Raw genomic sequence first — 57,671 nt, 5'->3', positions numbered from 1 at the left:
GCGGGCGTCCAGCACCACCACGTCGGCCTTGGCCTCAAGCAGCGCGCGCACTTCTTTGGCGGGCAGTGAAGGAGTATGCCGGTGATGTTCCACCAGCTCGCCGAAGGCCTTGCTGGGCACGTTCACGTCGATGAACAGTTCTCCGCCGGCATCGCGCCAGCCTTGCAGGCCATTCTCCAACAGCTTTACATCGGTGTACCCCAGCGCTTCCAGCCGCTCGGCTGCCAGCGCAGCCAGCCCCTCGCCGTTATCGTAGAGCGTGACAGCCGCGGTTTTTCGCGGGATGCGCGACAGCACTTCCAGTTCAAGCTTGGACAGCGGGATGTTGGCGGCGAACAGCGGATGGCCTTCGGCGAAAGGGGCTTCTTCGCGCACATCCACTAGGGCCACTTCCTCGTGGGCGAGGAGGGCGCGGCGGATGTCGGCGTAGGTGCGGGTGGCGGCACTGGTCATTGGGCAAGGTTCTCTTTGGACAGGTCCCAGATGTTGGGGAGGTAGGCGTTGCTGTAGCCGGAGATGAACAACTTCTCGCTGCCGTCGGGCTGGTACACCGCGCGGCGCACCGCGCCAATGTTGGCGCCATACACATGGATGCTCACCGACACCTGATCGCTGAAGGCATTGCTCACCTGGTGGATGTCGTTGCGGCGTGGCGACAGGGCTTCCACGTCACCGGGGTTCAAGCGCACCGGGGCGCCTTCCGGGTGCAGGCGACCATCAGGGCCACGGGCGAAGCTCTGGGAATCTTCAGCCCCGCGAAGCATGCCGATCAGGCCCCACACGCGGTGGTCGTGGATCGGCGTGCGCTGGCCCGGCCCCCACACGAAACTCACCACCGAAAACCGCTGGCGCGCGTCGGCGTGCAACAGAAATTGTTGGTACCGCTCGGGGTTCGGCTGGGCGAACTCATCGGGTAGCCAGTCGTCATGCTGCACCAACTGGCCCAGCAGCTTGCCGCCACGGTGCAACAGGTCGCCTTCGCGCGGGTCACTTTCAAGGGTTTCGGCCAGGGCGCCGATAAACTCGCGCAGGCGTTCAGGGTGAGTGATCTGGCTCATGAGCGGGGGTCCGATAGGGCGCTGACATGGGCCAATCTAAGCATATTGAGAGCGTTTAATATGCTATTTTTTAATGATTAGGTTATAACCGAATGTGCAGGCGGGGCCGTCAGGCAACGGCGAGCAATCAAACCGTCAGCTTACGGCTGAATTTCGTCTCCATCACGATATGGGATGCGGTGTGCGCCACGCCCTTGATCATATTGATGCGGATGAGCTCGGCGTTGAGTTCGCTCAAGGTAGTGGTGGCCAGGTGGATGATGAAATCCGATTCCCCCGACACCGCGTACACGGCCTGCACCGCCTCGATCTTGCGCAGGGTGGTCATCACGTCGGTGTAGCTCTTGTTTGTGCAGGAGGTCATGGTGAAGCAGTTGATGGTGGGCTGTACCCGGTCCTGGTCGATGCGAACGCTGTAGCCGGTGATCACCCCGGCCCTTTCCAGGCGCTGGATGCGTTCCTGAACCGCCGACCTCGACACGCCCAGCTTGCGCGCCAGGGAGGCGGTGGGCTCCCGGGCGTTGGCCTGCAGCAGCGCGAGCAATTGCCGGTCCTTGTCGGTGAGGTTGAACAACGAGCCAGCCGTAGGTGCATCCATGAACGCTTCCTTGAGCGAATTGGATCGAGGTCTAGCGGGTCACGCGCGGCGCGAGCGCGTTTCCTGGAAGCTGTCCATCAGCTTCAGGCCCGTATACACCAGCTGCGCCGCCGCCGGGCCCAGGGGCCCGCCATTCCATTGGAGGCCGTAGGGCTCGAACAGGCGATAGCGGTCTGTCTCGCCACAGATGGCCTCGGCCACTACCCGCCCGCCAATGGGTGCGGTGTTCATACCATGGCCCCCGAAGGAGGTACAAGCCCACACGCCGTTACCCAGCGGGCCGATGTGCGGCATCTTGTGGCGTGCATAGCCCATCAGGCCCGACCAGGCTTTGGCGATTCTCAGGCCCTGCAACTGCGGGTACACGTCGAGAATGTCGGCGGTCAGCAGCGCGCCCAGGCGCTGTTCATCCTGCAGGTTGTGGGTGGTGATGTGCCCGCCCCAGAGCAAGCGGTCGCCCTCGACAATGCGGTAGTAATCCGCCGCGCGGCGATAGTCGCCTACCGCGTCAGTGGTCCTCACGGCTTTATGCAAGCGGTCGCCCAGCGGCTCGGTAAGCACCACATAGGTGGCGATCGGCAGGAAAGCGCGGCGCAGCTTGCCGAACTCGGGGCCGCCATACCCGCCACAGCAATACACCACGTGCTCGCACTCCACCGCGCCCTGGCCAGTGACCACCCGGTGCCCCGCGCCATGGCGGTCTACCCGGGTCATGGGCGAGTGTTCATGAATCCGCCCACCCTGGCGCTCGATCAGCTCGGCAAGGCCCAGGCAGTAATTGAGCGGGTGGAAATGAAAGCCGTGGGTGTCCCGTGCGCCCTGGAAGTACCGCTCGGTGTTCAGCCGTTCACGCACCGCCTGGCGGTCGAGGTACTCCAGGGGGAAGTCGAACTCGGTGGTCATTCGTTCGCACAGGCGCTTGAGGTTATCGCCATCGTCGTAGCGCATCACCCCCAGCTTGCCCGTGGTGGGCGCGCAGCCTGGCAACGCGTGGCTGGCGATCATCTGGCGGACGGTATCAACCCCCTCGAGCGAGAGCCTGAACAACGCTGCTGCCTTCGCCGTGCCACAGCGGCGTTCGATGGCCGGGAGCGCCTCGGAATACCCCTGAAGCACGAAGCCCCCGTTGCGCCCGGAGGCGCCCCAGGCCACCCGCGCCGCTTCCACGAGCACCACGGATTTGCCCCGCGCCAGCAGCTCCCAGGCGGTGCTCAGCCCGGCCAGGCCGCCGCCAACGATGCACACGTCGGCCTGAACCGTGCCTTGCAGCGCAGGCCGCGGGGCCGCGGGGCGCATGGTGCCGGTGTAGTAGTTGTTAATGTACGTGGACATCGAATACCTCGTCACTTCAACAGCGGGCTACTGCACCTTGGTGAGGTCGGCCCCGTACCACTTTTCCGATAGCCGCTTGAGCGTGCCGTCCGTTTTCATCTCGGTGACGATCCCGGCCAGGGCCTTGTCGAAGGCGTCGTCACCCTTGTCCACGGCGATGGCCAACGGCTCATAGTAGGCGGGCTTGCCTTCGACTCTTGCGATCGGGTAGCCATTCTTGATCGCGGCCAGGATGGTCGGCAGCGCCGAGAGCGTTGCATTCAGCCGCACGCCGTTGCCCATGCGCAGGTCATCCAGCGGCCCCATGCTGTCGCCGTAGGTCTTGACCTCGCCGGGTTCAACGTCATAGCTGAACGCCGGCACGTCGGCCGCGTCGATCTTCAGCCGGCGGTTGATGTAATCCTCGGAGGTGGTGCCTGCTTCCACGCCGATGACCTTGCCGTTGAGGTCTGCGGTGGTCGCGCCCGCGGCGTCCTTGTGCACCGCGAACACGTAGGGGGTGTAGTAATAGATGGCGGGGAAATCCAGCACCCGGGCACGCTCCATGGTCGGTGTCATGGAGCCCACCGAGACGTCCCAGCGGCTGGACCAGCGCCCGGCGGTGATGATGCCGTATTCAGGGGTGACGAAAGTCACCTGGGTACCCAGCCGGCGGCCAATCTCGTTTGCCACGTCGATGTCGAACCCCTGCAATTTGTCATCGGGGCCCAGGAACGACTGGGGCGGCCAGTTGGCGGCCGTGGCTACTTTCATCACCTTTTCCTGATGGATGCGGTCCAACGTCGCGCCGGCCCAGGCCGCGCTGGCGGCAAGGGTGAAGGCACTGGCCAGGGCGGCAGCGGTGAACACGCGAGCGAACGAAGTCATGGGTAAGCCTCCAGGGTTCTCGGGTTTGCGAGTGTTGTTTTTGTTGTGCGGTGGCTATTCAAGGGCCGCTGGCCCTCAGTGGTTGAGGATCTGCGACAGGAATTCCCGCGCCCTTGGGTGGCGGGGGTTGTCGAAGAAATCGTCCGGGCTCGCTTGTTCGATGATGCTGCCCTGGTCCATGAAAATGATCCGGTTCGCGACCCGGCGGGCAAACCCCATTTCGTGGGTCACGCAGAGCATGGTGATCCCGTCGTGCGCCAGCTCGCCCATCACATCCAGCACTTCCTTGACCATTTCCGGGTCTAGCGCCGAGGTAGGCTCATCGAACAGCAGGATGCGAGGGCGCATGCACAAGGCCCGGGCGATGGCGACCCGCTGCTGCTGGCCGCCGGATAATTGCGCCGGGAACTTGTCCGCCTGCTCGCGTATGCGCACGCGCTCCAGGTACTCGTAGGCCAAAGCCTGCGCCTGAGCCTTGCTCAGCTTGCTCACCAGCCGTGGCCCGAGCATGAGGTTGTCCAGCACGGTCATGTGCGGGAACAGGTTGAACTGCTGAAACACCATGCCAACCTGTCGCCTTATTTTGGCCACGCAGGCACCGCTGCGGGTGAGCGGCGTGCCGTTGATCACCACGGCCCCTTTCTGAAAATCCTCGAGCAGGTTCAGGCAGCGAATCAGGGTGGACTTGCCGGACCCCGAAGGACCACAGACCACCACAATCTCACCGCTCTGGATCTGCAGCTCGATGCCGTCCAGTACATGAAAATCGCCAAACCACTTGTGCAACCCCTGGATGGAAATCGCGGCTGGGGCCACGGGGGCTTGAGAAGCGAACGCCTGGTTCATGCTGTGCCCTCAGCGGTGTGCGCGGTTGAAGTGCTTTTCCAGGCGGGCCTGGACGGTTTCCAGCACGATCGACAGCAGCCAATAGAGCACGGCCGCGGTGATCAGCATTTCGAGGTGGCGAAACTCGGCGCGGCCTTGGGTACGGGCCAGGAACATCAATTCCCACACGCCGATCACCGACACCAGCGAACTGTCCTTGAGCATGGAAATGAACTGGTTGCCCGTAGGCGGGATGATCAGGCGCATGGACTGCGGCAGGATCACCCGCGTCATGGTCTGGAAAGGCGTAAGGCCAATGGCCCTGGACGCTTCCCACTGGCCCCGGGAGATGCTGCTGATGCCCGCCCGAAAGATCTCGGTCATGTAGGCGCCATAGCACAACGACAGCGCCAGTATCCCCGCCGGCACCGCGCCCACCACATAGCCCAGCTGCGGAATGCCGAGATAGATGAGGTAGATCTGGATCAGCAGGGGCACGCCGCGAAAGAAGGAGGTATAGAAGCTGGCGATGGCTATGGCGAATCCGTTCGCGGACAACCGCGCCGTGGCGCCCAGCAGCGCCAGCACGAAGGCGATGGCAATGGAAATCGCCGACACGTAGACGGTGGTGAACACCCCTTGGGTGATCATGAAGCCCACTTTGGTCGCGATAAAGCTGTAGGACAGGTTGAAGGTATCGAAGAACAGCAGAAACAGCACCAGCAGCTCGCACCACACCGTCACGATCTGCGCCCGGAGGGGGAAGCGACCGAGAATGAACAGGTTGAGCACCAGCGTGACGGTAAAGGTCCCCGCAACGGCGATGTCCCGTGCCAGCGGTGCCTTGAGGTCCAGCAGTATCGGCCCCATCAGCCGGGCCAAGCCACTTTCGCCCAGGCCGGCGAGCAAGGTAACCGCGAATATCACCACCGCGACCGACCCCATGAACGCGACGTTGTCGGTGGCACGTGCTTTAACGATATGGTCCTTGAACATGGCCTTCTCGATTCGGGGGAGCCCCTTATTGTTATAGGCACATTATGGGCGGGCGAATTGCCGGGAGGGAGCTTGCGGATTGACGGGTTTCCGGCAAATTACCCGCAATTGTAGAGACCTGCCGCTTTGTTTTGAGGTATCAGGAGAAGGGAACGTAGGGTCCACGACCTGATGAACCCTACGGCATGGCGGATGAACAACTATCTGTTACCGGTCAAGCCAGCGAAACCTCAAAAGCTTCAATCTTCGACATGGCGGGCTATCGTACGGGCACGTTGCCGTGCGAGATACCACCCACTCCATGCCCACAAGCCTGCGCAAAGTGCGCCGACCACAGCCGCCAACAAGGCCCCGTGGGCCGATAGGTCGAATGCGCTTCTGGCCCAGCCGCTGATCGCGTCGCCGGCGCGGTACACCAAGGTGTCGATAAAGCTTTTCGCCTTGTACTTCGTTTCGGCATCCAACGGGGCGAACAGCATCTCGCGCCCGGGACGGATAAACGCGTACTCACCGATCCGGCGCACAATCATCAAGGCGGCGAGCAGGGCGAAACTGGGTAGCAAGGCAAGGCCAATGAACCCTGCGCATACCAGTGCTGGTACAACTACCAGCAGGCTACTCAAGCCAAACCGCTGAGCGATCCGCCCTGTGATGAATAGCTGCGTTGCCAGTGCGCCTACCTGCACGGTGAAATCGATGAGGCCAAAGACACGCACTTGTTCCTCGCGAGTAGGGAATCGAAGCGAAACCAGGCGTGCCTGCTCGAAATACAAAAAGGTGCTCGTCGTGGCCAGCAGTAGCACAAACAGGCAAACCATCCGCAGATAAGGAGAGCTAACAATGCGGGTCAGACCACTGAACGGGCTACCGGGCACAGGATGCCTTGGGTTTTCGGTGGGCACAGCACCAGGGCGTCCTGCACCGCCTGATGCCCGCCATGTCAGCAGGTAACGCTTGAGCGCCAGGGTGACCAGCAGCAACAGGGCGCTCGTCAGCACCAGCCCGGCCTGGCCAAGAACATTGACCAGCAGCGCACTGGCCATTGGCCCCAGTAGCCCCCCTACACTCGAACCTGCGGCAATAAAGGCAAAAAGGCGCCGCGCCTGGGCATTGTCGAACACGTCGGCCATCAGGCTCCACGCCACTGACACAACGAACAGGTTATACACGGAGATCCAGACATAGAACGTTCGGGCCAGCCAAAGGCTGTCAGGGTGCACGGTGAACATCATGGCAAAGGCGATGAGGTTCAGGGCGAATACTCCATACACACCATCAATAAACCGGGCCCGTGGCATGACAGAACTGAGCCAGCCGAAAAAGGGCACCGCGATAAGCATCAGCAGGAACGTTGCGGTGAACAACCATTGCAGATTATCGACCCCGCCTTGAATGCCCATGGCCTCGCGAATGGGCCGTAGCATGAAATAGCCGCTGAACAGGCACAAAAAAAAGGCGAACCCGGCGAGCGCGGGGCGCAGTTCGCCTGGCAAAGTGTTGATCGCTTGTCCTGCTCGCTTACTGATCGTTGCCATACTTTTTACTCTGGTGATGCGCAACCGATAAACGGCAGTGGCCCCATCAAATGGCCTGTTCCGCCTGCAGGCGGTGGGGGCGTATTGCCTGGGAGCGACAGTAATGTTCACAGGGAAACTTCAGGCGCTCCTTTAAGCGTCTATGGTGGTGTGAGCAACGTAGCGAGGCGTTTTTCCATGATTACGAGGAATTATCCAGGTCCGCCCCCGCTGAATATTACACGCAGGTCGTTCATCCAAGCGGTTGCGGTGGCCGCGAGCTCAGTGCCCTTCGGTCGGGCTTGGGGAGATATACGCGTGCCTACGCAAGGTCAGAAAATGCTCAGTCGCCCTATACCGTCGAGCAACGAACCGTTACCCGTCATTGGGCTCGGTACTTACCGCGGGTTCGATGTGCAACCTTCCTCTGCTACGTACGAAAATCTGCCCGGCGTGCTCGATGCGTTGTTCGACAGAGGGGGATCTGTAATCGATAGTTCACCCATGTATGGGCGCGCCGAGCAAACCACTGGCGACCTGTTATCGGCGAACACCACGCAATCGTCGGCCTTTCTCGCCACGAAGGTTTGGACGCAGGGTCGAGCCGAGGGAATCGCCCAAATGGAGCGGTCTTTCAAGCTGCTGCAAACCGAGCGTATTGATCTGATGCAGGTTCATAACCTGGTGGACTGGAAGACCCATCTGCCGACACTCAGGCGCTGGAAAGAGGAGGGGCGTATCCGGTATATCGGCATCAGCCATTACACATCTTCGGCGTATAGCGACGTTGAAGCAGTGATCAAAGCAGAGGCCCTGGACTTTTTGCAGATCAACTATGCTTTGGATGACCGTGCCGCAGAAAACCGGATCTTGCCACTGTGTTCCGAGCGCGGTGTGGCCGTACTGTGTAATCGTCCCTTTGGGGGAGGTGGTTTGCTTTCGCGCTTGCAAGGAACGCCACTGCCCGCCTGGGCCCCCGAGGTCGGGGCGACCAGTTGGGCTCAATTGGCACTGAAGTTTCTGATATCCCACCCCTCGGTAACCTGCGTGATTCCAGGGACAAGCAATCCACAATATATGGCTGATAATGCGCTCGCAGGGTTCGGTTCACTGTTGAATGAGCGTGAGCGCAATGAGCTGACAGGTTTGATCAGCTAATCATGATTGCATCGAACGCTGCTGGCGCGTTTGCGGCACTTGGGCTTTCACTTGGAAATGAAGTGGATGACGAACTGCCCAGCCAACTTTTCTGCCTACGGTGTATTATTTGAAGCGCTTTCGTCAGCTGCCGACAAATCTGCTGCCTCGGCTACCCATCCCCCGCCGGTTGCCTTATACAAATCGATCATTGAAGTAAAAACCCTGCCTCGCGTGCGGGTGTAACTCAGTTGAGCATCGAACAGGCTCCGTTCGGCATCCAGTACCTCGATATAGCTGGTGTAACCGTTGTCGTAGCGTAAGCGGGCGTATCGGGCGTAAGTGCTTAACGCTTCAACCTGACGCGCTTGGGAGGCCATCTGCTCGCGGGATTTGCTGGAAGAGACAAGCGCGTTTTCCACGTCGCTGAAGGACGATTGAACGGCCTTCTGGTAGCTGAGCAGCGCTTGTTGCTGAACGGCTTCGGCTTGTTGGACCTGCCCGGCGATCCCGCCAGCCGTGAAGATCGGCAGGCTCGCGCCAACGCCGTAGGACCAGGTGGCAGCCGGCCCGGTGAACAGGTTGGAAAGCTGGCTACTTACCGAGCCCAGCACGCCCGTTAGCGAAATCGCTGGAAAGTATTGAGCCTTGGCCGCTCCGATCTGGGCATTCGCCGAGATCAGGTTCAACTCGGCCTGGCGCAGGTCCGGGCGCCGTTGCAGCAGGTCCGACGGTAAACCGGCAGGCACTGCAGGCAGCGTCAGTTGCGCCAGGTCGCGCCCCCGCAGCACAGGGCCAGGATTGCGCCCAAGCAGTAATGCCAGGGCGTTTTCCTGTTGTGCGACCAGAGGCTCGAGTTGGGCCACGGAAGCCTGGGTGCGCTCGTATTCGGACTGATTTTGCGCCAGTTCCATTTCCGAAATGGTCCCGGCGCCAAAGCGCATTTTGAAAATTTCGTAGGAGTCACGCCGCACGTTTGCCGTGGTGCGGGCAATGTCCAGTTCCCTGTCGAGATCACGAAGGGTGACGTAGCTTGAGGCCACAGACGACACCAGGCTGAGTATCACGCTGCGGCGTCCTTCCTCCGATGCCAGCAAGTCAGCACGGGCGGATTCGTTCAAGCGCCTCAGGCGGCCCCAGATGTCGAGCTCCCAGTTCACGCTGAGAACGGCCTGGTAGTTTTTGTAAACCGGGTCTATGGAAGCGTCCAAGGGTACCGGGCCATTGCTTCTGGGGGCTCGGCTGCGCTGAGCCACTCCATCGAACCCGGCTTGGGGAAACATCAGCGATCGAACTTCGCCATAGCGGCCTTGAAACTCTTCTACCCTTGCAGCGGCGATCTTGATGTCTTTGTTTTCCAGCAACGCGCTGCGAATCAGTTCGTTCAGAACAGGGTCCTGGAACTGCTCCCACCATTGTGTGTTGGATAAATCCTTTGCTTCGTATTCGGCATAACGGTAGCTCGCCGGGATTTCAATAGCCGGGTGCTGGTAGTCGGGGCCCACCGTACACCCGGGCAGGATCACACATAGCAGCAGGGCCGAAGGTTGGCGCATGTCACTCCTCCCTGGGCCGGTTCTCTACTGCCCCGTGAGGGAGCGGTGCAAAGCCGGTGCTCCGCTCCGATTGATCCACCGTAGGCGCAACGTCTTTTTTCCCGAACATCCGCTCGGCCAGGTAGTAGAACATGGGGATGAAAAAGATCGCGATAGCCGTGGCCGCCAGCATCCCGCCGATAACCCCCGTGCCGATGGAGTGGCGGCTGTTCTCGGATGCGCCCACGGCGATGGCCAGCGGTACGCAGCCAAGGATGAACGCCAGGGACGTCATCACGATGGGCCGCAAGCGTTCCTTGGCCGCGACCATGGCAGCGTCATAGGCGGACATGCCGTTTTCCCTGTTAAGTACTGCAAACTCGAAGATCAGGATCGCGTTCTTCGCGGCCAGGGCTACTAGCATGGTCAGGCCGATCTGGAAGTAAACATCATTACTCAGCCCGCGGATAAGCACAGCGAGCAGCGCGCCAAACAATGCAAAGGGCACAGCAAGCAGTACGCCGACGGGGAGCGACCACTTCTCGTACTGCGCGGCCAGGATAAGGAACACCATTACCAGGCCAAAGAGAAAGACTTGAGAGGAAGCGCCTCCGCTTTTTTTCTCTTCGAACGCTTCGCCGCTCAACGCCAGTGAATAATCATTGGTCATGATTTCAGCGCTGATTTCCTCCAGTGCCGCGAGCGCCTGGCCAGAACTGTAGCCAGGGGCGGGGTTGGCGGTGAGTTTCACGGCGGGGAAGTTATTGAAGCGCGTAAGAAGGTCGGGGCCGGTAATGTAGCGGGTCGTCAGCAGCGCCTTGAGCGGCACCATCCCAAGATTGGTGCTGCGTACATAGATTTGCTGCAGGTCCTCGGCCTTGAGCCGATAGGCGGGCTCGGCCTGGAGAATAACCTGCCACAGCCGGCTGAACTTGTTGAATTGCGACACATACAGGGAGCCGAACATGGTCTGCATCGTGCTGTAGACCTCTTCCACCGGTACGCCAAGGCTTTCGGCTTTTTCCTTGTCTACATCGACCATCAACTGTCGGGAGAAAACATTGAACGTTGAGGTTATCGCCCCAAGCTCCGGCCTCTCCTTGGCTTTCACAATCAGCGTTTCCACCACTTCGGCCAGCTGATTGATGCCAGCGTCGCCCTTGCCTTGCACCCATACCTCCATGCCGCCCGTGGTACCCAGGCCAGGAATGGACGGGGGATTGACCGGCACGATCACGCCTTCTTGTACGCTCGAGAACGCATGGCGCGCTTTTTCCATGACTGCGGGGGCGCTTTGCTGCGCGATGGTGTCGGCATCCTGGTAGCGCCCTTCAAAATCCTTGAAACCCACAAAAAACGCCGCCGCGTTGTTCTTGTTCTGGCCGTCGAGCAGGCTATAGCCATTGACGATGGCAACGCCTTCGACAGCGGCGTCGTTCATGAAAAAGTCACTGGCAACCTTCCCGACCTGGCCAGTGCGATCCAGGCTTGCGGCATCAGGCATGATCACCGCGCCCAGCAGGTAGCCTTGGTCTTCGGGAGGCAGAAAAGCACTGGGTATGCGCTGGCCTATCAGCAGGATCAGCACAACCATCGCCGCAAACAGCAGAAGGGCCAGCACGAAACGCTTGATCATGAAGGCCACGGCGCGGGAGTAGCCCTCGGTGAGGCGTTCGAAACTGCGTTCGAACCCGCGAAAGAAAGCGTTCTTCTTGCCGTGCTGGGGCTTGAGCAACAGGGCAGCCAACGCCGGCGACAAGGTCAGGGCCACCAGCCCGGAGATGACCACCGAGATCGCGATGGTGATCGCGAACTGCTTGTAGAGCTGGCCCGTGATACCCCCCATGAATGCCACCGGAATGAACACCGCGCACAACACCAGCACAATCGCCACGACTGGGCCAGCCACCTCATCCATGGCGCGTTTGGCGGCGTCCTTTGGCGTCATCTTGTGAACTTGCATGTTGCGCTCGACGTTCTCGACCACCACGATTGCGTCGTCCACTACGATGCCGATCGCCAGCACCATGCCAAACAGTGTCAGCATGTTCACCGAGAACCCTAACGCCGACATGCCTATAAACGTACCAACAATTGATACCGGCACCGCGATAACCGGAATCAGCGTGGCACGCAGGCTCTGCAGGAACAGAAACACCACGATCACCACCAACACCAAAGCCTCGAAGAAGGTATGGATAACCTCGGCAATCGACGCGCGAGTGAACGCGGTCGTGTCCATCACTACCTTGTATTCAATGCCTTGAGGAAAAGTGGCCTTCATGTCCGCCAAGGTTTTCGTCACTGCTGCCGAGACGTCGAGGGCGTTGGCACCCGGTTGCTGATACACCGCGATCAGCGTTGCCGGTTTGCCTTGATAGGTGCTGCGCAGCGAATAGTCTTTCTGCCCGAGCTCGGCACGCCCCACGTCCTTGAGCCGAACGATGGCAACGCCATCGCTGCTGGCACGCAAGATAATGTTCTCGAATTCGGCAGGCTCGGTGAGCCGTCCTTTGGTAGTGACTGCGAATGACTGCTCGACGGCGCCGCCGGTGGGGGACTGCCCGACACGGCCGACCGCAAACTGCTGGTTCTGATTGGCCACTGCCTTTTGCACGTCAGCGGCGGTGATGCCCAACTGCGCCATGCGATCAGGCTTGAGCCAGATTCGCATCGCATAATCGGGCGTGCCGAAAATGCTGGCCTGATTGGCGCCAGGGATGCGCTTGATCGCATCGAGGATGTAGAGGTTGGCGTAGTTGGCCACGTAGGTGCTGTCGTATCGGTCCCCGGCGGAATAGACCGCCAGTACCATCATGAACGCGGAGGATTTTTTCTGCACTTGAATGCCTTGGCTTTGAACAGCCGAGGGCAGTTGCGGCAAGGCCAGGTTCACGCGGTTCTGCACATCCACCTGAGCCAGCGAAGGGTCGGTGCCTATCTCGAAGAACACATTGAGGGTCATGTTCCCTGTCGCCGAGCTCGACGAGTTCATGTAGATCATGTTGTCCGCGCCATTGACCTGCTGCTCGATCGGCGCTGCGACGTTATTGGCCACCACCTGCGCGTCGGCACCTGGGTAGGTGGCGGCCACGGTAATCTGCGGCGGCGTGATGTCCGGGTATTGGGCAACCGGCAACTGGAGCATCGCCACCGCGCCCGCCAGGGTGATCACGATAGAAATGACCGAGGCAAATATCGGCCGCTCGATGCAGTAGTGGGAAATGCTCATTGGCGGCTTCCGCGGGCGGCGCCTGATAAATCGGCCCCTGCTGTCTTCGCAGGGGAGGTGCCAGCGGAGCCTGGTTCAGGCGCCTCGACAATGTTGATCGCCCCTCCTGCAGTAACCCTCAGCGCGCCGTCTACCACAATGCGTTCACCGGTCCGCAGGCCGTTACTGATAAACCAGTTATCACCCTGCCATTCGCCAACCTCCACAATCCGCTGCTCAGCCTTCCCCTGACCGTCAACGATCCACACAAAATGGCTTTTCGCGCCTTCCAGCACCGCCTTCTGCGGGACCAGTATGGCGTTCGGGCGGACGGCGCCCTTGGCCAGGGCACGCACGAACTGGCCGGGGCGAAGCAGGCCCGTGGGGTTGGCGAGCACCGCCCTGACCATGAACGTACCGGTCTCCTGGCTGAAGGAAGGCGCAAGGAAACTCACTTTGCCCTTTTCAGGCGCTACGGTGCCGTCCGCGAGCACGACCTCAACGACAAAATCACTGCGGGCCGGAAATACCAGGCGTCCAGCTGCGATTTCGTCGCGGTACTTGAGCGTTTCGTTTTCCGACAGGCTGAAATTGACATACATGGGGTCCATCTGGGCCACGGAAGTCAGCAAGCCGGACTCGCCCGGCGTGACGTAGCTGCCTTCCTGTTTTTTAGCATCACTTGAAACGCCGCCAAGAGGGGAGGTGATGGTGGTGTAGCTGAGGTTCAGTTGAGCGGTGCGCACGGCACCTTCGGCGGCAAGGACCGCGGCACGGGTCTCGCGCTCCGAGCCAACGGCATTGTCCAGATCCATCTTGCTGACCGCGTTTTGCGCTGCCAGCGGACGTATGCGGGCCAGGGTAGCCTTGGCCACTTCATAGCGGGCCTGCTGCTGTGCCATTTGCCCCTGGGCCGAGGTCAAAGCGGCTTCAAAGGGCTTGCGGTCCATCTGGAACAGCGTCTGCCCGGCTTTCACCAGGTCCCCCTCTGTGTATAGGCGACGGTCCAGAAAGCCGGCAACACGCGCGCGGATCTCCACCTCACGGGAACTCTGGGTCTGGGCTACGAATTCGAAAATTACCGGGGTATCGCGGGCGGTGACCGTCATCACGGTCACGTCGGGGGCAAGGCGAGTTGGGGGAGCGGGCTCCTTGCCACATCCGGCAAGAAGCGTCGATATTCCTATCAACAGGGCTAACGGCATGCCCGGATGAGCTCTGACTGCGTTAGCCATCGAGTGAACCTCTACTGTCCGTAGATGTCATGCAGAACAGCGTAGTTACGATTCAGGCCAAGGGCCTACCGTTAATCCGGTGTTTGCAAACGGCAGTTGTCTTCAGTTCCCATATGGAAGCTTGCAACTGGCCTGGGTGAACTCGCTTATCATCGCCGCGATTGCTTGCACATTAGCCTGCTGCGCCGTGACCAGGTCATCCACCGATTCGCCCGCAGGCGATTGCATAATGCCTTGGCAGTTGAGTTCCGTGGTCGCGCTGTCAGTCAACCGCTTCGTGCGCAGGCGCCATTTGACATCAAGCAAGGCGTAACGGCCCGGCACTAGGTCGAAACGCTGGACATCAACGCGCAGGGAGGTCTTGCTGGCCGGAGCGGGGTGTCGGTTAAGCTGGTCTACCAGCGCGCCCTGGAGTTCGTCGGCGAGGCTTGCACCCCACCAGTCGGTTTCAAGTATGGCCAGCCCATGAACGCCCTGACGGACCACGATTTGAGTGCGATCAACCTGCGCGGGCACCGTCACGCGTTCGATCAGCAGATTGCCAGTAGGCTGCACGGTTCGTGCAGGGCCTGATAGCAAAGGCGTCAGCGTGTGATAGTGCACCGGCGCGCTGCGACAACCCGCAAGCAAGACAAGCGATGTGAACAACGCCACCAGGGAAGTGCGCATGCGGGCTCGCTCCATTGAACGGTCAAGGTGGCTGATTTTCGAAAGGCGCGTTTTTCGCTCGACCACGGATTGGCGACTCGGGGTGCCGATTCAGATATTCGGACAGTTCACGTAGCGACCGGGAAGTGCGCCCCAATTCGTTGATTGCTTCGCTCAGTTGCTCCCGCTGCGGTGAATCTTCGGAAAGCGCGGAGTTAGCGGTTTTCAACGTGTTACTGACGTCGGCCAAAGAGGTCTGGACCGCCGGCAAGGTTTTACCGCTGAACTGGTTGAGAACGCCGCTTAACCCGCTCAGGCTGCTATCGAGGTTGGCGGCGATGCGGTCCAGCGGCAGGCGAGCAATTTTCTCTACCACTGCTTGCAGCTGTGCTTGCAGCTGGTCCAGGCTGCCCGCAATAGTGGGCAGCACCACAGGCCGGGCGTTGATATCGAACGCTACTTTCTGGGCGTTCGGATAGAAATCCAGCGAGATGTACAGTTGGCCGGTCAGCAGGTTGCCGGTTCGTGCCTGGGCACGCAAGCCGTGCTCTACGAAGCTGCGGATAATATCGATGCCCCCGCGCTCATCGGCAGGGTCATGGTCGAGCACCTGCAACATGCGGCTATGGGCCCGGCCCAGGCTTTGCGGGTAGATGGCTATGCCTACGATAATTGGAAACTTGTCGTTGCCGGGCTCGAAGTCGAGGTCTATTGAAACTACTTTGCCAATTTGCAGCCCTTGGAATTCTACCGGCGCGTCGATCTTCAGGCCTCGCAGTGCCTGGGTGAAACGCAAACTCATGTATTGCGCCTTGCCCAGGGGCGGGGCCAGGGCGGTTTGCTCGTCTGCCAGCAGGTCGAAACGGGTCTGCTCGTTGGCCATGGGGCTCTGGCGGCTGTACTCAGGGGCTCGAAAGGCAATGCCGCCCACCAACACGGACGACAACGATTCAGTTTTCAGGGTGAAACCGTTGGCGCCCACTCCGATGTCGATGCCGCTGGCGTTCCAGAAGCGAGTGTTTTCAGTGACGTAGGCGTCGTTGGGCGCGTTGATGAATACGTCGATTTCAACGCCGTCACCGTCCTTGCCCAATGCATACGCCACCACCTGGCCTACAGGGATCTTGCGGTAGTACACCGGCGAGCCGATATCCAGCGAGCCCAGGTCTTTGGTATGCAGCGTGAAGCGCTTGCCGGGTTCGCCGTAGGTGAGCGGCGGCGGAACCTCAAGGCCTGTGAAGTGTTTGATGCGGCGGTCGGCCATGCCGACGTCGGCGCCGATGAAATCACCGGAAAGCAACGTGTCGATGCCCGAAACGCCCCCGGCGCCAATACGTGGCCGGACCACCCAGAATCGTGAGTCTTCCCGGGTGAAGTTCTCCGCGCGCTTGGCCAGTTTCACTGTGGCGATGACACTCTTCTGGTCTTCGCTGAGCTCGACTTCCGACACGTGACCGATCACTACATTGCGATATTTGACCTCGGTTTTTTCCGCCGTAAGGCCTTGGCCTGTCTTGAAGGTGAGGGTGATGACTGGCCCGGCTTGCAGGTGGTTGTGGACCAGCAGTGAAATACCTACCAGCAAGGCAATGATCGGTACGATCCACACGAGTGACACGCTCCAGCCCTTGGAGGTCTTGATCTCTCCGGGCGGGAGTGGGCCGGCGCCCTCACGCTTCATCGCTAGCCCCTCGGGCGTGGTATCCCTGCCAGATCAAGCGAGGGTCGAAGCTCATGGCTGCGAGCATGGTGAGTACCACCACCATCCCAAAGAATAAAATGCCTGCGCGCGGCTCGATAGTTCCCAGGGCCTGAAACTTGACCAGCGCCGCGACCAGAGCCACCACAACAACATCGAGCATGGACCAATAGCCCACCACTTCTACGAACCGGAACAGTTTAGAGCGCTGGCGACACGCCCATTGGCTGCCTCGCTGAGCTGTTAAAAGAAGTAAGGTCAGCGCGCCGAACTTGATCCCTGGCACCCCAATACTTGCGATAAAGATGATCAGGGCAATATCCCAGGCGCCGGCCTCCCAGAACTCCAGTACTCCGCTGATGATGGTGCTGTCCGTGCCCTTGCCAAGCATGCTGGTGTTCATCACCGGCAGAAGGTTCGCAGGAACATAGAGCACCAGTGCGGCAATGAGATACGCCCAGGTGCGGTTCAACGAGCGGGGTTTAAGCCGATGAAGAGGCGCGCTGCAGCGGTTGCAACGCAGTGGCTCGTCTCGCATGTCGCAGGCAAGCCCACAACCATGGCACAGGCATAGCTCAAGCTCATTGGCTGTGGGCAGGCCGCTCATAGAGTTGCCCACAGAGCGCGGACGTCTTTTCCCGCGATCTTGATCATCAGCACGCTCAATGCCGCCAGCGCCAGCAGGCCGATGCCAGGGATGACGTCCAACAGCCCCGCAAGCTTGACCACTGCCACCAGAGCACCAAGCAAGCAGACTTCGAGCATGCTCCAGGGCCTGAGTGATTCCAACGCGCGCATGCAGAGCATGAATGCAGGTGACCGCCTGCCGGCCAGGGCGAAGGTCACCACCCATAGCAACAGCAATACCTGAATCACCGGCGCCACAATGATCGCGATGGCGGCGATCAGCGCTATGAACGTGATCGGCCCGTCGCTAAGTGCGACCACCGAATCCCACAATGTCGCGGCATTGTGTAGACCTTTCAAATTGATGCTGATTATCGGGAAAAAATTGGCAAGCGCGAGCAATATGCCTGCGGTCAGGCATAAGGCCAGGCGTTGTTCCAGTGTGATGCTTGTGGGCCGCTGAATAACGGCGCCACAACACTGGCAAATGGCTTTCTGATGCTTTTTGAGCCGAGCGCTGCCATAGACCGAGTCGCAGTATTCACAAATGATCAGCGGGGGAAAATCCGTCATGGGATTTACCTTGTCAGCAGAGGAAACTCGCCAGAACCGATTGTGAATATAGGAGCGCTTGAGCGTTAGGCAAGGCTGTTCCCGGTTCGGAACGTAAATGCTGGACGAATCTGTTATGGAGGTTACTTTCTTGCCAATTTAACGGCGTCAAGTTGTACAGAGAAAAGACTGGCGCTTTGGTAGAAACCCGACTGCCAATCGTAACTTGCCCCGCTGTTGACACCTATATGAGTAAGTGGGCCTAGGTACCAACGAAACGTCGAAACACGCGCGCAAGCCGCTCGGGTTGTATGCGAGTTCATCCGCGCGGTGTTTATCCCAGCTCGCGACCGGCAGCTGGCCTTGACGCGCCACTGGATATTATGTTTTTTACCTATCTTATCCGCCCTTTACCATGTGTACCAAGAATGAAAACCGATGACATCGATGCATTTGTCGCCGTGGTGCGTTGCCAATCCATCAGCCAGGCCGCCGATTCCCTCGCGCTGACCCAGCCGGCCATTACGCGCCGGGTACAAAACCTGGAGCAGGCGCTGGGCGTGGAGTTGTTCGACCGCAACACCAAGCCACTGAAGCCCACCGCCATTGGCATGCAGGTGTACCAGAAGTGCCTGGCGATCCTGCGTGAAATGGATGGCCTGCGCGACCTGGTGGCGCTGGATACGCCCCCCAGCGGTGTATTGCGCCTGGGCGTGCCGCAAACCATCGGCGACATCGTGCTGCTCAATGCGCTCAAACACCTGCGCGGGCAGTTTCCGGACCTGCGTGCGCAAGTGGTTACCGGCTGGGGCGCGAACCTGGTGAGCAAGATCGAGCGCGGCGAGCTGGACGCGGCCGCGGCGCTGTTCCCGGCGGGTAAGGTGTTTGCGGAAAACATCGTAGGTGAGTCAATCGGCAAGCTTGAGCTGGTGGCTGTGTGCGCCAAGGCCGACCTGCCGAAAAAGCCGATCAAGCTTGCCGATTGCTACGACCGTGGCTGGGTGCTGAACCCCGATGGCTGCGGCTTCCGCGCCGGGTTGCAACGCACCCTCGCAGACCAGGGCCTGAGCCTGAAAGTGAACCTCGAAACTTTTGGCACCGAGCTGCAACTGGGGCTTGTGGCTGACGGCATGGGCCTGGGCCTGGTGCCCCGGCCACTGCTCGAACGTAGCGCCCATTACGAAAACCTGGCGGTGCTGCCACTGAAGGATTTCAAACCGGTGATGGATTTATGGCTGATCTACCCACGCTTCCTTGGCAACCTGCAGGCGGCGGTGAATGCCTTCGGGGAATGGGTGGCCCAGTCGTTGAAGCAGGAGCGGGATGCGGCTTGAGGGTTATGATCTGAGCCCCTGAAGTTGGGCTGGGGCTCACGCCACCTTGACCGCCGCACCCTCCCGCTTGGCAACCAACTCCCGGGTCAGCGGAATCAATCGCTTGCCATACTCGATGGCGTCTTCCAGCGGGTCGAACCCGCGGATCAGGAAGGTATTGATCCCCAAGTCGTAGTAGTCCAGCAGCGCCTCGGCGACTTGCTCGGCGGTCCCTACCAGCGCGGTCGAGTTCCCTTTCGCACCCAGCAGCCCCGCGATGCCGGTCCACAGGCGTTTATCCAGGCGGGCACCTTGCGCGGCGGCGGCCAGCAATCGGCGCGAGCCTTCGTTTGCCGGCTCCTGGCGCACAAAACCCTTTGCTTCGGCCAGGGCCTTGGCTTGCTCCAGAATGCGCTCGGCCCGTGCCCATGCCTTGTCCTCGGTTTCGGCCAGGATCGGCCGCAGTGACAAGCTGAAACGCACAGTGCGGCCATGCTTCGCGGCTTCGGCGCGCACCTGCTGCACCACCTCTCGTACCTGTTCGTAGGTTTCGCCCCAGAGGGCATACACGTCGGCATGCTTGCCGGCCACCTCGATTGCCGCCGCCGAAGAGCCGCCGAAGTACAACGGAATGTGCGGCTGCTGCGGCGACTTCGCTTCGGAGAACGCGCCTTCGTACCGGTAATACTCGCCCTGATGGTCGAAGGGCTTTTCGCTGGACCATTCCTGGCGCAGCACGCTCAGGTACTCATCCGTTCGCGCATAGCGCGCGTCCTTGTCGATGAAGCTGCCGTCCGCGCGTAGCTCCTGATCATCCCCGCCGGTGATGATGTGCACCGCCGTACGCCCGCCATTGAAGGTGTCCAGGGTGATGAACTGCCGGGCCGCGACGGTCGGCTGAATGAAACCCGGGCGATGAGCGACAAGGAACTTCAGCTTTGTTGTCACGCTCGCTGCGTGCGCCGCAACAAAGGCGCTGTCCGGGCTGTTGGAATGGTAGGCGATCAGTGCCCGATCAAAGCCTGCCGCTTCATGGGCCTTGGCAACCTTTTCCACGTATTCGGGCTGGATAACCTGGCCGCTGCGCGGGTGGATTTCCGAGGCCTGCTGGGTGCCGATATAGCCGATGAATTCAACGCTCATGTACCACTCCTTCCTGGGTAAAGGTGCGCCGAGGCGCCCGGGCGAGAACGCACCTTAGGGGAGAGCGATAACGGGTGGGAAATACTGATTAGTGCTTAGGTTATAAAACAAGTGCATGACCATTTAGGTTAAATATGCAATTTAGAGGTGAATGTCAGGCCATGCGGCCGATGAGGCATACTTTGCACACCCCTTCCGTTTTGAATGAACGCACAGCAGATGCCAGACGCAAGCGCGCTCCAGACCCAATCCACCGTTCTGGCCTATCACATGGCCTGGAAACACCGTGACCTGGAGGCGATCCTTGCGCTGTACCATCCGGACATCCGGTACAACGACTTCTTCCAGAACCGCACCTTGGCCCTTCAGGACTTGCGCGCCTACGTCACCCAAACCCTCCCACGCCACCCCGACGAATACCTGGAGCATACCGATCGCATTCGGGTGGATGGCGACACAGCGTTTATCCAGTACCAGACCGCGCTCCAAGGCGGGGGGCAGCGCGTGGTGTTCCGGTCCAGCGAGGCAATTACCGTGCGAGAAGGGCTGATCTGGCGTATCAACGAATACGCCTCCCTGGTGCGTGAGGCGCCGGGCGCCAGCCAAGCTAGCCGCGCCCCGGCGATCAGCAAGCTAGGGCTTTCCCCGCGGCAGCTGAGCTATATGGCGCGAGACCTGGACGACTACTTCCAACGCCAGCAGCCGTTTCTCGATCCTGAGCTGGACCTGCAGGCCGTCGCGGCCGCCACGGGGTACAGCCGTAACCAGATGTCTTACCTGCTCAATCAGGTGCTTGGCCAAAGCTTCTACCGCTACGTGAATCAGGCGCGGCTGGCGTCCCTGCTGCGGCGCCTGGCCGAGGAAGGCGAGGGGGCCGCGGTGGATGAGCTGGCCGCCAGTGCGGGTTTCAACTCCACCTCGGCGTTCTACAAGACCTTCCGCGCCCATACCGGCTGCACCCCCAAGGCCTGGCTCAAGGCGAATTGTACGCGTACCCGCAGATAAGACAGGCAGCGAAGCGGCTGCTTACACTCCTCGCCGAACCAACGAGTGAGGTGCGGGATGAATGGGTGGCGTGGAGTGAGTTTATGGATGGATCAGTTGGAGGAGCCGCTGCAGCCGCGAGCCCCGCTGACTGAGGACATTCAGACGGATGTGGCAATCATCGGCGCCGGTTTTACCGGCCTGTGGACGGCCTATTACCTCAAGCGCCAGGCACCCGCCTTGAACATCGTTATGCTGGAAGCCCAGATCGCCGGTTTCGGCGCATCGGGCCGTAATGGCGGCTGGCTGATGGGCAACCTGCTAGGCGAGGACCGCCTGTTGAGTGGCCTGACGCCCGCTGCCCGTGCCGAAAGCTTCCAGTTACTGCATGGCATCCCGGACGAAGTGGCCAGGGTGTGCACGGATGAAGGCATCGACTGCGACCTGCGCAAGGGCGGCGTGTTGTACGCGGCGGCCCGCTATCCGGAACAGGAGCGCCGCTTGCGGGAGCTGTTGGACGATTACCGCAAGCAGGGCTTGGGCGAGGCGGATTACACCTGGCTCAGCCCCCACGCACTGCGCGAGCAGCTTAACGTCGCCAACGCGTACGGCGGCCTGTATTCGCCCCATTGTGCAACCATTCAGCCCGCCAAACTGGTGCGCGGCCTTGCCCGCGTGGTGGAAAGCCTGGGCGTGCGCATTTTCGAGCAAAGCCCGGTGCTGCGCTGGCAAGCGGGCGAGGCGACTACCGCCAACGCGCGAGTAAAAGCAGATTGGGTGGTGCCCGCCGTGGAGGGCTACTCCAGCGAACTGCCGCCACTGAATAACCATTTGGTAGCGGCGCAAAGCCTGATCGTGGCGACCGAGCCTTTGCCAGCAGACGTGTGGTCGCAGATCGGCCTCAGCCACGGCCAGGCCTTCAGCGAAAACAGCCGGCAGGTGACGTATGGCCAGCGCACCCATGACAACCGCCTGGTGTTCGGCGCCCGTGGCGGTTACCGCTTTGGCGGGCGTTTACGGCAGGATTTCAACCTCACCGCGAGCGAGCGCGCGCTGCGTCAGCAGTTGTTCGGCGACTTGTTCCCGATGCTGCGCGACGTGCGCTTGACCCATGCCTGGGGTGGCAACCTGGGTGTGGCGCGGCGCTTCCAGCCACACATGCTGGCCGACCGTCGCCAGCAGGTCGCGCTTGCCGGTGGGTACGGCGGAGAGGGCGTGGGGGCCAGCAACCTGGGCGGGCGCACGCTGGCCGACCTGATCCTTGGCCGCGACACCTTGCTTACCCGCCAGCCGTGGGCCTTCCCGGACCGCACCATCGCTTCGTTGCCTCGCTGGGAACCCGAGCCTCTGCGCTGGCTGGGCTACAACGCGATCATTCGCAGCTTTGTGCTGGAAGACCGCGTGCTTGCCAACCCGAACACCCCACCCTGGCGTCGCCACCTGGCCGAGCGCCTGGCCGGCGCGATGGAAGGCCTGATGCACACCAAGGAGCCCTTCGCATGACGATCGAACATTTTCGCAACACCGCTACTTTCCCGCTTGGGGAAGCCAGCCCTGTAGGCCTGCCACTGGGTGAGCCCGTGGCCAAGGTGGCGAGCCATGGCGTTGAGCGTAGTGACGGCGTGGAAGCGGGTGTGTGGGAGTGCTCACCTGGCCGCTGGCGCCGGCAGATCACCCAACAGGAGTTTTGCCATTTCATTCAGGGGCGCTGCACCTTCACGCCAGATGAAGGCGCGCCCATCGAGATCCAGGCCGGCGACGCGTTGATGTTCCCTGCGAACACTACGGGCATCTGGGACGTAAAAGAGACCGTTCGCAAGAGTTACGTGCTGATTTTCTGACTGCCCCTTCCATAACGCTTAGAAAAAAGGTTGAGGTATTTGCATGTTGAAGTTGATCGCCCCCTTGTTGCTCGTGAGCGCTGCCGCCCAGGCGGCAGACACGGTGAAGATCTATAACTGGAGCAGTTACATCGCTCCGAACACCCTGCAGGCGTTCACCGCCAGCACTGGCCACCCCACCCAGTATGACCTCTACGACAGCAATGAAATGCTCGACGCCAAGCTGATGGCTGGCCATTCGGGCTATGACGTGGTGTTCCCTTCCAACCACTTCATGGCGCATCAGATCACCGCCAATGCACTCAAGCCCCTGGACCGGAGCAAGTTGCCGAACTGGAAGAACCTCAACCCCACTTTGATGAAGGCACTGGAAGCCAACGACCCCGGCAACCGCTACGGCTTCCCGTACCTGTGGGGCAGCACTGGGATCGGTTACAACATCGACAAGGTGAAAGCGGTGCTGGGCGATGTGCCGGTGGATTCCTGGGACCTGGTGTTCAAGCCCGAAAACATGCAAAAGCTTGCAAAGTGCGGCGTGGCCTTCCTGGACAACGGCCCGGAGATCCTGCCGATCGCGCTCAACTACCTCGGCCTGCCGCACCATAGCGAGAAAAAGGCAGACTACGACAAGGCCCAGGCCCTGCTGATGAACGTGCGGCCCTATATAAGCTACTTCCACAGTTCCAAGTACACCGCCGACCTGGCCAATGGCGACGTGTGCCTGGTGGTCGGTTTCTCCGGTGATGTGATGCAAGCGGCGTCCCGGGCCCAGGAGGCAGGCAATGGCCAGCACATTGCCTATGTGATCCCCAAGGAAGGCTCACCCATGTGGTTCGACATGGTCGCCATGCCCGCCGACGCGCCGGATGAAGCAGCCGGCTATGCTTTCATGAACTACTTGTTGCAACCCGAGGTGATGGCCGAGATCAGCAACCATGTGCAGTACGCCAACGGCAACGCCGCCGCCGAATCACTGGTGAACCCGGATATCCGCAACAACCCCATGGTGTACCCGCCGCAAAGCGTGATGCAGAAGCTGTTCGTGCTGCAGTCCATGCCCATGCAAACCGACCGCCTGCGCACCCGCGTGTGGAGCGCGGTCAAAAACGGGGGTAAGTAGGCGACCTGTGGCCGGGCGAATGGACTCGCCAACCGTGCCTCAGGGCTTCGCCGGTTCTTTGCCCGCCACTGAATACAGCACTTTCTGATTACGGGTGGCCTGGAAGTCTTCCAGGCTCTGCCCGCGCATGTGGGCGTAGATGTGCAGGTTGGTGGTGCCCACCACGGCGCCGAGCTTTTCCAGCAGGAAGAAGATCACGCCGTAGTGGATCATCCCGCGCCAGTCGCGGCGGCGCACGAGTTCGCGTTCTTCGTCGCTCAGTTCATGCTCGGCGAAGAGGGCTTCGGGCTCCTCGCGGAAGCGTTCGCGGAACTCAGGCTTGATCAACTGGTGAAGGAAGCGGTTCAGCCGGTAGCCCTTGGCGCTGCGAGCCAGGTCGAAGGGGTAGGTGCCGTCCAGCGCCTCGATGCCCTTGAGCTGTTCACCGGCCTTGGCACGGTAGCGTTCGGCCAGGTCCACCGGCAGTGGGCGGGCCTGGTTTTCCAGAATCAGGGTGGCAATGCCGGTCATCGACGGCAGGTAGTAGCCGTGGTGCAGCAGGTCCACGTTGGCCGAGAGCGCGCCGCGCATGATCAGCCAGGTCACCACTTCGGCGCCTTCCAGGCCGCCGAGGGTGGCAAATTCGGCGATGCTCATCTGGGTCAGCGGCTCAGGGTCGTGCACCAGTGAGCTGAGGAACTGCGCGTCCCACTCGGTATTGTTGAACCCGCAGCGTTCGCCATGCACCTGGTGCGACACGCCGCCGGTAGCCACGATCGCCACGTCGATGTCTTCGGGGAAACTCTCGATCGCCCGGCGCAGCGCCTTGCCCAGCTTGTAGCAACGGCTGGCGCTGGGGATGGGGAACTGCAACACGCCCATTTGCAGCGGTACCACTTTCACCGGCCAGCCGTCCGTGTGCGGCAGCAGGGCGGACATCGGCGAGAACAGGCCGTGGTCGATAGGCTTGTCACGGAAGAACGACATATCGAATTCTTCGGCCATCAGGCTTTGCCCGATGTGCCGGGACAACGCCGCGTGGCCTTCGATGGCGGGCAGGTCGCGAGGCCCGCCGCCTTCGTCCGCCACTTCGTAGCGCTCGTCCACACCCAGCGCGAACGCTGAGTAGTGGTCGAAGAAGAACGAGGTCACGTGGTCGTTGTAGATGTAGAACAGCACGTCCGGCTTGCGCTCTTCGAGCCATGTGCAGATGGGCCCGAAGTTTTCGAAGATCGGCGCCCACGCGGGATCCTGTTGCTTGTTGTGATCCACGGCAAAGCCGATGGTGGGAGTGTGAGAGACCGCGAGGCCGCCGATGATTCGTGCCATGACTAGTTCCTTTGGATCAATGAGTTACAACAGCTTGTGTAGCCTGGGCCGAGGCGCGCCGAGCGGCCTTGGCATTGGCCAGGATAGCCAGCGCGGCAAACAGCGCCGGCACCCCAAGCAGGATGAAGAGGGTTACCAGGCTCAGCCCCATGGCCAGTACCACGCCGCCAATGATCGAGCCGAAGATGGCGCCGAAGCGGCCGACGCCCAGCATCCAGCTCACGCCGGTGGCGCGTGCTTCAGTAGGGTAGTAGCCCGGCGCGAATGCGTTGAGGCCAGTTTGCGCGCCGCTCATGAAGAAGCCCGCCGCCGCCACGCCGATCATCATCAGGGTAGATTCCAGCCCTGCGAAGCCCAGCGAGGCGATGCACAGGGCGCCCAGGGTGTAGGCCCCGGCGATTACACGGTTCGGCTGGCGACGGTCCATGATGAAGCCCACTACCAGCGCGCCGATGGTGCCGCCGATCTGGAACAGGCCGGTGGTGCGCGCGGCTTGCTCGACCGAAATGCCAGACTCCTTCATGAGGGTCGGCAACCAGCCCATGGTGAGGTAAATCACCATCAAACCCATGAAGTAGGTGAGCCACAGGGCCAGCGTGCCCATGCGGAAGCGCTCGTTGAACAGCGTGCTCAGCGGGGCACGATGCACCACCGAAGGCTCTGGGGAAGAGAACTGCTCGGCGCCGGTGAAGCGGCCGCCCATACGGTTCAGCAGCTTGGCGATCGCTTGTGAAGGCGCGCCCTTGACCACCAGGAAACGGGCCGACTCCGGCAAAAACAACCAGAGGAAAGGCACCAGCAGCAGCGGCAGGATTCCGCCTACCATCAACACCGAGTGCCAGCCTTGGGTGCCCAGCAGCCAGGCCGCGACGAAGCCGCCGGCGCCCGAGCCCAGGTTGAAGCCGGTGAACATCAGGGTGATCAGCAGCGAGCGATAGCGCTCGGGCAGGTATTCGGAGAGCAGGGTGGTGGTGTTGGGCATCGCCGCGCCCAGGCCGATACCAGTGAGGAAGCGCAGGATGGCCAGTTCATAAGGGTTGCGGGCAAAGGCGCAGGCAACGCTCAGTACGGCAAAACAGGTGACCGCCAGCAGCAGCACTTTCTTGCGACCGAAGCGGTCGGCGTAAGGGCCGGCCAGCATGGCGCCAGCGGCCAGGCCGAACATTGCCGCACTCATCACCGGGCCGAAGGCTGCCTTGCTCAGGCCCCAGTCCTGCATCAGGGCAGGCGCGATAAAGCCCATTACGGCGACATCCACGCCATCGAACAGCACGATGAAGAAGCACAGCGCGAGCACCAGCCATTGTTGCGGCGAAACGGGACGATCGTCGATCCACTGTTTCACGTCGACACGTGCGTTGGTTTGCATCAAAGCCACCCTGAATTGTCATTGTTGTGCTACCGGTCGAAGCGCCGGCATCTTCGCCCTGGGAAAAGGCGGTTAGGGCAAGGTAATGGCCAGACGCAGGGCTTGTCGTCTGCGAAGCATTACTGTGGGTATCGGTTTTTTTTATCGCCCGGCTTGGCGGCTTTAGCCCGGGGCTGCATCAGCGGGCCCGCTGGTCGTTAAAGCCGCTTCATCGGCGCCCGATGCCTAGGCTTAATGACAACCGCGCAGCGCTCACCTGCCTGTTCCTCTCGTTGCGAACGCTCCGTGGACAGGAGGCACTATGGCAACGGTTTATGATGTGCGTGATTTCGGCGCCAAGGGCGACGGCGTCACCGACGATACGGCGGCAATCCAGGCGGCCATCGATGCCGCGAGCGCGTCGCAGGGCAGCCGGGTATATCTGCCCACCGGCACGTGGTTGGTGAGCCCTGGCTCGGCGGCTGAGGGCGGTTGCCTGCTACTCGATAGCGGCGTGTTCCTTCAAGGTGACGGGATAGGCAAAACGGTGATCGCCCTGGCGGCCGGCGCCCAGGATGTTGGGGGTATCGTGAGGGTAGGCGGCGAATTCGTGGGGGCGACCGACCTTACCATCGATGGCGCCGCCGGCACTGGCCAGGTCGACGCCTGGTACAGCGGCGGCAACGACTCGGTGTTCCTCACCGGCGTGGAGGCAACCAACGCCAGCGGCAACGGCTTCAACCTGGGCGGGCTGGGCAATACCTTCAACCTGGTCAGCTGTATCGCCCGTGGCAACGGCCTGGACGGGGTGCTTGCCGATGGCCAGGACAACAGCTTCATTGAAGACACCGTCGCGCTGAACAACAACGGCAGCGGTTTCAACATCGGTGGCGAAATCGTTCTCAGGGACTGTGACGCCTACGGCAATGGCCAGGACGGCGTCCTGCTGTACGAGGGCGACAGCTCGCTGGCCAATACCAGCATCGCCACCGTCGACGGCGGGGTGGTGCACGACAACGGCGACAATGGCGTGCACTTGGTAGGTGTCGAAGGCTACTCGGTCAACGGTGTGGAATCCTACGCAAACGGCTGGTATGGGATCTCCAGCGACACCTCGCGGGAAGGGTCGATCACGTACAACCAGGTGCACGGGAACTCCCTTCAAGGGGAGGGGCAGATCGAAATTGCCGTGCAAGGCTGGGAGGGGAACCCGGCGACCATCGCCGAAAACATCACCGTAAGCGGCAACATCGTGACCGGCGGCCGGTACTCGTTCTATGGCATTGTCGAGCCGATCGACTCCGGCGACCACAACACCATCGAAAACAACGTGGTCACCACCACCAGTTGGGCGGTCACGGTTACCGGCGCGCACAGCATTGACCGCAACAACGACTACTTCATCCTTCAATACGGCACCGATGGCGCAGACCGCCTCACCGGGGATATCACCCGGGACCAGCTCTACGGCGGCGACGGCAACGACCGCCTCGCGGGGGGCGCCAATGCCGATGCGTTCGTGGGCGGCGAGGGCAGTGATCGGCTTAGCGGCGGTGCGGGGGCGGATGTATTCCGCATCACCAGCCTGATGGACAGCTACCGCAACGCCACCACCACCCATGCCGACCGCATCACCGATTTCACCGTGGGCCAGGACCGGCTCGACCTCACGGCGCTGGGTTTCACCGGTTTGGGCAATGGCCACGGCAGCACCGTGAAGCTGGTGTACAGCGCGGCCAGCGATGTCACTTCCCTCAAAAACTACGACGCCGATGCCAGCGGCAATCGCTTCGAACTGGGCTTGCAAGGTCACTACACCAGCCTCACCACCGGCAGCTTCCAGTGGCTCACCACCGGCATGGATTACCACACCGGGTTGGCGTTGCCGGAAACCATCATAGGCACCCTCAACCGCGATAACCTCAGCGGCGCCGGCGGCGATGACCGGCTGCAAGGCGGCGTGGGTGGCGATACCCTCAATGGCGGCGATGGCGCGGACACCTTTGTGTACACCGAGCTTGCGGACAGCCTGCGTAGCAACGTGGCCAATGGCACAGTCACCCGGGACACGTTAGTGAGCTTCGACGGCAGCGCAGGCGACCAGATCGACGTAAGCGCGTTGGGCTTCACGGGCTTCGGTAACGGCAGCGGCACTACCTTGAAAGTAGTGCGCAGCGCCGATGGCGAGAAAACGGTGCTCAAGAGCTACCAGGAGGATGCGGACGGCAAACACTTCGAAATCCTGCTACAGGGCGACCATGTGTCGGACCTTACCGACACTAGCGTGATCTTCGCCCACACCGATAACAGCGTAGCCACCAGCAGCGCGCCTACCCAGGACCTCACCTACACCGGCACCAGCGGCCGCGACGTGATCGTGGGCAATTCCGGAGATAACGTACTCAGGGGCGGCGACGGTGCGGATACCCTGCGCGGTGGCGTGGGTGACGATGTGTTTCTCGGCGGCGCGGGCGGGGACACGCTGGCGGGCGATACCGGCGAGGACGTTTACCGCTACACCAGCGTGGGCGACAGCTACCGCAGCGGCAGCCAGCTGTTCACCGACACGCTGTCCAACTTCTCGGTGTACGAAGACAAGATCGACGTTTCTGCCCTGGCCTTCACCGGCCTGGGCAACGGCCACGACGGCACCCTGCAGCTGATCACCGACAGCAACCCGGACCGCATCTACCTGCGCAGCCTGGACGCCGACGCCCAGGGCCGACGGTTCGAAGTGAAGATCTTCGGAAATGCCGATGACTTACCCGGCGCGGACAATTTCATCTTTGCCGATGCCAGCCCGGCGAATGTGGAGTTGCTGGGGGTGAGTCACGATCCGGTGGCGTGAGCGTTTCGCGAGCTACGCCTTCGGCTTCGCCGGATGGCCGGCCCCCCGTCTCCTATAGCCCGCGCAGTCGGCCTGTGGGAAGCGGCGGGGCCGTTCCGATAATCGGTCTGCAGCGCAACGCCCCTCCCGCCGATACCTTGGTTGAGAGCAATCAAGGTTGAACGAAGGGAGGCGGCATGGCGACCGCAGCGAGCAGGAAACACAACACCATCGACGTCGAGCTGAACGAGCGCACCCCCGCGCTGGTGGGGTTCGGCATTCCGTTCAATGAAGTGCTGGGTCACCCGCGGGAATTTCTCGTGGCCGATCTGCCCAGGCAACTGGCCGCCACCATGAAGGGCGGCCGTATTGCGGTCCGGGTGCGTTAAACCCTAACGAGCCACCTGTTCCACATTCAGCTTGCGTGGCAGCAGGTGCGCTGCAAAAAACAGGTCCGCCGTTTGCTGTTGCGTGGCCACTACCGCAGGGGTAACCGGGCCGACCGGGGAGGGCGGGCGGTTGTCGATGTAGTGGGCAACCACGTCTCTGTCCAGCCCCATACTGCGGGTGAGGATATTCAGGCTCTCTTCCCGCTGGGTGCGGGTGAGGGCTTCGGCGTCTGTGAGGCTACCCAGCAAGGCCGTGATAAAAGCCGGACTTGCTTCGGCGTACGCCCGGCGGGCCGTGTACAGCGGGCCGTTGAGCCCAAGCCCTTCACCATTGGCCAGCAAGCGCGCCTTGCCTTCGGCCAACGCCAACGAGGCATACGGGTCCCAGATCGCCCAGGCGTCTACGCTGCCTTGGTCGAATGCCGCGTGGGCGTCGGCCGGGCTGAGGTATACCGGGGTAATGTCGGTATACTTCAGCCCCGCCTTGGCCAATGCGCGCAGCACCAGGTTGTGCGAACTGGAGCCCTTCTGCAGCGCCACCTTGTGACCCTTGAGTTCAGCCACGCTGTGGATTGGGCTGTCGGTGGGCACCAACAGCGTTTCCGCCACAGGCTTGGCAGGCTCGGCACCGATGTACACCAGGTCGGCGCCAGCGGCCTGGGCAAACAGCGGCGGTATATCTCCCGTTGACGCCACGTCCAGGCTGCCGATGTTCAGAGCTTCCAGCATTTGCGGCCCCGCCGGAAACTCCAGCCACTGCACCCGCGTATCAGGATAGCGCTCTTCCAATAGGTGGTGTTCCTTGGCCAGCACTAGCGCGATGGAGCCCTTCTGGTAGCCGATTCGCAAGGCTTGCGGTGCCGCTGTATCAGCGTTGGCAGCCTGGGCCCCCAGGCCCAGGACAACCGTGATTACAGTGATGAGGGTTCGGATGTTCATTCGGCGGTCGATGGCTTTTCCCAAAGGTTGATCTTGCCTTCCACGGCGAAGCGGTCGATTTCGGCCAGCTCCTCCGGCGTGAAGTCCAGCCGATCCAGCGCCGCCACGTTTTCGATGATCTGCTCCGGCCGGCTGGCGCCGATCAGGGCACTGGTCACCCGCGGATCGCGCAGGGTCCATGCCAGGGCCAGTTGCGCCAGGCTCTGGCCGCGAGCCTTGGCGATCTCGTTAAGCGCCCGCACATGGGCCAGGTTGTCCTCGGACAGGTGATCAGCCCGCAATGACTGGCCGCCGGGTTGGTTCACCCGAGCGTCGCCAGGAATGCCATTGAGGTACTTGTCTGTAAGCAGGCCCTGAGCCAGGGGCGTGAACGCGATCACCCCGGCGCCAAGCTCGTCAGTGGCCTCCAGCAGGTCCTTTTCTACCCAGCGGTTAAGCAGGTTGTAGGCAGGCTGATGGATCAGCAGCGGCACCTTCCAGTCCGCAAGCAAGGCGGCCATTTCGCGGGTTTTGCTGCCGGAGTATGAGCTGATGCCCACATACAATGCCTTGCCCTGCTGTACGGCGGTCGCCAGGGCGCTGGCAGTTTCTTCCAGCGGCGTGTCCGGGTCGAAACGGTGGGAATAGAAGATGTCCACGTAATCCAGGCCCATGCGCTTGAGGCTCTGGTCGAGGCTGGCCAGTACGTATTTGCGCGAGCCGCCGCCCTGGCCGTACGGCCCTGGCCACATATCCCAGCCGGCCTTGGTGGAGATGATCAGCTCGTCACGGTAGGCGCTGAAATCTTCGCGCAACAGGCGACCAAAGTTGATCTCGGCGCTGCCGTAGGGTGGGCCGTAGTTATTTGCCAGGTCGAAGTGATTGATGCCAAGGTCGAAGGCCGTGCGGAGCATGGCGCGCTGGCGCTCGATTGGCGTGCTGTCGCCAAAGTTGTGCCACAGGCCCAGCGACAGGGCGGGCAGCACCAGGCCGCTGCGGCCCACGCGGCGGTAGGGGATGCGTTCGTAACGGTCAGCAGAAGCAAGGTAAGTCATGTGCGTCCTTTTTTATGAGGTTTCACAGAAAGTGCCGGTTCACCGGGCGCGCCAGCCCCAGGTGGTCGCGCAAGGTTTTCCCAGTGTAGGCCTGGCGGAACAGCCCGCGCCGCTGGAGTTCGGGCACCAGCAGCCGAGCCACGTCTTCCAGCCCACATGGCAGATAGGGCAACAGCAAATTGAAGCCATCGGCAGCACGGCCTTCGAACCAGGCCTGCATCTGATCCGCGACCTGCGTTGGAGTGCCAATCAGGCTCAAGTGGCCTCGACCGCCGGCGATCCGCTGGCCGAGTTGAGCGAGCGTGAGGCCCTCGCTGTCGGCCAGTTGCATGAGCAGTTGCTGGCGGCTGCGCTGGCCGGATTCGGTCGGCGGCAGCTCGGGCAGCGGGCCATCCGGTGGATAGCCCGAAAGGTCGAAGTTACCCAGCATGCGGCCCAGCAGGGCAATGCCTACATCAGGCTCCACCAAGGCCTGCAATTGCTCGTGGATGTCCTGGGCCCGGCTTTGCGACTCGGCGACGATCACGTAAACGCCCGGCATGATTTTCAGTGAATCTTCAGTGCGCCCGTGGGCGGCCAGCCGGCCCTTCAAGTCGGCGTAAAAGCGCTGTGCCGAAGGCAGGTCTGGCTGCGCGGTGAAGACCACCTCCGCTGTTCGCGCCGCCAGCGCCCGGCCCGCTTCGGACGCACCGGCCTGAAAGACTACCGGCCAACCTTGGGGTGAACGCGCCACATTGAGTGGGCCCTTTACTTGAAAATGCGGGCCCGAATGGTCGAGGGTTCGTACGCGCTCAGGGTGGTAGTACTGGCCGCTGGCCTTGTTGCGCACGAAGGCATCATCGGCCCAGCTGTCCCACAAACCGGTCACTACCTGGTGAAATTCCTCGGCCCGCTGGTAACGCTCGGCATGGCCCCAGTGGGCGTCGCGGCCGAAATTGAACGCCTCGGCCGCCGCATCGGAGGTCACCAGGTTCCAGCCCGCACGCCCGCCTGACAAGTGATCGAGCGAAGCGAACTTGCGCGCCACGTGGTAGGGCTCGTTGTAACTGGTGGTTACGGTGGCCACCAGGCCGATGCGCTCGGTAGCGCCACTGAGCGCCGACAGCAGCGTGAGGGGCTCGAAGTGGTCCGAGCGGGCCATGCGGCTGGCGATGCCCCCGGTGGCGGCGGCCACGCTGTCGGCCACGAACAGCAAATCGAAGCACGCTGCCTCGGCAACCCGGGCCAGGTGGCGATAGTGGGTGATGTCCAGGCCCGCATCCGCGGGCACTGTGGGGTGGCGCCAGGCTGCGAGGTGATGCCCCGTGGCCATGAGAAACGCGCCCAGGCTCAGCTGGCGATCGGAGCGTGACATAGGCTAGAAATCCTTGCGTACTTGAACGCCGAAGTAACGGCGATCGTCCCGCGCCACGGCCCGGTAGATATAACCGGTGCCGCTGGCCAGCAGTGGCGAATAGGACTTGTCCGCAAGGTTTTTGCCCAGCAGCGCCACGCGCCAGCCGTTGTTGTAGTCGGCGAGGGCAGCGCTGGCGTTCCAGATGCCGTAGGCGCCTTGTTTGGTGTCCGGGTTCTGGCTGATGTCGTACTGCACTTCGCTCTGCCAGCTGTAGTCGGTGCCCAGTTCGATGTCCAGGCCGTTGTCCAAGGGGATGGTGTAGTCGGCACGGGCGTAGCTTTTCCAGTCCGGGGCGAAGGGCAGGGGCTTACCGTCTACGTTGCAGGACGCCGCCGCGCCAGCCGGGCAGGCGAACGCGTCGATACGGGCATGGGTGTAGGCCAGCGCTGCAGAAAGTTTCAGCTGACGCGTGGCCTGCACGGCCAGGTCCAGCTCGGCGCCTTGGGTGGTGACGCTGCCGGCGTTGATCAGGCGCGTAACTACCTGGCCCGCCACCGTGTCGTAGAAGTTAGCCTGGTAATTGTCGTAATCGCTGTGGAACAGCGCGGCGTTGGCGGTGAGGCGATCGTTCCAGGCGGTAGCCTTGATGCCCAGCTCCCAGGTGTTAGAGGTTTCGGGCTTGAGCGCGTCGGTGTCGCGCGGCTGCATGTTGAAGAACACGTTGTAGGCAGGGCCCTTGTACCCCCTCGAATAGGTGAGGTAGCTCATCACGTTGTCGGTAAGGTCGTACTGTACTCCCAGCCGGCCCGACCAACCGTCTTCGTCCACCGAACCATCGCTGCGGGTACCCGGCTGGATGCCGCTGACTGTGGTAGCAGATGTGGACACGCGGCGATGGTCGTAGGCGAGGTAATCGTGGGTAAAGCGCAGGCCGACGATGCCGCGCAACCGCGGCGTGAAGTGCAGGGTGGTTTCACCGAAGGCCGCCACACTGTCGCTGGTAGTGCCGTAGTTGGCCACGCCGCGCTGGGTCACGGTGGTGGTGACCAGGTCGCGCCGGTAGGTTTCGTCGTCTTTGGCGTGCATGTAATACAGCCCCGTCACGTACTCGGCGAATTGCCCTTTGGGCGAGGCCAGGCGCAGCTCCTGGCTGTACTGGTCGTAGCTCAACTCGCCCTTGTCCTCGGTGCCGGGGTAGGCGGTGCTGACAGTGGCCAAGCGGTCGCCATCCTGCCACTGGGTGTTGCCCCAGCCGCGCCAGGCGGTGATGGACGTGAGGGTGAAATCGCCCAACGCGTAGTCCACCTGCGCCGAGAGGCCCTTGTTGGTGTCCTCCACGTGGCTGCGGTAATCACTGACGATGTTCTGGTTGTGGCTGCTGGCAGACACCGGCGCCAGTGCGGTACCAAAGGCTGGGGTCAGCACCTGGCTGATCACACCATTGGCCGCGTCGTCATGGGCGGTCATGTAGTCGGCGGCCAGCGTAACCGTGAGGTCGTCATTGGGGGTGAATTCGAGCTTGCCGCGCGCGCCATGGTGGTTGTAACCGTTGACCTCCTGGCCGTTGGCCTTGTTGTCGACGTTGCCGTCATAGCTGCTCACCAGGGTTGTAAGCGAGCCTTTCAACACGCCAGGGATCAGTGCGCCGCCAATGCCGAAGCGGGTACGGCTTTCATTGCCGGTGTACCAGCCTTGGTCGATGTAGCCGTGGAAGGCTTCCTCGGGTGCCTTGGTCACGATGTTCAACACCCCGGCCGACGCGTTCTTGCCAAACAGCGTGCCTTGCGGGCCGCGCAATACTTCCACGCGTTCGAGGTCCAGCAGGTCCAGCGTGGCCTGGCCCGGGCGGCCGTAGACAACACCATCAATCACAGTTGCGACCGTAGGTTCCACACCCGGCGAAGTGGAAATAGTGCCTACACCACGGATGAACAGCGCGGTGTCCTTGTTGGACGCATTGGTGCGGAAGTTGAGGGTAGGCACCTGCTGGGCCAGTGCGGCGACGCCGTTGCGGTTGTCACGCTCCAGTTGTTCGCCATCCACCACCGTGACGGCCACCGGTACCGCCTGCAAGGTCTCTTCCCGGCGGGTGGCGGTCACGGTCACGGCCTGCAGCTTCGGCTCGGCGGTGGGCTGGTCAGTGGCGGTATCGCCCGCCGCGTTGGCCAGTGGCATGGCCCCGAGGGCCAGCACGGCGCAGATCGCCTGGGCAAGCTGTGACGGGTTGAAGGTGTCCCCATGAATGCTTTGCATGTTGTATTCGCTCGAATGAATGCCGTGGCGCCGCGGTTCGTCGACCGCTACTGGTGCCAGCGCTTCGGGGCATTCGCTCGTGCGAGTAGCAAGGGCCGATGGTTAGCGCTAACGGCCGGCATGCTGCCGTTCATCGGTTATGCCGTCCAATAATCAAGAAGCATCTTCTTATAACCTTTTTCACACCGCAGGAGGTGGCGCAGCCAGCGATATGTCTTTTGGCGTCAGTCATTCCCGGGCTCGCGCCCGGTGCTACCCAGATCAATCATGGCCTATGCCTGCTGGGCATTTTTTGAATGCACAGAGGGCATAGGGCGGTAAACCCTCGGCACTCTAGCTCCCGTAATCCGGCGGGTTGAGCATGACTACGCTCTTCGCTTATGCCTGCAGGTTATCAATCCAGGAACTTTGGTTCCTTCGAGAGATAACGCCTACGCTCCATCATCGCTGCGCATAGCCAGCCAAGGAGCCTTTCAATGGCGAACGTTCATTCAGCTGCTCGCGCTGCGCCGCCTGCTCAGCCCGACTTCCCGGTGCCTTCCAAAGGCAGCGGGCGGGCAGCGCCTGCGGCATTGGCACAGTTAAGGCTGCAAGCGGTGCCGAGCTTGCCCACCAGCCGCCGGGAAGCCTGGCTGCTGGCCGGGCTGGCCGCCGCGCTCCATGGAGGGGTGTTGTACTGGGCGTTACAAACGCCCACGCCTGTACTACCCGTGGTGCCGCCTGAAATACCGCCGATGACGATTGAATTCAGCCGGCCCGCGCCACCCGTGGAGCAACCTCCGCCCGTGCCGCCACCGCCTCCGCCGCCGGTTGTGGAGCCGCCACCCCCTGTGGTGGATGAACTGGCCGCCAAGCCCGCGCCCAAGCCGGTGCCCAAGCCGGTGCCCAAGCCAAAGCCTGTAATAAAGCCGCCACCCAAGGCACCGCCGCCGGAGGTCGCGAAACCTGCGCCAGCGCCGCCACCCGTGGCGCCCGCACCCGCTCCGGTGGCCGCCCCCGCCGCACCGCCTGCGCCGGCCCCTGTAACACCGCCGTCGGCCAGTGCCGGCTACCTGAAAAACCCGGCGCCCGAGTACCCGGCGCTGGCCCAGCGCCGCAATTGGGAAGGCACCGTGCTGCTGCGGGTGCATGTATTGCCCAGCGGCAGCCCGGCCGAAATCCAGGTGCAACAAAGCGCAGGGCGCCAGCAGCTCGATGACGCCGCCGTGGCAGCCGTCAAGCGCTGGAGTTTCGTACCCGCCAAGCAGGGCGGCCAGCCTGTGGAAGGCTGGGTGACCGTGCCTATCGACTTCAAGATCCGCTGAACCCGCGTACCCTTTTCGAGGACAGTTTCCATGACACTTGCATCGCCTACCGCTTCTGTCGAAAGCACCGTTATCTGGCTGCTGATCGGTTTTTCGGTGATCACCTGGGGCCTGGCCCTGCTCAAGGCCGCACAGTTCGCCCGCCTCAAGGGGCAAGACCGGCGCTTTCTCAAAGGGTTCTGGGCCGCGCCTGACCTGGAAGCGGGCGCCGAGCTTAGCCAGAACGAGCCCGGCGCCGCTGCTCGCGTAGCCCAGGCCGGCTATGCCGCGCTGCACACCAGCGAGGGTCACGGGCCTAGCGATCTGGCCCATGCCATCAACCATCAGGATCGCCTGGAACGCGCCCTGCGCCAGCAGATCGTACGCGAGCGCCGCTCACTCGAAAGTGGCCTGGCTGTGGTCGCGAGTATCGGCAGTACGTCGCCGTTCATCGGCCTGTTCGGCACCGTCTGGGGAATCATGGAAGCGCTCAAGGGCATCAGCGCGGCCGGTTCGGCCAGCCTGGAAACAGTCGCGGGGCCGATCGGCGCGGCACTGGTCGCCACCGGCGTGGGGATCGCCGTGGCCGTACCCGCGGTGCTGGTTTACAACTATTTTTTGCGCAGCCTCAAGCTCAAGGCCGCGGACCTCGACGATTTCGCCCATGACTTCTACAGCCTGGCGCAAAAGAGTGCTTTCCGCGTGCTGGTGCACCCGGCCGCGCGCAAGGGGCTACAGGGCGCCCATGCTGTAAAGGAGGCGGTGTGACATGGCGTTTTCTACCCAGGACAGCGACGAAGTACTGAGTGAAATCAACGTCACGCCACTGGTGGACGTGATGCTGGTGCTGCTGGTGGTGTTTATCGTCACCGCACCGCTGCTTACCAATTCCATTCCGATCAACCTGCCAAAAACCGAGGCGGTGGCACCGGTGGAGCAGAAGGAACCGCTGGTGGTGAGCATTGACGGCAGGGGCCAATGGTTCATCGACAAGAACGCCATCAGCCCTGATTTGCTGGAGAACAACCTTCAGGCAGCGAGGCAGAAGAACCCGGACGTTCGTGTGCAACTGCAGGCCGACGACAGTGCCAACTATGGCGCCGTCGCCAAGGCCATGGCCTCCATCGAGCGGGCAGGGATCACCAAGCTGTCGGTGATCACCGCACGCTAGTGGATCATGCCAACCATTGAGAGGAGAGCGGGGCCAACCCAGGCCCCGCAGCATGAGCCTTAGCCGTTCAGCTCATCGCTCAGGCGCTTGAGCAGTGCCTTGGCAGTGGCTTCGGAGGAGGCCGGGTTCTGTCCGGTGATCAAGTGGCCGTCTTCGACCACATAGCTGCCCCAGTCGGCGCCTTTGGAATACTCGCCACCTTTTTCCTTGAGCATGTCTTCCACCAGGAAGGGCACCACGTCGGTCAGGCCCACGGCGGCTTCCTCGCTGTTGGTGAAGCCGGTCACGCGCTTGCCTTTCACCAACGGGTGACCATCTGCAGCCTTCACGTTCTTGAACACGCCAGGCGCGTGGCACACGGCGGCCACAGGTTTGTTGGCCGCGTAGAACGCTTCAAGTACTGTGATCGAATCCTTGTCTTCGGCCAGGTCCCAGAGCGGCCCATGGCCACCGGGGTAGAACACTGCATCGAAGTTGTAGGGGTCGATTTCCCCCAGAGGAAGGGTGTTTGCCAGGGCGGCCTTGGCCTGCTCATCCCCCTGGAAGCGCCGGGTGGCGTCGGTCTGGGCGTCCTCGGCATCGCTTTTAGGGTCCAGGGGCGGCTGGCCACCCTTGGGCGATGCCAGTGTGACTTCGGCGCCTGCTTCCTTGAACACGTACCAGGGCGCGGCGAACTCTTCAAGCCACAGGCCGGTTTTCTTTCCGGTGTTGCCCAGTTGATCGTGCGATGTGAGGACCATCAGGATCTTCATGCCAACCTCGCTTGTTGATAAGTGAACGGGCGCTCCCGCCGGGGAGCCATGACTCTCTGAGGGCGGGAGGCCGCAGACGTTCAAAGGCGTAGCGGTCAGGCCTTGAGGGTGGCCATGTCGATCACGAAGCGGTATTTCACGTCACCGGCGATCATCCGGCTGAACGCCTCGTTGATATTGCGGATGTCCAGCATCTCGATATCGCAGGTGATGTTGTGCTCGGCGCAGAAGTCCAGCACTTCCTGGGTTTCAGCGATGCCGCCGATCAGCGAGCCGGCGAGCACCCGGCGCTTGAGCACCAGATTGGCCGCATGCAGGGAGGGGGCCACGGGCTCGATCAGGCCTACCAGAATGTGCACGCCATCGAAGCGCAGGGTTTCGAGGTACGGGTTGAGGTCGTGCTGGACCGGGATGGTGTCGAGCAGAAAATCGAAGCGCCCGGCCGCAGCGGCCATTTGCGCGGCGTCGGTAGACACGATCACATGGTCGGCGCCTTGGCGGCGGGCTTCCTCCGCTTTGCTGGCCGAACGGGTGAACAGGGTAACTTCGGCGCCCATGGCCTTGGCGAACTTGATGCCCATGTGGCCCAGGCCGCCCATGCCCAGGATGCCTACTTTGCTACCTGGCTTTACACCGTAATGCTTGAGTGGCGAATAGGTGGTGATGCCTGCACAGAGGATCGGGGCAGCAGCGGCGAGGTTCAGCTTCTCCGGGATGCGCACTACAAAGTGCTCGCTCACCACGATGCTGCTGGAGTAGCCACCCATGGTGTTGCTGCCGTCTACCCGGTCTGGCGTGGCGTAGGTCATGGTCGGGCCTTCGAGGCAGTACTGCTCCAGGTTCGCCGAGCAGGCTTCGCAATGGCGGCACGAATCCACCATGCAGCCCACGCCTACCAGGTCGCCAGCTTTGTATTTGCTCACATTGCTACCCACTTCCAGCACCTTGCCGACGATCTCGTGGCCGGGCATGAGTGGGTACACGGCGATGCCCCATTCATTGCGCGCCTGGTGGATATCGGAATGGCAGACGCCGCAGTACAAGATCTCGATCGCCACGTCGTCGGGCCGGGGGCTGCGACGGTTAAAGGTCATGGGGGCGAGGGGAGTGGTAGCGGTTTGCGCGGCATAACCGATGGCGGTATACATAAAGTGCCCTCTTGAGGTTGCTGTAAAAGGCGGCCATTTTCCCGGGTCGGCCGTTTGCGGGCCATGGACATTCCTCCGGGTGTAGTGCCTATTCCTCCGAACCTGCCGCCAGGGCTGCGCTGAGGCAGGCAAACCTGCGATGATGCACGTGTCCAATCCTCTGCCGAGCCACTATGTCGCCCACGCTGCACGACGACGCCAACCTCGCGTTGGTTTCACTGATCAAACCGCTGGCCACCGAGCCCGGCTTCAACGATACCCAGTTGCCAGGCGTGCAGGCGATGAGCTGGGACCACTACGTGGCCAGCAGCCCGCAGATCTACGAACCCAGCCTGATCATCCTCGCCCAGGGCAGCAAATTGGCGCGGCTGGGGCCGCGCACGTTGGAATATGGCGCGGGCCACTACCTGGTGCAGGCGCTGTCGGTGCCGTTCATGTGTGAAACCTTCGCCACGGTGCGCGAGCCTTTGTATGGCGTGGCGGTGGCGATCGACCGCGCGGTAATCAGCGAACTGGTGCAGGCCATGGCGCTGCCGCCAGATGCCTCGGTGAAAGCGCAGACGCCCGAGTCCATGACGTCCGCTGCGTTGGACGCACCAATGCGCGATGCCGTGGAGCGGCTGTTGCGCTGCCTGCATGATCCGCAGGATTGCAAGGTGATGGGCGCGGCGCGGGTGCGGGAGGTGTTGTATGCGGCACTGCGCGGGCCCCAGGCCGGTGTGCTGCGCGCCCTGGTGGAGCAGCAGGGGCATTTCGCCCGCATCGGCGCGGCTTTGCAGTACTTGCGGGACCACTACGACCAGGCACTCACGGTGGAGAGGCTCGCCGAGTGCGCGAACATGAGCCCGTCCACCTTTCATGAGCACTTCAAGCGCAGCACCTTGCTGTCGCCTGTGCAGTACCTCAAGCGCCTGCGCCTGCTCAAGGCGCAGCAGGTATTGGCAGGCGAGGGCATGAGCGTGGCTCAGGCCGCGCACCGGGTGGGCTACCAAAGCACCTCGCAGTTCAGCCGCGAGTACAAACGCTACTTCGACCGCAGCCCCGGAGAAGAGCGGGCGCCAGCGCGGCCACTGGTGAACGGCGAGCCGGCCCTGTAGCAGCGCGCCTTGCCCGCGACCGGCCCGACGGGGCCGCAGGTTCATCGATGTCCAGATTCCAGTTAGCACATCCACGCCCACGGAATCTTGCTTCTCTACCTACCTCTAACCTTTGGCGCGCCCGCTTGGCGCCATGCCAGGGCACCACCCGCCACGGAGCCGATATGCCTGGACGCAAAGCCCTGTCGCTGTCACCCCGGCCTGCCGTGCGGGCGTTGATCGCGCGCCTGGACCAGCCCGGCGCAACCTTCGGCCTGACGCTCACGTTCATGCTGTTGGTCATCCTCACCTTCTCCGCAGTAGAAGGCTGGCGTGCGTGGCGCGACTATCGCCAGGCCTACGCCATCGCGGAGAATTCCGTCACTAACCTGGCCCGCGCCACTGCCCAGCATGCCGAGGATGCAATTCGCCAGGTCGACATTCTTACCGGCGAGCTTCGCGAGCGGGTGGAAGGCGATGGCTTGAGCCGCATGGATGTCCCCCGCATCCACGCCTTGATGCAAGAGCAGGCCAAGGTGATGCCCCAGTTGCACGGGCTATTCATCTACGGGCCGGAAGGCCAATGGATGGTCACCGACAAGGACCAGCCGCCAGACACCGCCAACAACGCCGACCGCGATTATTTCATTTACCACCGCACCCATGCCGACCGCAATGTACGGATCGGCGAAGTAGTACGTAGCCGTTCCACAGGAGAGTTGATCATTCCGGTGTCCCGGCGGCTGAATACAGCCACGGGTGAGTTTGCCGGGGTGCTGCTCGGCACGATCAAGGTCAGCTATTTCGTGGATTACTACGGCGCCTTCAAGATCGACGACCGCGGCGCGCTGGTTCTGGCGCTGCGCGACGGCACCATCCTGGTCCGCCGACCTTTCGATCCGGCAGTGGTAGGGCAAAGCCTCAAGGAAAGCGAAATCTTCAAGCGCTACCTGCCGTTGGCCAACGTGGGCGTGGCAGAAGTGAAAGCCGTAGTAGATGGCACTCGGCGGCTATATGGCTACCGTGCCCTGGAGCGCTACCCGCTGGTGGTGGAAGCGGGGTTGTCGCGGCAGTCCTTCGTGGGGCCCTGGCGCGCGGATCTGTTCAAGACGGGCCTGGTGCTGCTGTTGCTCATCGGCGTACTGACCAGTTTTGGTGCCCTGGTGCTTCGCCAATTGCGCCAACGCATCAGAGCCGAGAAAGCCATCAGGCTCGCGCACCAAACCGTCAGCGACATGGCAATGACCGACAGCCTCACAGGGATCGGTAACCGCCGCCGTCTTGATCAGGCGCTGGCGCAGGAAATCGCCCGTGCCAGGCGGCAGGGTACTTCGCTGGCGCTGATCATGCTGGATGTCGACCACTTCAAGCGTTACAACGACCGTTATGGCCACGCCGCCGGTGACGATTGCCTTCGCCAGGTGGCCGCCGCGATCCGGCAGGCACTCAAACGCCCTGCAGACCTGGCGGTGCGCTATGGCGGCGAAGAATTCACGGCCTTGCTGCCAGACACCGACGCAGCGGGTGCCGCGAGCGTGGCTGAGCAGATCCTGCAGGACATTCGTGCGCTTGACCTGACGCACAGTGACCACCCACTGGGCATCGTGACCGTGAGCGCAGGCATTGCCCTCACCACGCCGGCCAAGGAAGAAACCACCCCGGAAGGGTTGATCAAGGCCGCCGACGCACTGCTGTACCTGGCCAAACACAGCGGCCGCAACCGCGCGGCCTGCCGGCTACCCCGCGAAACCCCTTCCGCGCTCGCCGATCTGGACAGCGGCACCCGATGATCTCAGCACACCCGTGCTATCGCTTCGATAGCCAAAGCCTATGCTATGAGCCGATCCGTCAGGCCGATTGGCTGTGATCAGCGCGCCAGAGCGGTTGCGCCTAAGGCCGGCACTGCAGTGCCTGACGGTTCGTTGCAACCGGCGCGTTTGTGGACCCTCGCGTCGGGTGCTAACGTTTTTCCGAAGCGCCCACGATGGCGCTACGTCGATTAGCCGACCTGAACAGCTGCCACAGAGGAGCAAAGCATGAGCGCCGACACACAAGAAAAAGCAGGGGGGGGCGGATGCCCATTTGGCCACGGTGCCCCGCGAAAGAAACCTGGCAATCGTGATTGGTGGCCCGAAGCACTCAGCCTCACCTCGCTGAACCAGCACTCGCCGCGTTCCAACCCGTATGGTGGCGACTTCAACTACGCCGAGGAATTCCTGTCGCTTGACCTCGATGCAGTGATCGCTGACCTGCATGCCCTGATGACCGATTCCCAGGATTGGTGGCCGGCCGACTTCGGCCATTACGGTGGGCTGTTCATTCGCATGGCCTGGCACAGCGCCGGTACCTACCGCATCACCGACGGCCGCGGCGGTGCGGCAGGCGGGCAACAACGCTTCGCTCCGCTCAACAGCTGGCCCGACAACGCCTCGCTGGACAAGGCCCGGCGCCTGCTGTGGCCGATCAAGCAAAAGTACGGGCGCAAGCTCTCCTGGGCCGACCTGTTCGTGCTCACCGGCAACGTGGCGCTCGAATCCATGGGCTTCAAGACCTTCGGGTTCGCTGGCGGCCGCTCCGACACCTGGGAACCCGAGGAGCTGTATTGGGGGCCTGAAGGTACCTGGTTGGGTGACGAACGCTACAGCGGTGAGCGTCAACTGCACCCCGGCCTGGGTGCCGTGCAGATGGGCCTGATCTATGTAAACCCGGAAGGCCCGAACGGTAATCCAGATCCGAAACAGTCGGCCATCGACATTCGCGAAACCTTCGCTCGCATGGCCATGAACGACGAAGAAACCGTTGCGCTGATCGCCGGCGGCCATACCTTCGGCAAAACCCACGGTGCGGGCGACCCGTCGCTGATGGGACCGGAACCTGAAGGCGCGGTGATCGAGGACCAGGGCCTTGGCTGGCGCAGCAAGTTCCAGACCGGCGTAGGCGCACACGCCATCACCTCGGGCCTGGAAGTGATCTGGAGCCAGACCCCCACCCAGTGGTCCAACTACTTCTTCGAAAACCTCTTCGGCTTCGAGTGGGAACTGACCACCAGCCCTGCGGGCGCCAAGCAATGGGTTGCCAAGGACGGGCCGGAAATCGTGCCCGACCCGTTCGACCCGAACAAAAAGCGCAAGCCAACGATGCTCACCTCCGACCTGGCGCTGCGCTTCGATCCGATCTACGAGAAAATCTCCCGGGACTTCCTCGCCAACCCCGATAAGTTCGCCGATGCCTTCGCCCGCGCCTGGTACAAACTGACCCACCGTGACATGGGCCCGACCGGCCGCTACCTCGGCCCGCTGGTGCCGAAGGAAACCCTGATCTGGCAAGACCCGATCCCCGAACTCGATCATCCCGTGATCGACGAGGCGGATATCGCGTCGCTCAAGCACCAGATCCTCGGCACCGGCATTGCGCCTTCCCAACTGGTGTACGTCGCCTGGTCGTCCGCCTCCACGTATCGTGGCTCGGACAAACGAGGCGGTGCCAACGGTGCGCGCATCCGCTTTGCGCCGCAGAAAGACTGGCCAGTGAACAACCCGCCGGTGCTGGCTCACGTGTTGCAAAAGCTCACCGACATCCAGGCCGCGTTCAATGGCGCAGCGGCCGGTGGCAAGAAAGTGTCCATGGCAGACTTGATCGTACTGGCCGGTTGCGCCGCCATCGAGGAGGCCGCTCAGGCCGGCGGTGTGAACATCAAGGTGCCGTTCACGCCTGGCCGCATGGACGCACTGGAAGAGTGGACCGATACCCATTCGTTCGAGGCGCTGCGCCCGCTGGCCGATGGCTTCCGCAACTATTATCACGAGGCCCATTTCATGGCGCCGGAGGAAGCCCTGGTCGACAAGGCACACCTGCTGCGCATCAGTGCACCGGAGATGACGGTTCTGGTGGGCGGCATGCGCGTGCTGGGCACCAATGCCGACGGCAGCCAGGACGGCGTATTCACGAACCGTGTGGGCACCTTGTCCAACGACTTCTTCGTGAACCTGCTGGACATGAACACCGAGTGGAACCCCACCGAGCACAAGAACCGCTTCCAGGGCCTGGACCGCAAGACCCGCCAGCCCAAGTGGTTTGCCTCCCGGGCGGACCTGATTTTCGGTTCGCAATCGGAACTGCGGGCCCAGGCAGAGGTGTACGGTGCTGCTGACGGCAACGAGAAGTTCGTGAACGATTTCGTGGCTGCCTGGAACAAGGTCATGAACGCCGACCGGCTGGACATGGGCACCGCGGAGGACGCCTTCAGCCAGAAACTGTCCGCTTAACCCTTAGAGTTCCCGGGTTTCACCCGGTCCTGCAGGCTGAAACATGTGGGACCAGGCGAAGCCTGGGAACTTTCACCTCCGAACCTCCAATGCCGCAAACGCAAAGCGCTTGAAGCGCTCGAACGCTTCGGGATTTCCGTCCACCTTGATTCGAATCAATACCCCTTCATAGGCCTCGATCAAGAACGCTGCCGCTTCCCGCGGATTCAGCGTGGGGTCGACCTCACCCGCAGCCTGCGCCTCTTCGAGCAACCCCTCGATCTGCGCTTCCCAGCGGCGGAACACTGCGGCCAGCCGCTCCCGGAATGCGGGAGTGCGGGCGGTGGCGGTTTGCCCGAACACCCCGTACAGGCAGCCACCCATGGGGGCTTGCGCCAGGTGCAACCGCTCGGCTTCGTTGAAGTATTCCTTCAAGCGCTGCAACGGGCTGGTAGAGAAATCACTGAACAGGGCGCTGCGCGTCTCGAAGTAATGGCTTTCGTAGGCGTCCAGTACCGCCGTGGCGAAATCCTCCTTGCTTTTGAAGAAGTAATAGAACGAGCCCTTGGGCACACCGGCCGCGTCCAGGATGCTGTTGAGCCCGATCCCGTCATAGCCGTTGATCAACATCGATTTCAAGCCCTCGGCAACAAGCCGCGACCGCGTGGCGTGATTTTGCTTGCTCATGATAGTAGACCAGTTAACTAGCTGCTAATCCTGTACCTGTCCCGCGGCAAGGGGCAACTCTCACCGCGATTAACCCGACAGGAGGCACTGGATGACGTTTGCCATCGACCGCAAATACCTGGGCGTGGCGTTCGCCTGCGCCAGCTACGGCATCTACTCCCTGACCTACGCGACAGTGAAATGGCTGGAGGCGGACTATTCCCTCTGGCAGTTGGTGTTCATGCGCAGCGTGGTGATGCTGCTGATCACCCTGGGGGTAAGCCATCGGGGCACCGCATCGGCGGCCATCTATAGCCCTCAGCGCCGATCGATGGGCTTCAGGGGGGTGTTGCAGTTTCTTTCCATGGCGTGCTTTTTCCTCGCGGCGCGGGAGTTGCCGCTGTCGGTGGTCACTACGCTGTATTGCACGGCCCCTTTGATCATCGTGGTGCTGTCGGTGTTCGTGCTGGGCGAACGGGTGCACGGCTATCGCTGGTTGGCGCTGCTGGTGGGTATCGTTGGCAGCGTGCTTGCCGCCAACCCTGGCGGCGCGCTCAGCCCCGTGCCCTCGCTGATAGCTTTGGGCTCGGGTGTGTTCTGGGCGCTGACCGTCGTGTATACCCGCAAGAGCGGCGCGCAGGACAGCTCCGCCGCGCAGCTGTTGGTCACCGGGGCGGTATTCACCCTGGGCAGCGGCGCATTGATGACCTGGCAAACGCCCACCACGCTGTGGCAATGGGGGCTGATGATCGCGCTGGGGGCGCAGATTTACCTCGCGCAGTACTGTTTTCTCGAAGCCTGCCGCTGGGCGCCCGCGTCTATCGTGGGCCCGCTGGAATACACCAGCGTGGTGTGGTCTTGCCTGCTTGGCTATCTGATCTTCGCGGATGTGCCCACGGTGCAGTTGCTGATAGGGGCGGGGCTTGTATGTGCCAGCGGCGTGGCCTTGGCGCTGAGCGCGCGTGGGGGCTCCCGGGCGTGCGCCGCCTAGGCCGAAGGGGTGGCCCGCAATGGGTCGGCGGGGCCATGGGCCCGGTCGGCTTCGCCCAGCCAGGCGAGAGTATCGTCGAACTGCATCGGTCGGCTGAACAGGAACCCCTGCACCAGGGTGCAGCCCAGCCGCGTGAGCGCGGCCATCTCGGCTTCCGTTTCCACCCCTTCGATCACACACTCCAGGCCCATGTCCTGAGTGAGCGCGACCAACGACTTGACGATTTTGTAGCTGGCAGGGTGGGCCTGAATGTCCTTGACGAAGCTGCGGTCGATCTTGACTTTGGTCAGCGCCAGGGCATGCAACTGACCCAGGTTGGTATAGCCGGTACCAAAGTCGTCCAGGGCGATGCCACAGCCCAGTTGGCGGAAGTGGCCAATGGCCCGATGCATCTGCTCAAGGTCATGCACGATGGCCGTTTCGGTAATTTCCAGGTCCAGCCGCGAAGGTGGGAACCCGCTGTCGCGAATCACTCCAACGATCAGCCCCACGTTCTCGCAGGAAGCGCAATCATGGGCAGAAAGGTTGAACGACAGCCGTACCGGCGCCGGCCAGGCCCGCGCCTGCTCCAAGGCTGTGCGCAGCAAGGGCAGGGTAAGGCGATTGATCAGCCCGCTGCGCTCGGCCACCGGAATGAACCGGGCCGGGGACACCACGCCCAGCTCCGGGCTGTTCCACCGCGCGAGCGCCTCGAAGGCCACTGTAGCCTGGGTGTGCGCATCGAGGATGGGCTGGAACTGCACGTAGAATTCCTGCTCCAGGTTGGCCCGGCGCAAGGCTTGCTCGGTCACCGCGTCCTGATGCAACTGGGTGTAGTGGGCCGCCGAGAACAGGCATACCGTGCCCGCATTTTGCCGCTTGCCTTGATAAAGGGCGTAGTCGGCGTACTCGAACAGCTGGCTGGCCGTTCCAGCCGTTTGTGGGTAAGTGGCGATACCCAGGGTGGCGCCGATCTGGATCGACAGGCCGTTGAGCGAGAATTCCGATTGCAACGCCTCGCACGCCTGGGCGCCGTAGGCGGCGAGGGCGTCGTTGTCCAGGCCTTGGCTCAGGATCAGCGCGAACTCATCGCCGCCCAGGCGGGCGACATGCACCGAGGGGCTGGCCAGGCGCTGCAAGCGCTCAGCCACCTGAGCCAGCAACTTGTCACCAACACCATGCCCATAGAGGTCATTGACCGACTTGAACCCGTCCAGGTCCATGATCCCTACCGCCAGGCGGCTGCCCTCGGCATGGGCCACCTCCAATGCCTGATCGAGGGCGCTGAAGAATTGCCGGCGGTTCGGCAGGCCGGTAAGGCTGTCCTGATTGGCCAGCCGCAGGTTCTCGTCGCTCAACTGCTCGGTGCGGGCCTGCACATTGATCAGGCTGGTGAAGTTGCGGTAGTTGCTTTGCAGCACGATCAGCAGCGCTACCGACACGAGGGATATATTCACTGCAGTGGCAATGAAGGTGGGGTTTTTGGTCGACGCGAAAAACACGATGAACGCCAGATCCACGACGGCGGTAGTGATCAGCGCGGCCGGGAGCAGGTGCATCAGGCAAAAGATACACACCACCACCGTGATGGCCATAAAGAAGGCGACATGGGCCTGGGCATACGGCCCACCATAGGGGTAAAGGGCGAGCGACCAGGCGGTGAAGCCAATAGCGATGAAAACGGCAAGGCGGTTGGTGCGCGCCAGCATCGCAGCGATCGTGGCTGCGTCTGGGGGCGTATCGGTAAGGCGCCACCACATCACGGCTCGGCTGCAGCACACCAGGGTCATGGCCACAGGCACACCCAGGGTCAGCCACGCCGGGGCCGACGCCAGGTGCGTAAACGCCAGGGCCCAGGTGTTGATCAGCAACACGAAGTACATCATCGGCAGTTGACGGGACAACGCCACGAACTGCGCTTTGAGCAGGCGCGGGTTATCGCTCGGCACCTTCATCAGGGTGACAAGTCGCTCAACCAGGCGTTTACCCATTGCATTCATCCCTGCCAGCGCGCGGCAGGCGCGCTGACGTTTTCGGCAGTGACAGGCCGAACCCTCCGGCCTAATGCGCACGTATCGGCTCGGCCACCGGATTTCTTGAGGCAGCCGGTCGCTTGCCGTCACGTGGTTGTCATAAGCGGCTGCTAGCGTGCCGGGCCGTGCCTTTTCTGAGCTGACATCACCACATGACCGCAGCCCCCATGCGCAAGCAGATCGTCATCCGCTCCGATGACATGGCCTCCGATGACTTCGGCCGCCTGTTCACCCAGGTGTTTGGCAGCCTGTACTCCGGCATGCCACCCCCTGAAAAGCCGCTTCGGATTGCCGGGGTGTACGGCCGTTACGAGGGGGTAAGCTTCCGCCGTATGGTGTATGGCGGTGACTTTGCGTTCGAGCTGCCCGGCATGGCGGACGAAATCACCTTCGTGCTGCCGACTGCGGGGCATATCGTGTTCAACCTGGCCACCCAGGCCGTTGGCAGCGTCCAGGCGGGGTTGGCCGTGGAAAAAGCCCAAGTGCGCTCGGTGCGCATGGTGGACGGTCACAGCCAATATGGGCTGTCGGTACGGCGTAGCCTGTTCACTGAGCGGCTGGCTATGCTGTTGGGCGCCCCCGTGGTGAAGCCTGTGCACTTTCAGCCCCTGGTAGACCTGGCTCAACCTGGTTTCGACGGGATCAAGGCGTTGGTGCGCTTTGCCACCAGTGCCGAGGCGGATTCGCTGGTGAACGCCAGTGTGCTGATGCCTGAACGGTTACGTGAAATGCTCGTAGACGCTGTGCTGGAGGCATGGCCGCACACCTATAGCCAGGCGCTTCGACGACCTGGCCCCGGCGTTGCCCCGCGCCACGTGAAGCTGGCGATGGACTACCTGCGAGCGCACCCGAGCGCAATGGTCAGCGGCACTGAGCTGGCAGGGCTGGCCAGCGTGAGCCTGCGCGCATTGCAGGACGGCTTCCGCCGCTTCGCCGGCATGAGCATCGTGGCCTACCAGCGGCAAGTGCGCCTGGAGCACGCACGCCACGTGTTGGAGCAGCAACCGGCAGTTGCCGTTGGCGAGGTGGCCCTGAAGCTGGGCTTCACCAATGTCGGCCGGTTCAGCCAGTATTTCCAGCAAGCCTATGGTGTGCGGCCTCAGGACGTACGCAAGGGGTTGGCACGTGGGTAGCCTGAGCTGGCACGCTCAGGCTACCTGCAGGGTCAGAACTGGTAACCGGCTTTCAGGCTACCGCTGAACCCGTGGCTATCGCCGCCACCGGTGGCACCGGCTTGCGCGCCCAGGCTGAAGTTACCCAGGCTGGCTGTCATATTGACCGCGCCGTTGAACTGATCGCGGTTGGCATAGGCAGCCCGTTGCTCCACGCTCAGCCCTGGCAGCCCTGCTTCGCTCTCCACCCGGTGATCGCCCAGCACGTGTTCGTACCCCACGGATACGCCGGGCACCAGTTGCCAGCCACCGCTCAGCCCCACCGGTGCGAACGCCGCCTTCACGTTGGCGAAGGCACTTCGGCGGGTTTGCCGTGTACCGTCCACGTCCAGCGCCAGCTCGCTGCCTTTTTCCTGGAAGCCGGAGAGGCTCAGGTGGCTCGCACGCAGGCCCATGCTGGGCTCCAGGCTGATGGCACCGAGCGGCGCTCGATAGCCCAGGGCCAGGGCGGCGCTCGCCAGGTTGCCATGGGTATCGCCCTTGGCCGCGCCCAACCCACCGCCCAGCTCGCGCTTGCTGTTGTAGTCCACCCACCCGGCGCTGGCATCGGCGGCTACATACAGGCCGCGCTCCAACCCGTTGGGCGCGAAACGTACCCCAGCGGTGCCGAAGGTAAGGTCGGTGTCGGCTTCGCCGCCGGCGCCGCCCACGGTGCCTCGGCTATAGCCGAACGCTGCATAGCCACTCAGCTGTTCGGAAAACCGCTGGCTCAGCCCTACCAGTGTGCCTTGGGTATGTTCATTGCTGCTGGCGGCGTGCGCCGAACCGTCTGTGCCCAGGTAGTCCGCCAGCCCGGCGGTCCACAGCTGACGCTGGCCGCTTTTCAGGTTGATGCCGCTGGTGTATGCCCCCGCCGCCTGCTCGATCAGGCCCGGTTGGCGCAACAGGTAACTGGCCGCATCGGCGTGCACCTGGCCGCCCACCGTCGCCTCCACACCCCCCAGGCTGCCGGCGTCCAGCGCTGATTGCAGGTAGTAGTTGTAAGCGGTGTAGTTGCCGGAAAGGCTGCTGTTCTGCAGTTGTTGCAACAGCCCGGCACCTGCGGCCGAGTTGCCCAGCAGTTCGGCCTGGCCCGGAAGGCTGTTGTAATAGACCATCTTGGCGCGTAGCACGTAGATGGTTTCCTGGGACAGCCCCAAGCCCTGCTTGAGGTAGGCGTCCATGCTGCCGTACTCGGCGGTCACTTCGTCCAGCCCCGCCTGCAGGAAGCTGGCATCCACGGTGAGCAGGGGTTCGTAGATGGCGGCCATGCTCGCCGGCATCGCCGCCAACGTGGCCGCTACCCGGGCGGCGGTGTAATCGTTGGTGGCCAGGTAGTCGGTCATGATGGTACTGCTGTCCACCCCGGCGATGCTCAGCAATACAGCGGTGGTCCAGCCGGTGCGGTCCTTGCCGGCGGTGCAGTGGAACAACGCGGCGCCGTCCACGCCAGCCAGGTCGTTGAACAGCACCGCGAACTGGCTGCGCATGCCGACATCGCTCACGAAGCTACGGTTGGCATCCTGCATCATCGCAATGGCGTCGGCGGCGCTGCTCACCGAGATCGTGGTGATGTTCGAACCCGAGGCGGCGCTGCCGATGATGTCGATGTTGGTATAGCTGGCACCGGCGAGCAGGGTGTCGGGCGTAGCGGCGATTTCGCTCGCAGTGCGCAGGTCATACACCGCCGTGATCCCAAGGCCGTTCAGGGTCGCCAGGTCTGCGGCGGTAGGGGTGATGGCGTTGGAACGGTAGAACACGCCGGCGCGCATCGTGCCGTCCATGGCCGTGGTGTAGGCGGTGGTAGTACCGGCGATGTCGCGGAAGTTATCGATACCGGCCAGCCTGGGTGTGTCCAGGTTGGCAGTATCGGCAGCGTGAGCGGCGCCCACGGAAAGGCTGAGGATGGACAACGACCGCAGGATTTGGGGAAACACTGTGTAGCCTCCTTGGATACAGGTTGGGCTGGCTACTATCAGTGTTTGTCTGGTACGAAATATTACAGATTGGTACGTTCCCGAAATGCCTGCGTGTTTGGTCCATTTGCAGCGCGTTGTGTCTGCACCGCGCTCTACAGCTGAGGCTGCAGCCGCCAGGCTTCAGGCGGCGCCCATGCCCGCATCCATCCCACGATTTCCTGCGCGGGCATAGGCTCTGCGATACAGAAGCCCTGCGCATGGTCGCAGCCCAGTTCCAGCAACCGCACACCCTGGTACAAGCTGTCTACGCCTTCGGCGATCACCTCGCGATCAAACGCGTGGGCCAGGCCGGTAATGGCCTGGAGGATCGACAGGTTGTCGTTCGCCTCTGGAATGTCCTGAACGAAGCTTTTGTCGATTTTCAATTGGCTGACCGGCAGGCGGTTGAGGTAGCTCAACGAAGAGTAGCCCGTGCCGAAGTCATCCAGGGCGAAACGCACGCCGATCTTGCGGCAGGCCACGATGGTTTCCGAAACCCGGTCCATATCCCTGAGCGCGCTGGTTTCCAGGATTTCAATGGTAAGCATGCCAACGGGCGCATTGCCCCACACCAACAGCTGGTGCCTGAGGAACTCGACGAAGTCAGGCTGTTGCAACTGCCAACTCCCAATGTTTACGCTCACCGGTAGCGCACAGCCATGGTCGGCCCAGCGCCGGGTTTGCTCCAGCGCCTGGCGGATTACCCATTCGCCTACCAGTTGGGACACCTTGTCGTTCTCGATGCACGGCAAAAACGTTTCGGGCAAGAGCAGGCCTTCTTCGGGGTGTTGCCAGCGAATAAGCGCTTCTACCCCGACTACCTTGCCACTGCGCATGTTCACCTTGGGCTGGTAGTACAGCACCAGTTCGTGCTGGTGCATGGCCTGGACGATACGGTCCACCCGTGCATTTCGCGCCAGCAGGTCCTGCTCCAGTTGCTGATCGAAGAAGTAGTAGCAACCCCGGCCAGCCAGCTTGGCCTGGTACATGGCCTGGTCTGCCTGGCGCAGCAGCTGGTCCGGGCCTACTTCCTGCGGCTGGGGGTAGAAGGTCACACCCATGCTGGCGCTGAGCTGCAAGTTGACGCCATCGACTTCGATGGGTTCGGCGATGGTCTTGAGAATACGCTCCAGTATCGGCGTGCTGTGTTGATGATCCTCAAGCCCCGGGATCAATAGCACGAACTCGTCACCGCCCAGGCGCGACGCCAGCCAGCCTTCGCGCAGGGTATTTTTCATCCGCTGCGCGACCACAATGAGCACTCGATCGCCGGTGGCGTGGCCATGCTGGTCATTCGCTGCCTTGAAGCCGTCCAGGTCCAGATAAACGACCGCAAGGCTGCCACCGCTGGCATGGGCCTGGCCCAGCAACTGCTGCATTCGCTGGGCCAGCAGAACGCGGTTGGGCAACTGCGTCAGCGCGTCGTAATGAGCGATCTTCTCGAGCCGGGCCTGATGTTCACGCAACTGTGTGACGTCGGTGAACAACGAGACAAAGTTGCGCACTTCGCCACTGTCATCATGGATAGCGGTGATGGTCTGCCCGGCAATGAACAATTGGCCATCGCTGCGGCGGTTGGACACTTCGCCCTTCCAGAAGCCTTTTTCATGCAGCGCCTGCCATAGCGCCGTGTACGTGCTGCGAGGGGTTTGCCCCGAGGCGAGGATGCGGGGGTTGCGGCCCAGCACATCATGGCGGCAGTACCCGGTAATGGTTTGGAACGCTTCGTTCACCTCCAGGATGGTGCCTACGGCGTCGGTGATCATGATCGCTTCGTGGGCGTGGGTGAACACGTTTGCCGCCAGGGCCAGCTTCGCTTCGGCGCGGCGCAGCTCGCTGATGTCGGTAAGGGTCAGGCGTACGTGGCGGGCGCCGCCGTGCTGCCTTACGCAGTCCAGGTGCGCGGCCAGGGGCTGGCCGTCGTTACGCAACAGGGTGAGGTCGGCGGTGTGGGCGCGCATGTCCCGGCAGGCGCGGACGAACAGCGCCGTCCATTGCGCACGGTCTCCGGGGTGTACCCAGCGATCGAAGCGCCGGCCGAGCAATTGCTTGCGGGATACCCCCAGCAGTTGCTCGGCGCGGGCATTGGCGCCTTCGACCATGCCACTGGCCGAAAGGCCCAGGTAACCCACCGGCGCCTGCTCATACAGGTCCAGGTAGCGGTCTCTGGAGGACTCCAGGTCCCCCTGCAGCCGGCGCAACTCCTCGTTCTGCATTTCAAGCTCAACCTGATGCAGCTGAAGGTCACGCCAGACGCGGCTTTCTTCGGTAATGGGAAATTCGTCCAGCGCGCGTTCGGCGCGCTGTCGGATACTGCTCTCAACTATCTCCGGCAGCTTCTTCATGGTGGCCTCGTAGTGAGGGCCGGCTGATCTGCATCGTTACCAAAATCAAGTTGGGCCGGGTATTGTCACCCGGCACTCTCCTGGCATCGAGCCTGACTTCCAGTCGCCCGGTAGCGGGTAAACATACGTTTATACAAAAATCAGTCAGGACACTGTCGTTGCCGGAAATCGCCTTCAGCGCGTCGACCAGGTTGTCCACCTGCCATACCCCATCGCTCAGCTCGCCGAACGGCCGATTGACGGTTTGATCACCGCGCACGCCGAATACTTCCAGATAGGACTGGCTGACCGAGACTACCGTCAAGTCATCGTTCAACACCAACAGGGGCGCTTTCACCGTATCGATTATGGCTTCAGCCATGGCCCGCGCAGCTTGCACGGACCGTTCCACCGCCACCCTGCTTGTGATGTCGTGGAACGTCATTACCACTCCTTCGATCACATTGTCCAGCGTTCGATAAGGCATGATCCGGGCAAGGAACCAGTGGCCCTGGCGAGTGGTGACTTCGCATTCGAAGGGAATCAGCGTTTCCAGCACGTTTCGGGCGGGGCCGGTAAGGTCGGTGTTCAACAATTGCGAGGTGATATCGCCCAGCGGCCGGCCTACATCACCGGCGATCAACCGGTAAATGGTCACCGCATCGCGGGTGAAGCGCCGAATACGCAGCTGGGTGTCCAGGAAGATAGTACCTACCCGAATACTATCAAGCAGGTTTTTCATGTCGTTCTGCATGTCGACGAGCTGCTCGACCTTGGCCTGCAACTCGGCGTTGACCGTGATCAGCTCCTCGTTGACCGATTGCAACTCCTCCCGGGAAGTTTCCAGCTCCTCGTTGGTGGATTGAAGTTCTTCGTTTGCCGATTGCAGCTCTTCATTGGTGGAGCAGAATTCTTCGTTGGAAATCTGCAACTCGTCGATGGTCGCCTGTAGATGCTCACGAGTGTGGGTCAAGGCCTGTTCGAGCAGGATCACCTGGTCGGCTTCGCTGTCACTCAGGGCCGACGGGGTAGTGTTCACTTCGACGGCTTCGCTGGGCAAAGGCTCGAAGCTGATCAACAACAGGCGCTCGTCATCCAGCGTGGCAGGCAGCAGGCGCACGCTCAGAGCCACGCCGGGGACGTCGTTGCCGGGTGCCCGTACCTGACGCCGTACAGGCGCCCCGTCAGTGCTAACGGCCGCGGCCTGAACGGCGGCGCGAAGGTCGGCGCGCAAGCCGTCACGCGCCATGTCGACTACGTTCAGTGTCGCCCGCCCAGGGGCGGGCCGGAGGAAGTCACTGGTATCGCCGTGCACGTACACTACATTCCCACGCAGGTCGGTGGCGACCGAAGCGGGCACGTAGTCGTTCACCAGCATGCGCCTGGTAAGGTTCTCAACACTGGAAATCCGGTTGATCCTGGGCGTCTGATCAAAGCCTTTTTTCATCTGATCGGGCACTCGGCTGCTCGGGGTTTCGCTTTTCAATATTGAAGTATGGAGCGTTTTCACTACCGTGTAGATTTTCCAGCGGCGGTCCACGGCGGTAAACAGTTCGGCATGGTGGCCAATGCTTTCAGAGGGCGAAAGCATCAGCACGCCATGGGGCTTGAGCGCGTAGTGGAACATCGGGATCAGCTGCCGCTGCAGGTGCGCGCCAAGGTAGATCATCAGGTTGCGACAGCACAGCAGGTCCAGCCGGGTGAAGGGAGGGTGGCTGACCAGGTTGTGCTCGGCGAACACAATAAGCTTGCGCAAGGCGCCGCGCACCTGATAACCGCCCTCGGTTTCGGTAAACCATTGCGCCAGGCGCGCGGGCGTAAGCTGGTTCGCCATGGCGGCCGGGTACAACCCCGCCCGCGCTACTTGTATGGCATGGCCGTCCAGGTCGGTGGCATAGACCTGTATATCGAACCGGCCGCGCAGCTCATCGCGCAGTTCCTGAAGAATGATCGCCAGCGAGTACGCCTCTTCGCCGGTGGCGCACCCGGCCACCCATGCCCGGAACACGTAGCCTTGCGGCTGGTTCTGCAGCATGGGTAGCAGGATGTTCTGCTTCAAGGCATCGAAGGCTTCCGGGTCTCTGAAAAACTGGGTCACGTTGATGAGCATTTCGCTGAACAGCAGCGGTACCTCGCCAGGGTTGGCTTGCAGGTACGTTGCGTAGACCCTCTGGTCCCCGATGCGGTGTACGCTCATGCGGCGTTCGATGCGCCGGGCAATGGTGCTTTTCTTGTAGTGGCCGAAGTCATGCCCGGTGGTAGCCCGAATGGTCTTGATGATCGAGTCCAGAGCGCTGATCACGGCGTTGGGTTGGGACGGGCCACGAAGCAGGCGTTCGGGCATCTCTGCCACTGGCGAGATGCTGCTGGCGTGGCCGGCGGCGATGACAGAGGCCGGCATGCTGGGGTATTCAGCTTCATCGGGTGCCTGCGCTAGGGTGAAACCGCCAGCTTCGAGGATCGCCTGGCAGCCTTGCAGGCCGTCGTGGCCGCTTCCGGACAACACGATGCCCACGGCGTCGGCGCCGCGCTCACGCGCCAGCGAGCAAAAGAAGGTATCAACCGCCGTAGCCTCGCCATTCTGCCGCCGTGGCAGGTATTGCAGGCGGCCGTCTTCGAGCACCAGATCGTGCCCGGGCGGAATGACATACACGTGGTTTGGTCGAACCATCACGCTAGGGCGTGCTTCCAGTACGGGCATGGTGGTATGCCGCCCGATCAGCTCGGCCAGCAGGGTAGGGCGCTGGGGAGAAAGGTGCTGGATGACCACAAACGCTTTTCCGCTGTCCGCCGGCAGGGCATGAAGCAGGTGTTCCAGTGCCTTCAGGCCACCGGCGGATGCGCCTATGCCCACCACCGGGACGGGGGTGTGCAGCGTTTCAAGGTTGATCGTGGTCAAGAAGCGGTCCTTTCCCGGGGAAGCGTAACGTCAGCGAATACGGCAGTATGCCGCCTTCGGGCCGGGGCGGATACCGGGAATAAAAACGAAAAAGCCCCGCTCGAAAGCGGGGCTTGTCGTTAACCAGCGGCCGATATTACTGAAGCAGCTTCAGTACAGCGGACGGGATCTGGTTGGCCTGGGACAGGATCGCGGTGGACGCCTGTTGCAGGGTTTGTTGCTTGGTCAGCTCAGCGGTTTCAGCGGCGAAGTCTACGTCCTGAATGGTCGAACGAGAGGCGGTAGCGTTCTCGATGATGTTGCTGATGTTGCTGATGGTGCTTTCCA

General features: G+C 62.2%; 46 protein-coding genes (1 of these 46 running past the window's edge). 16 read left to right on the top strand and 30 right to left on the bottom strand.

Features of this window, described 5'->3' with window-relative positions; all coding sequences use genetic code 11:
- The 8 genes from G7016_RS11215 to G7016_RS11180 all read right to left on the bottom strand — a co-directional run.
- Positions 1-453 carry the start of a rhodanese homology domain-containing protein gene (locus tag G7016_RS11215; protein ID WP_181114075.1) on the bottom strand. It extends 1,131 nt beyond the left edge of the window, so the window shows 453 of its 1,584 coding nt (coding positions 1-453); it begins with the start codon at positions 451-453; the stop codon falls past the left edge of the window.
- Positions 450-1,058: a cysteine dioxygenase family protein gene (locus tag G7016_RS11210; RefSeq protein WP_181114072.1), complete on the bottom strand. Its 609-nt coding sequence runs from the start codon at positions 1,056-1,058 to the stop codon at positions 450-452. The genes G7016_RS11215 and G7016_RS11210 overlap by 4 nt, the downstream gene beginning before the upstream one ends.
- A 127-nt stretch (positions 1,059-1,185) precedes the next feature.
- Entirely contained in the window at positions 1,186-1,656 is a 471-nt protein-coding gene (locus tag G7016_RS11205; protein WP_181114069.1) for an Lrp/AsnC family transcriptional regulator, read from the bottom strand.
- A gap of 39 nt (positions 1,657-1,695) precedes the next feature.
- Positions 1,696-2,988: an NAD(P)/FAD-dependent oxidoreductase gene (locus tag G7016_RS11200; RefSeq protein ID WP_181114066.1), complete on the bottom strand. Its 1,293-nt coding sequence runs from the start codon at positions 2,986-2,988 to the stop codon at positions 1,696-1,698.
- 27 nt (positions 2,989-3,015) lie between these two features.
- Positions 3,016-3,855: a transporter substrate-binding domain-containing protein gene (locus G7016_RS11195; protein WP_181114064.1), complete on the bottom strand. Its 840-nt coding sequence runs from the start codon at positions 3,853-3,855 to the stop codon at positions 3,016-3,018.
- 75 nt (positions 3,856-3,930) lie between these two features.
- Positions 3,931-4,701 carry an amino acid ABC transporter ATP-binding protein gene (locus G7016_RS11190; protein ID WP_181114062.1) on the bottom strand — a complete coding sequence of 257 codons (771 nt, stop codon included), beginning with the start codon at positions 4,699-4,701 and terminating at the stop codon, positions 3,931-3,933.
- A 9-nt stretch (positions 4,702-4,710) separates the two neighbouring features.
- The gene (locus G7016_RS11185; protein WP_181114060.1) at positions 4,711-5,676 is read right to left on the bottom strand and encodes an amino acid ABC transporter permease; all 966 of its coding nucleotides are present in this window, start codon (positions 5,674-5,676) and stop codon (positions 4,711-4,713) included.
- A gap of 239 nt (positions 5,677-5,915) precedes the next feature.
- On the bottom strand, positions 5,916-7,211 hold the full coding sequence (locus G7016_RS11180; protein WP_181114058.1) for an NTP/NDP exchange transporter: 1,296 nt from the start codon (positions 7,209-7,211) through the stop codon (positions 5,916-5,918).
- A gap of 318 nt (positions 7,212-7,529) precedes the next feature.
- Here G7016_RS11180 and G7016_RS11175 point away from each other — a divergent pair, with 318 nt between their 5' ends.
- Positions 7,530-8,348 (top strand): aldo/keto reductase, encoded by an 819-nt coding sequence (locus tag G7016_RS11175; RefSeq protein WP_181114056.1) that lies wholly within the window; start codon positions 7,530-7,532, stop codon positions 8,346-8,348.
- A gap of 95 nt (positions 8,349-8,443) precedes the next feature.
- Here the strand turns inward: G7016_RS11175 and G7016_RS11170 are convergent, their stop codons facing one another.
- The 7 genes from G7016_RS11170 to G7016_RS11140 all read right to left on the bottom strand — a co-directional run bounded on the left by G7016_RS11170 (position 8,444) and on the right by G7016_RS11140 (position 17,855).
- Positions 8,444-9,883: an efflux transporter outer membrane subunit gene (locus tag G7016_RS11170; protein ID WP_181114054.1), complete on the bottom strand. Its 1,440-nt coding sequence runs from the start codon at positions 9,881-9,883 to the stop codon at positions 8,444-8,446.
- A gap of 1 nt (position 9,884) precedes the next feature.
- Complete coding sequence (locus tag G7016_RS11165; protein WP_258195145.1) at positions 9,885-13,094, bottom strand: efflux RND transporter permease subunit; 3,210 nt, start codon at positions 13,092-13,094, stop codon at positions 9,885-9,887.
- Positions 13,091-14,278: an efflux RND transporter periplasmic adaptor subunit gene (locus G7016_RS11160; protein WP_445674599.1), complete on the bottom strand. Its 1,188-nt coding sequence runs from the start codon at positions 14,276-14,278 to the stop codon at positions 13,091-13,093. Before G7016_RS11160 ends, G7016_RS11165 begins: the two co-directional genes overlap by 4 nt.
- A gap of 132 nt (positions 14,279-14,410) precedes the next feature.
- A complete protein-coding gene (locus G7016_RS11155) occupies positions 14,411-14,977 on the bottom strand; it encodes a PqiC family protein (RefSeq protein ID WP_181114050.1) in 567 nt (188 codons plus the stop codon).
- A gap of 22 nt (positions 14,978-14,999) precedes the next feature.
- Entirely contained in the window at positions 15,000-16,637 is a 1,638-nt protein-coding gene (locus tag G7016_RS11150) for a PqiB family protein (RefSeq protein ID WP_181114048.1), read from the bottom strand.
- Complete coding sequence (locus G7016_RS11145; protein ID WP_181114046.1) at positions 16,627-17,262, bottom strand: paraquat-inducible protein A; 636 nt, start codon at positions 17,260-17,262, stop codon at positions 16,627-16,629. The genes G7016_RS11150 and G7016_RS11145 overlap by 11 nt, the downstream gene beginning before the upstream one ends.
- Positions 17,259-17,855, bottom strand: a complete 597-nt coding sequence (locus G7016_RS11140; protein ID WP_181114044.1) for a paraquat-inducible protein A — start codon at positions 17,853-17,855, stop codon at positions 17,259-17,261. Before G7016_RS11140 ends, G7016_RS11145 begins: the two co-directional genes overlap by 4 nt.
- 407 nt (positions 17,856-18,262) lie before the next feature.
- Here G7016_RS11140 and G7016_RS11135 point away from each other — a divergent pair, with 407 nt between their 5' ends.
- Complete coding sequence (locus G7016_RS11135) at positions 18,263-19,168, top strand: LysR family transcriptional regulator (protein ID WP_181114042.1); 906 nt, start codon at positions 18,263-18,265, stop codon at positions 19,166-19,168.
- Positions 19,169-19,204: 36 nt separating this feature from the next.
- Here the strand turns inward: G7016_RS11135 and G7016_RS11130 are convergent, their stop codons facing one another.
- A complete protein-coding gene (locus G7016_RS11130) occupies positions 19,205-20,290 on the bottom strand; it encodes an LLM class flavin-dependent oxidoreductase (RefSeq protein WP_181114040.1) in 1,086 nt (361 codons plus the stop codon).
- A gap of 204 nt (positions 20,291-20,494) precedes the next feature.
- Between G7016_RS11130 and G7016_RS11125 the strand changes: the two genes are divergently transcribed.
- From G7016_RS11125 to G7016_RS11110, 4 genes are read left to right on the top strand one after another with little or no spacing between them, the layout of a single operon-like run.
- A complete protein-coding gene (locus tag G7016_RS11125; RefSeq protein ID WP_181114038.1) occupies positions 20,495-21,295 on the top strand; it encodes an AraC family transcriptional regulator in 801 nt (266 codons plus the stop codon).
- 57 nt (positions 21,296-21,352) lie between these two features.
- Positions 21,353-22,777 (top strand): NAD(P)/FAD-dependent oxidoreductase, encoded by a 1,425-nt coding sequence (locus tag G7016_RS11120; RefSeq protein WP_181114036.1) that lies wholly within the window; start codon positions 21,353-21,355, stop codon positions 22,775-22,777.
- Complete coding sequence (locus tag G7016_RS11115; protein ID WP_181114034.1) at positions 22,774-23,115, top strand: cupin domain-containing protein; 342 nt, start codon at positions 22,774-22,776, stop codon at positions 23,113-23,115. The genes G7016_RS11120 and G7016_RS11115 overlap by 4 nt, the downstream gene beginning before the upstream one ends.
- 43 nt (positions 23,116-23,158) lie before the next feature.
- Positions 23,159-24,235, top strand: a complete 1,077-nt coding sequence (locus G7016_RS11110) for a polyamine ABC transporter substrate-binding protein (RefSeq protein WP_181114032.1) — start codon at positions 23,159-23,161, stop codon at positions 24,233-24,235.
- Between the two features lie 39 nt (positions 24,236-24,274).
- On the opposite strand, the gene G7016_RS11105 is transcribed toward G7016_RS11110, so the two are convergent.
- Both G7016_RS11105 and G7016_RS11100 read right to left on the bottom strand, forming a co-directional pair.
- On the bottom strand, positions 24,275-25,543 hold the full coding sequence (locus tag G7016_RS11105; protein WP_181114030.1) for a gallate dioxygenase: 1,269 nt from the start codon (positions 25,541-25,543) through the stop codon (positions 24,275-24,277).
- A 16-nt stretch (positions 25,544-25,559) separates the two neighbouring features.
- Positions 25,560-26,912 carry an MFS transporter gene (locus G7016_RS11100; protein WP_181114028.1) on the bottom strand — a complete coding sequence of 451 codons (1,353 nt, stop codon included), beginning with the start codon at positions 26,910-26,912 and terminating at the stop codon, positions 25,560-25,562.
- Positions 26,913-27,213: 301 nt separating this feature from the next.
- Between G7016_RS11100 and G7016_RS11095 the strand changes: the two genes are divergently transcribed.
- Both G7016_RS11095 and G7016_RS11090 read left to right on the top strand, forming a co-directional pair.
- The gene (locus tag G7016_RS11095) at positions 27,214-29,739 is read left to right on the top strand and encodes a glycosyl hydrolase family 28-related protein (protein ID WP_181114026.1); all 2,526 of its coding nucleotides are present in this window, start codon (positions 27,214-27,216) and stop codon (positions 29,737-29,739) included.
- 176 nt (positions 29,740-29,915) lie between these two features.
- Complete coding sequence (locus G7016_RS11090) at positions 29,916-30,107, top strand: hypothetical protein (protein ID WP_181114024.1); 192 nt, start codon at positions 29,916-29,918, stop codon at positions 30,105-30,107.
- 3 nt (positions 30,108-30,110) lie between these two features.
- Here the strand turns inward: G7016_RS11090 and G7016_RS11085 are convergent, their stop codons facing one another.
- Genes G7016_RS11085 through G7016_RS11070 form a run of 4 tightly spaced genes read right to left on the bottom strand, consistent with a single transcriptional unit; the run spans position 30,111 to position 35,591 of the window.
- A complete protein-coding gene (locus tag G7016_RS11085) occupies positions 30,111-31,046 on the bottom strand; it encodes an aliphatic sulfonate ABC transporter substrate-binding protein (RefSeq protein WP_181114022.1) in 936 nt (311 codons plus the stop codon).
- Positions 31,043-32,080, bottom strand: a complete 1,038-nt coding sequence (mgrA, locus tag G7016_RS11080) for an L-glyceraldehyde 3-phosphate reductase (protein ID WP_181114020.1) — start codon at positions 32,078-32,080, stop codon at positions 31,043-31,045. Before mgrA ends, G7016_RS11085 begins: the two co-directional genes overlap by 4 nt.
- 22 nt (positions 32,081-32,102) lie before the next feature.
- The gene (locus G7016_RS11075; protein WP_181114018.1) at positions 32,103-33,434 is read right to left on the bottom strand and encodes an LLM class flavin-dependent oxidoreductase; all 1,332 of its coding nucleotides are present in this window, start codon (positions 33,432-33,434) and stop codon (positions 32,103-32,105) included.
- Between the two features lie 3 nt (positions 33,435-33,437).
- Entirely contained in the window at positions 33,438-35,591 is a 2,154-nt protein-coding gene (locus G7016_RS11070; protein WP_258195161.1) for a TonB-dependent receptor, read from the bottom strand.
- A gap of 554 nt (positions 35,592-36,145) precedes the next feature.
- Here G7016_RS11070 and G7016_RS11065 point away from each other — a divergent pair.
- From G7016_RS11065 to G7016_RS11055, 3 genes are read left to right on the top strand one after another with little or no spacing between them, the layout of a single operon-like run.
- Positions 36,146-36,973 (top strand): energy transducer TonB, encoded by an 828-nt coding sequence (locus G7016_RS11065; RefSeq protein WP_181114014.1) that lies wholly within the window; start codon positions 36,146-36,148, stop codon positions 36,971-36,973.
- A 30-nt stretch (positions 36,974-37,003) separates the two neighbouring features.
- The gene (locus tag G7016_RS11060; RefSeq protein ID WP_181114012.1) at positions 37,004-37,720 is read left to right on the top strand and encodes a MotA/TolQ/ExbB proton channel family protein; all 717 of its coding nucleotides are present in this window, start codon (positions 37,004-37,006) and stop codon (positions 37,718-37,720) included.
- 1 nt (position 37,721) lies between these two features.
- On the top strand, positions 37,722-38,123 hold the full coding sequence (locus G7016_RS11055; RefSeq protein ID WP_181114010.1) for an ExbD/TolR family protein: 402 nt from the start codon (positions 37,722-37,724) through the stop codon (positions 38,121-38,123).
- A gap of 59 nt (positions 38,124-38,182) precedes the next feature.
- Here G7016_RS11055 and G7016_RS11050 read toward each other — a convergent pair whose 3' ends face one another.
- Both G7016_RS11050 and G7016_RS11045 read right to left on the bottom strand, forming a co-directional pair.
- Positions 38,183-38,875 carry a type 1 glutamine amidotransferase domain-containing protein gene (locus G7016_RS11050; protein ID WP_181114008.1) on the bottom strand — a complete coding sequence of 231 codons (693 nt, stop codon included), beginning with the start codon at positions 38,873-38,875 and terminating at the stop codon, positions 38,183-38,185.
- A gap of 95 nt (positions 38,876-38,970) precedes the next feature.
- Positions 38,971-40,023, bottom strand: coding sequence for an NAD(P)-dependent alcohol dehydrogenase (locus G7016_RS11045; RefSeq protein ID WP_181114006.1), 1,053 nt, complete (start codon positions 40,021-40,023; stop codon positions 38,971-38,973).
- A 173-nt stretch (positions 40,024-40,196) separates the two neighbouring features.
- Here G7016_RS11045 and G7016_RS11040 point away from each other — a divergent pair, with 173 nt between their 5' ends.
- The 3 genes from G7016_RS11040 to katG all read left to right on the top strand — a co-directional run bounded on the left by G7016_RS11040 (position 40,197) and on the right by katG (position 45,364).
- Complete coding sequence (locus tag G7016_RS11040; RefSeq protein WP_181114004.1) at positions 40,197-41,120, top strand: AraC family transcriptional regulator; 924 nt, start codon at positions 40,197-40,199, stop codon at positions 41,118-41,120.
- 164 nt (positions 41,121-41,284) lie between these two features.
- The gene (locus G7016_RS11035; protein WP_181114002.1) at positions 41,285-42,889 is read left to right on the top strand and encodes a sensor domain-containing diguanylate cyclase; all 1,605 of its coding nucleotides are present in this window, start codon (positions 41,285-41,287) and stop codon (positions 42,887-42,889) included.
- Between the two features lie 246 nt (positions 42,890-43,135).
- Positions 43,136-45,364 (top strand): catalase/peroxidase HPI, encoded by a 2,229-nt coding sequence (katG, locus tag G7016_RS11030; protein ID WP_181114000.1) that lies wholly within the window; start codon positions 43,136-43,138, stop codon positions 45,362-45,364.
- Positions 45,365-45,436: 72 nt separating this feature from the next.
- On the opposite strand, the gene G7016_RS11025 is transcribed toward katG, so the two are convergent.
- The gene (locus G7016_RS11025; RefSeq protein WP_181113997.1) at positions 45,437-46,030 is read right to left on the bottom strand and encodes a TetR/AcrR family transcriptional regulator; all 594 of its coding nucleotides are present in this window, start codon (positions 46,028-46,030) and stop codon (positions 45,437-45,439) included.
- A 91-nt stretch (positions 46,031-46,121) separates the two neighbouring features.
- Here G7016_RS11025 and G7016_RS11020 point away from each other — a divergent pair, with 91 nt between their 5' ends.
- The gene (locus tag G7016_RS11020) at positions 46,122-47,000 is read left to right on the top strand and encodes a DMT family transporter (RefSeq protein WP_181113995.1); all 879 of its coding nucleotides are present in this window, start codon (positions 46,122-46,124) and stop codon (positions 46,998-47,000) included.
- Here the strand turns inward: G7016_RS11020 and G7016_RS11015 are convergent.
- Positions 46,997-48,970, bottom strand: coding sequence for a putative bifunctional diguanylate cyclase/phosphodiesterase (locus G7016_RS11015; protein ID WP_181113993.1), 1,974 nt, complete (start codon positions 48,968-48,970; stop codon positions 46,997-46,999). The two genes, G7016_RS11020 and G7016_RS11015, sit on opposite strands and share 4 nt — an antisense overlap.
- Before the next feature lie 194 nt (positions 48,971-49,164).
- Here G7016_RS11015 and G7016_RS11010 point away from each other — a divergent pair, with 194 nt between their 5' ends.
- Entirely contained in the window at positions 49,165-50,145 is a 981-nt protein-coding gene (locus G7016_RS11010; RefSeq protein ID WP_181113990.1) for an AraC family transcriptional regulator, read from the top strand.
- Positions 50,146-50,177: 32 nt separating this feature from the next.
- Here G7016_RS11010 and G7016_RS11005 read toward each other — a convergent pair whose 3' ends face one another.
- The 4 genes from G7016_RS11005 to G7016_RS10990 form a co-directional block, all read right to left on the bottom strand.
- Complete coding sequence (locus G7016_RS11005) at positions 50,178-52,100, bottom strand: tyrosine-protein phosphatase (protein ID WP_181113988.1); 1,923 nt, start codon at positions 52,098-52,100, stop codon at positions 50,178-50,180.
- 134 nt (positions 52,101-52,234) lie between these two features.
- The gene (locus tag G7016_RS11000) at positions 52,235-54,466 is read right to left on the bottom strand and encodes a putative bifunctional diguanylate cyclase/phosphodiesterase (RefSeq protein ID WP_181113987.1); all 2,232 of its coding nucleotides are present in this window, start codon (positions 54,464-54,466) and stop codon (positions 52,235-52,237) included.
- A complete protein-coding gene (locus G7016_RS10995; RefSeq protein WP_258195143.1) occupies positions 54,441-57,344 on the bottom strand; it encodes a chemotaxis protein CheB in 2,904 nt (967 codons plus the stop codon). Before G7016_RS10995 ends, G7016_RS11000 begins: the two co-directional genes overlap by 26 nt.
- Positions 57,345-57,480: 136 nt before the next feature.
- A partial coding sequence (locus G7016_RS10990) for a flagellin (RefSeq protein WP_258195113.1) occupies positions 57,481-57,671 on the bottom strand: 191 nt, incomplete at its 5' end.

This window comes from Pseudomonas japonica (assembly GCF_013522925.1).
Taxonomy (GTDB): domain Bacteria; phylum Pseudomonadota; class Gammaproteobacteria; order Pseudomonadales; family Pseudomonadaceae; genus Aquipseudomonas; species Aquipseudomonas japonica_A.
The sequence above is the reverse complement of the archived record's forward strand: the minus strand, read 5'-3'. Positions and strand labels throughout refer to the sequence as shown.

Excerpts from the sequence above, each read along its gene's own strand:
- G7016_RS11150 (WP_181114048.1), bottom strand. The coding sequence starts at position 16,637 with ATGAAGCGTGAGGGCGCCGGCCCACTCCCGCCCGGAGAGATCAAGACC.
- G7016_RS11100 (WP_181114028.1), bottom strand. The coding sequence starts at position 26,912 with ATGCAAACCAACGCACGTGTCGACGTGAAACAGTGGATCGACGATCGT.
- G7016_RS11140 (WP_181114044.1), bottom strand. The coding sequence starts at position 17,855 with ATGACGGATTTTCCCCCGCTGATCATTTGTGAATACTGCGACTCGGTC.
- G7016_RS11145 (WP_181114046.1), bottom strand. The coding sequence starts at position 17,262 with ATGAGCGGCCTGCCCACAGCCAATGAGCTTGAGCTATGCCTGTGCCAT.
- G7016_RS11205 (WP_181114069.1), bottom strand. The coding sequence starts at position 1,656 with ATGGATGCACCTACGGCTGGCTCGTTGTTCAACCTCACCGACAAGGAC.
- G7016_RS11060 (WP_181114012.1), top strand. The coding sequence starts at position 37,004 with ATGACACTTGCATCGCCTACCGCTTCTGTCGAAAGCACCGTTATCTGG.
- G7016_RS11105 (WP_181114030.1), bottom strand. The coding sequence starts at position 25,543 with ATGGCACGAATCATCGGCGGCCTCGCGGTCTCTCACACTCCCACCATC.
- G7016_RS11070 (WP_258195161.1), bottom strand. The coding sequence starts at position 35,591 with ATGCCACTGGCCAACGCGGCGGGCGATACCGCCACTGACCAGCCCACC.
- G7016_RS11185 (WP_181114060.1), bottom strand. The coding sequence starts at position 5,676 with ATGTTCAAGGACCATATCGTTAAAGCACGTGCCACCGACAACGTCGCG.
- G7016_RS11130 (WP_181114040.1), bottom strand. The coding sequence starts at position 20,290 with ATGAGCGTTGAATTCATCGGCTATATCGGCACCCAGCAGGCCTCGGAA.
- G7016_RS11065 (WP_181114014.1), top strand. The coding sequence starts at position 36,146 with ATGGCGAACGTTCATTCAGCTGCTCGCGCTGCGCCGCCTGCTCAGCCC.
- G7016_RS11090 (WP_181114024.1), top strand. The coding sequence starts at position 29,916 with ATGGCGACCGCAGCGAGCAGGAAACACAACACCATCGACGTCGAGCTG.
- G7016_RS11035 (WP_181114002.1), top strand. The coding sequence starts at position 41,285 with ATGCCTGGACGCAAAGCCCTGTCGCTGTCACCCCGGCCTGCCGTGCGG.
- G7016_RS11180 (WP_181114058.1), bottom strand. The coding sequence starts at position 7,211 with ATGGCAACGATCAGTAAGCGAGCAGGACAAGCGATCAACACTTTGCCA.
- mgrA (WP_181114020.1), bottom strand. The coding sequence starts at position 32,080 with ATGACTTACCTTGCTTCTGCTGACCGTTACGAACGCATCCCCTACCGC.
- G7016_RS11170 (WP_181114054.1), bottom strand. The coding sequence starts at position 9,883 with ATGCGCCAACCTTCGGCCCTGCTGCTATGTGTGATCCTGCCCGGGTGT.
- G7016_RS11120 (WP_181114036.1), top strand. The coding sequence starts at position 21,353 with ATGAATGGGTGGCGTGGAGTGAGTTTATGGATGGATCAGTTGGAGGAG.
- G7016_RS11200 (WP_181114066.1), bottom strand. The coding sequence starts at position 2,988 with ATGTCCACGTACATTAACAACTACTACACCGGCACCATGCGCCCCGCG.
- G7016_RS11055 (WP_181114010.1), top strand. The coding sequence starts at position 37,722 with ATGGCGTTTTCTACCCAGGACAGCGACGAAGTACTGAGTGAAATCAAC.
- G7016_RS11015 (WP_181113993.1), bottom strand. The coding sequence starts at position 48,970 with ATGGGTAAACGCCTGGTTGAGCGACTTGTCACCCTGATGAAGGTGCCG.
- G7016_RS11190 (WP_181114062.1), bottom strand. The coding sequence starts at position 4,701 with ATGAACCAGGCGTTCGCTTCTCAAGCCCCCGTGGCCCCAGCCGCGATT.
- G7016_RS11045 (WP_181114006.1), bottom strand. The coding sequence starts at position 40,023 with ATGTATACCGCCATCGGTTATGCCGCGCAAACCGCTACCACTCCCCTC.
- G7016_RS11075 (WP_181114018.1), bottom strand. The coding sequence starts at position 33,434 with ATGTCACGCTCCGATCGCCAGCTGAGCCTGGGCGCGTTTCTCATGGCC.
- G7016_RS11165 (WP_258195145.1), bottom strand. The coding sequence starts at position 13,094 with ATGAGCATTTCCCACTACTGCATCGAGCGGCCGATATTTGCCTCGGTC.
- G7016_RS11050 (WP_181114008.1), bottom strand. The coding sequence starts at position 38,875 with ATGAAGATCCTGATGGTCCTCACATCGCACGATCAACTGGGCAACACC.
- G7016_RS11020 (WP_181113995.1), top strand. The coding sequence starts at position 46,122 with ATGACGTTTGCCATCGACCGCAAATACCTGGGCGTGGCGTTCGCCTGC.
- G7016_RS11175 (WP_181114056.1), top strand. The coding sequence starts at position 7,530 with ATGCTCAGTCGCCCTATACCGTCGAGCAACGAACCGTTACCCGTCATT.
- G7016_RS11115 (WP_181114034.1), top strand. The coding sequence starts at position 22,774 with ATGACGATCGAACATTTTCGCAACACCGCTACTTTCCCGCTTGGGGAA.
- G7016_RS11000 (WP_181113987.1), bottom strand. The coding sequence starts at position 54,466 with ATGAAGAAGCTGCCGGAGATAGTTGAGAGCAGTATCCGACAGCGCGCC.
- G7016_RS11160 (WP_445674599.1), bottom strand. The coding sequence starts at position 14,278 with ATGCCGTTAGCCCTGTTGATAGGAATATCGACGCTTCTTGCCGGATGT.
- G7016_RS11210 (WP_181114072.1), bottom strand. The coding sequence starts at position 1,058 with ATGAGCCAGATCACTCACCCTGAACGCCTGCGCGAGTTTATCGGCGCC.
- katG (WP_181114000.1), top strand. The coding sequence starts at position 43,136 with ATGAGCGCCGACACACAAGAAAAAGCAGGGGGGGGCGGATGCCCATTT.
- G7016_RS11085 (WP_181114022.1), bottom strand. The coding sequence starts at position 31,046 with ATGAACATCCGAACCCTCATCACTGTAATCACGGTTGTCCTGGGCCTG.
- G7016_RS11135 (WP_181114042.1), top strand. The coding sequence starts at position 18,263 with ATGAAAACCGATGACATCGATGCATTTGTCGCCGTGGTGCGTTGCCAA.
- G7016_RS11040 (WP_181114004.1), top strand. The coding sequence starts at position 40,197 with ATGTCGCCCACGCTGCACGACGACGCCAACCTCGCGTTGGTTTCACTG.
- G7016_RS11025 (WP_181113997.1), bottom strand. The coding sequence starts at position 46,030 with ATGAGCAAGCAAAATCACGCCACGCGGTCGCGGCTTGTTGCCGAGGGC.
- G7016_RS11110 (WP_181114032.1), top strand. The coding sequence starts at position 23,159 with ATGTTGAAGTTGATCGCCCCCTTGTTGCTCGTGAGCGCTGCCGCCCAG.
- G7016_RS11195 (WP_181114064.1), bottom strand. The coding sequence starts at position 3,855 with ATGACTTCGTTCGCTCGCGTGTTCACCGCTGCCGCCCTGGCCAGTGCC.
- G7016_RS11155 (WP_181114050.1), bottom strand. The coding sequence starts at position 14,977 with ATGCGCACTTCCCTGGTGGCGTTGTTCACATCGCTTGTCTTGCTTGCG.
- G7016_RS11125 (WP_181114038.1), top strand. The coding sequence starts at position 20,495 with ATGAACGCACAGCAGATGCCAGACGCAAGCGCGCTCCAGACCCAATCC.
- G7016_RS11095 (WP_181114026.1), top strand. The coding sequence starts at position 27,214 with ATGGCAACGGTTTATGATGTGCGTGATTTCGGCGCCAAGGGCGACGGC.
- G7016_RS11010 (WP_181113990.1), top strand. The coding sequence starts at position 49,165 with ATGACCGCAGCCCCCATGCGCAAGCAGATCGTCATCCGCTCCGATGAC.